The organism is Pseudomonas sp. FeS53a (genome assembly GCF_000931385.1).
Taxonomy (GTDB): domain Bacteria; phylum Pseudomonadota; class Gammaproteobacteria; order Pseudomonadales; family Pseudomonadaceae; genus Metapseudomonas; species Metapseudomonas otitidis.
This window is the reverse complement of record NZ_JYFT01000014.1, coordinates 1-55539: the sequence shown is the minus strand read 5'-3', so window position 1 is coordinate 55539 and position 55539 is coordinate 1. Positions and strand designations below refer to the sequence as shown.

49 protein-coding genes and 1 pseudogene (1 of these 50 only partly in view) are annotated in these 55539 nt (G+C 70.1%); 14 read left to right on the top strand and 36 right to left on the bottom strand.

Going from position 1 to position 55539, the window contains the following annotated elements; genetic code table 11:
• Nucleotides 1-163, top strand: the 3' portion of a protein-coding gene (locus SZ55_RS27305) for a cobalamin-binding protein (RefSeq protein ID WP_082078145.1). 644 nt of this gene lie to the left of the window's left edge; the window shows 163 of its 807 coding nt (coding positions 645-807); the start codon falls outside the window, past its left edge; the stop codon is at nt 161-163.
• 153 nt (nt 164-316) lie between these two features.
• Here SZ55_RS27305 and dxs read toward each other — a convergent pair whose 3' ends face one another.
• From dxs to SZ55_RS05300, 3 genes are all read right to left on the bottom strand, one after another.
• Nucleotides 317-2239 (bottom strand): 1-deoxy-D-xylulose-5-phosphate synthase, encoded by a 1923-nt coding sequence (gene dxs / locus SZ55_RS05310; RefSeq protein WP_044402481.1) that lies wholly within the window; start codon nt 2237-2239, stop codon nt 317-319.
• 253 nt (nt 2240-2492) lie between these two features.
• Nucleotides 2493-5762, bottom strand: coding sequence for an acetyl-CoA carboxylase family protein (locus SZ55_RS05305; protein WP_044402478.1), 3270 nt, complete (start codon nt 5760-5762; stop codon nt 2493-2495).
• Nucleotides 5759-7450, bottom strand: a complete 1692-nt coding sequence (locus tag SZ55_RS05300; protein ID WP_044402476.1) for an AMP-binding protein — start codon at nt 7448-7450, stop codon at nt 5759-5761. Before SZ55_RS05300 ends, SZ55_RS05305 begins: the two co-directional genes overlap by 4 nt.
• 190 nt (nt 7451-7640) lie before the next feature.
• On the opposite strand from SZ55_RS05300, the gene SZ55_RS05295 reads away from it, so the two are divergent.
• A complete protein-coding gene (locus tag SZ55_RS05295; protein ID WP_044402474.1) occupies nt 7641-8588 on the top strand; it encodes a LysR family transcriptional regulator in 948 nt (315 codons plus the stop codon).
• A gap of 26 nt (nt 8589-8614) precedes the next feature.
• Nucleotides 8615-9520: a phosphatase PAP2 family protein gene (locus SZ55_RS27050; protein WP_052807526.1), complete on the top strand. Its 906-nt coding sequence runs from the start codon at nt 8615-8617 to the stop codon at nt 9518-9520.
• Nucleotides 9521-9524: 4 nt separating this feature from the next.
• Here the strand turns inward: SZ55_RS27050 and SZ55_RS27045 are convergent, their stop codons facing one another.
• From SZ55_RS27045 to SZ55_RS28995, 14 genes and pseudogenes are all read right to left on the bottom strand, one after another.
• On the bottom strand, nt 9525-9911 hold the full coding sequence (locus SZ55_RS27045; protein WP_052807525.1) for a hypothetical protein: 387 nt from the start codon (nt 9909-9911) through the stop codon (nt 9525-9527).
• A gap of 129 nt (nt 9912-10040) precedes the next feature.
• Complete coding sequence (locus SZ55_RS05280) at nt 10041-11408, bottom strand: OprD family porin (RefSeq protein ID WP_044402472.1); 1368 nt, start codon at nt 11406-11408, stop codon at nt 10041-10043.
• A gap of 29 nt (nt 11409-11437) precedes the next feature.
• The gene (locus SZ55_RS05275; RefSeq protein WP_044402469.1) at nt 11438-12226 is read right to left on the bottom strand and encodes an inositol monophosphatase family protein; all 789 of its coding nucleotides are present in this window, start codon (nt 12224-12226) and stop codon (nt 11438-11440) included.
• 13 nt (nt 12227-12239) lie between these two features.
• Nucleotides 12240-13232, bottom strand: coding sequence for an extracellular solute-binding protein (locus SZ55_RS05270; RefSeq protein ID WP_052807524.1), 993 nt, complete (start codon nt 13230-13232; stop codon nt 12240-12242).
• A 20-nt stretch (nt 13233-13252) separates the two neighbouring features.
• A complete protein-coding gene (locus SZ55_RS05265; RefSeq protein ID WP_044402466.1) occupies nt 13253-14884 on the bottom strand; it encodes an ABC transporter permease in 1632 nt (543 codons plus the stop codon).
• The gene (locus tag SZ55_RS05260) at nt 14881-15951 is read right to left on the bottom strand and encodes an ABC transporter ATP-binding protein (RefSeq protein ID WP_044402463.1); all 1071 of its coding nucleotides are present in this window, start codon (nt 15949-15951) and stop codon (nt 14881-14883) included. The genes SZ55_RS05265 and SZ55_RS05260 overlap by 4 nt, the downstream gene beginning before the upstream one ends.
• Before the next feature lie 175 nt (nt 15952-16126).
• A complete protein-coding gene (locus SZ55_RS05255; protein ID WP_044402460.1) occupies nt 16127-16873 on the bottom strand; it encodes an AraC family transcriptional regulator in 747 nt (248 codons plus the stop codon).
• A 228-nt stretch (nt 16874-17101) separates the two neighbouring features.
• A complete protein-coding gene (gene ispA, locus SZ55_RS05250) occupies nt 17102-17989 on the bottom strand; it encodes a (2E,6E)-farnesyl diphosphate synthase (protein ID WP_044402458.1) in 888 nt (295 codons plus the stop codon).
• Nucleotides 17986-18228, bottom strand: coding sequence for an exodeoxyribonuclease VII small subunit (locus SZ55_RS05245; protein WP_044402455.1), 243 nt, complete (start codon nt 18226-18228; stop codon nt 17986-17988). The genes ispA and SZ55_RS05245 overlap by 4 nt, the downstream gene beginning before the upstream one ends.
• A 168-nt stretch (nt 18229-18396) precedes the next feature.
• Complete coding sequence (locus tag SZ55_RS05240) at nt 18397-19155, bottom strand: sulfite exporter TauE/SafE family protein (protein WP_044402452.1); 759 nt, start codon at nt 19153-19155, stop codon at nt 18397-18399.
• A 59-nt stretch (nt 19156-19214) separates the two neighbouring features.
• Nucleotides 19215-19466 (bottom strand): DUF2790 domain-containing protein, encoded by a 252-nt coding sequence (locus SZ55_RS05235; protein WP_044402449.1) that lies wholly within the window; start codon nt 19464-19466, stop codon nt 19215-19217.
• A 108-nt stretch (nt 19467-19574) separates the two neighbouring features.
• Nucleotides 19575-20636 (bottom strand): HD-GYP domain-containing protein, encoded by a 1062-nt coding sequence (locus SZ55_RS05230; RefSeq protein WP_044402446.1) that lies wholly within the window; start codon nt 20634-20636, stop codon nt 19575-19577.
• A gap of 273 nt (nt 20637-20909) precedes the next feature.
• Nucleotides 20910-21773 carry a methyl-accepting chemotaxis protein gene (locus tag SZ55_RS29000; protein WP_442963690.1) on the bottom strand — a complete coding sequence of 288 codons (864 nt, stop codon included), beginning with the start codon at nt 21771-21773 and terminating at the stop codon, nt 20910-20912.
• Nucleotides 21768-22523 (bottom strand): annotated as a pseudogene (locus tag SZ55_RS28995) (MCP four helix bundle domain-containing protein); the annotation flags it as partial. The pseudogene SZ55_RS28995 and the gene SZ55_RS29000, both read right to left, overlap by 6 nt.
• A gap of 317 nt (nt 22524-22840) precedes the next feature.
• On the opposite strand from SZ55_RS28995, the gene SZ55_RS05220 reads away from it, so the two are divergent.
• The gene (locus tag SZ55_RS05220; protein WP_044402440.1) at nt 22841-23074 is read left to right on the top strand and encodes a metal-sensing transcriptional repressor; all 234 of its coding nucleotides are present in this window, start codon (nt 22841-22843) and stop codon (nt 23072-23074) included.
• A gap of 7 nt (nt 23075-23081) precedes the next feature.
• Here the strand turns inward: SZ55_RS05220 and SZ55_RS05215 are convergent, their stop codons facing one another.
• The 4 genes from SZ55_RS05215 to SZ55_RS05200 are packed head-to-tail and all read right to left on the bottom strand — an operon-like array spanning nt 23082 to nt 25416.
• Nucleotides 23082-23534, bottom strand: coding sequence for a DoxX family protein (locus SZ55_RS05215; protein WP_044402437.1), 453 nt, complete (start codon nt 23532-23534; stop codon nt 23082-23084).
• Nucleotides 23535-23546: 12 nt separating this feature from the next.
• Nucleotides 23547-24290: an HvfC/BufC N-terminal domain-containing protein gene (locus tag SZ55_RS05210; protein WP_044402434.1), complete on the bottom strand. Its 744-nt coding sequence runs from the start codon at nt 24288-24290 to the stop codon at nt 23547-23549.
• Nucleotides 24287-25120 (bottom strand): MNIO family bufferin maturase, encoded by an 834-nt coding sequence (gene bufB / locus SZ55_RS05205; RefSeq protein WP_044402431.1) that lies wholly within the window; start codon nt 25118-25120, stop codon nt 24287-24289. The genes SZ55_RS05210 and bufB overlap by 4 nt, the downstream gene beginning before the upstream one ends.
• A 14-nt stretch (nt 25121-25134) precedes the next feature.
• Complete coding sequence (locus tag SZ55_RS05200) at nt 25135-25416, bottom strand: BufA1 family periplasmic bufferin-type metallophore (protein ID WP_044402428.1); 282 nt, start codon at nt 25414-25416, stop codon at nt 25135-25137.
• 285 nt (nt 25417-25701) lie between these two features.
• On the opposite strand from SZ55_RS05200, the gene SZ55_RS05195 reads away from it, so the two are divergent.
• Complete coding sequence (locus SZ55_RS05195; RefSeq protein WP_044402425.1) at nt 25702-26292, top strand: sigma-70 family RNA polymerase sigma factor; 591 nt, start codon at nt 25702-25704, stop codon at nt 26290-26292.
• On the top strand, nt 26279-26920 hold the full coding sequence (locus SZ55_RS05190; protein WP_044402420.1) for a DUF1109 domain-containing protein: 642 nt from the start codon (nt 26279-26281) through the stop codon (nt 26918-26920). The genes SZ55_RS05195 and SZ55_RS05190 overlap by 14 nt, the downstream gene beginning before the upstream one ends.
• Before the next feature lie 33 nt (nt 26921-26953).
• On the opposite strand, the gene SZ55_RS05185 is transcribed toward SZ55_RS05190, so the two are convergent.
• A complete protein-coding gene (locus tag SZ55_RS05185) occupies nt 26954-29155 on the bottom strand; it encodes an OsmC domain/YcaO domain-containing protein (RefSeq protein WP_044402417.1) in 2202 nt (733 codons plus the stop codon).
• 391 nt (nt 29156-29546) lie between these two features.
• Between SZ55_RS05185 and cobF the strand changes: the two genes are divergently transcribed.
• On the top strand, nt 29547-30311 hold the full coding sequence (cobF, locus tag SZ55_RS05180) for a precorrin-6A synthase (deacetylating) (RefSeq protein ID WP_044402414.1): 765 nt from the start codon (nt 29547-29549) through the stop codon (nt 30309-30311).
• 18 nt (nt 30312-30329) lie between these two features.
• Here cobF and SZ55_RS05175 read toward each other — a convergent pair whose 3' ends face one another.
• From SZ55_RS05175 to SZ55_RS05160, 4 genes are all read right to left on the bottom strand, one after another.
• On the bottom strand, nt 30330-31514 hold the full coding sequence (locus tag SZ55_RS05175) for an NAD(P)/FAD-dependent oxidoreductase (RefSeq protein ID WP_044402411.1): 1185 nt from the start codon (nt 31512-31514) through the stop codon (nt 30330-30332).
• A gap of 227 nt (nt 31515-31741) precedes the next feature.
• A complete protein-coding gene (ppa, locus tag SZ55_RS05170) occupies nt 31742-32269 on the bottom strand; it encodes an inorganic diphosphatase (protein WP_044402408.1) in 528 nt (175 codons plus the stop codon).
• A 77-nt stretch (nt 32270-32346) separates the two neighbouring features.
• Nucleotides 32347-33165 (bottom strand): zinc-dependent peptidase, encoded by an 819-nt coding sequence (locus SZ55_RS05165; protein WP_044402405.1) that lies wholly within the window; start codon nt 33163-33165, stop codon nt 32347-32349.
• 10 nt (nt 33166-33175) lie between these two features.
• On the bottom strand, nt 33176-33835 hold the full coding sequence (locus SZ55_RS05160) for a DedA family protein (protein WP_044402402.1): 660 nt from the start codon (nt 33833-33835) through the stop codon (nt 33176-33178).
• Between the two features lie 150 nt (nt 33836-33985).
• On the opposite strand from SZ55_RS05160, the gene SZ55_RS05155 reads away from it, so the two are divergent.
• The gene (locus SZ55_RS05155) at nt 33986-35575 is read left to right on the top strand and encodes a protein kinase (RefSeq protein WP_044402400.1); all 1590 of its coding nucleotides are present in this window, start codon (nt 33986-33988) and stop codon (nt 35573-35575) included.
• Nucleotides 35576-35584: 9 nt separating this feature from the next.
• On the opposite strand, the gene SZ55_RS05150 is transcribed toward SZ55_RS05155, so the two are convergent.
• On the bottom strand, nt 35585-36037 hold the full coding sequence (locus tag SZ55_RS05150; RefSeq protein ID WP_044402397.1) for a GNAT family N-acetyltransferase: 453 nt from the start codon (nt 36035-36037) through the stop codon (nt 35585-35587).
• A 188-nt stretch (nt 36038-36225) separates the two neighbouring features.
• Here SZ55_RS05150 and SZ55_RS05145 point away from each other — a divergent pair, with 188 nt between their 5' ends.
• The 4 genes from SZ55_RS05145 to SZ55_RS05130 all read left to right on the top strand — a co-directional run bounded on the left by SZ55_RS05145 (nt 36226) and on the right by SZ55_RS05130 (nt 41945).
• Nucleotides 36226-38358, top strand: coding sequence for an acetyl-CoA hydrolase/transferase C-terminal domain-containing protein (locus tag SZ55_RS05145; RefSeq protein WP_044402394.1), 2133 nt, complete (start codon nt 36226-36228; stop codon nt 38356-38358).
• Between the two features lie 92 nt (nt 38359-38450).
• Nucleotides 38451-38825 carry a DUF2946 family protein gene (locus tag SZ55_RS05140; protein WP_044402391.1) on the top strand — a complete coding sequence of 125 codons (375 nt, stop codon included), beginning with the start codon at nt 38451-38453 and terminating at the stop codon, nt 38823-38825.
• 103 nt (nt 38826-38928) lie between these two features.
• Nucleotides 38929-41070: a TonB-dependent copper receptor gene (locus tag SZ55_RS05135; RefSeq protein ID WP_044402388.1), complete on the top strand. Its 2142-nt coding sequence runs from the start codon at nt 38929-38931 to the stop codon at nt 41068-41070.
• A gap of 107 nt (nt 41071-41177) precedes the next feature.
• A complete protein-coding gene (locus SZ55_RS05130) occupies nt 41178-41945 on the top strand; it encodes an alpha/beta hydrolase (protein WP_044402386.1) in 768 nt (255 codons plus the stop codon).
• 21 nt (nt 41946-41966) lie between these two features.
• Here the strand turns inward: SZ55_RS05130 and SZ55_RS05125 are convergent, their stop codons facing one another.
• Nucleotides 41967-42428, bottom strand: a complete 462-nt coding sequence (locus SZ55_RS05125) for a hypothetical protein (protein ID WP_044402383.1) — start codon at nt 42426-42428, stop codon at nt 41967-41969.
• 226 nt (nt 42429-42654) lie between these two features.
• On the opposite strand from SZ55_RS05125, the gene SZ55_RS05120 reads away from it, so the two are divergent.
• On the top strand, nt 42655-44613 hold the full coding sequence (locus SZ55_RS05120; protein ID WP_044402380.1) for a DEAD/DEAH box helicase: 1959 nt from the start codon (nt 42655-42657) through the stop codon (nt 44611-44613).
• A gap of 449 nt (nt 44614-45062) precedes the next feature.
• Here SZ55_RS05120 and SZ55_RS05115 read toward each other — a convergent pair whose 3' ends face one another.
• The 7 genes from SZ55_RS05115 to eat all read right to left on the bottom strand — a co-directional run bounded on the left by SZ55_RS05115 (nt 45063) and on the right by eat (nt 52457).
• Nucleotides 45063-45530, bottom strand: a complete 468-nt coding sequence (locus tag SZ55_RS05115) for a hypothetical protein (RefSeq protein WP_044402377.1) — start codon at nt 45528-45530, stop codon at nt 45063-45065.
• 76 nt (nt 45531-45606) lie between these two features.
• Nucleotides 45607-45984 (bottom strand): response regulator, encoded by a 378-nt coding sequence (locus tag SZ55_RS05110; protein ID WP_044402374.1) that lies wholly within the window; start codon nt 45982-45984, stop codon nt 45607-45609.
• 25 nt (nt 45985-46009) lie between these two features.
• Nucleotides 46010-47443, bottom strand: a complete 1434-nt coding sequence (locus SZ55_RS05105) for an ATPase domain-containing protein (protein ID WP_044402372.1) — start codon at nt 47441-47443, stop codon at nt 46010-46012.
• 82 nt (nt 47444-47525) lie between these two features.
• The gene (locus SZ55_RS05100; RefSeq protein ID WP_044402369.1) at nt 47526-48734 is read right to left on the bottom strand and encodes a two-component system sensor histidine kinase NtrB; all 1209 of its coding nucleotides are present in this window, start codon (nt 48732-48734) and stop codon (nt 47526-47528) included.
• Between the two features lie 81 nt (nt 48735-48815).
• The gene (gene eutC / locus SZ55_RS05095; RefSeq protein ID WP_044402366.1) at nt 48816-49634 is read right to left on the bottom strand and encodes an ethanolamine ammonia-lyase subunit EutC; all 819 of its coding nucleotides are present in this window, start codon (nt 49632-49634) and stop codon (nt 48816-48818) included.
• A gap of 11 nt (nt 49635-49645) precedes the next feature.
• Complete coding sequence (locus SZ55_RS05090) at nt 49646-51040, bottom strand: ethanolamine ammonia-lyase subunit EutB (RefSeq protein WP_044402363.1); 1395 nt, start codon at nt 51038-51040, stop codon at nt 49646-49648.
• 49 nt (nt 51041-51089) lie between these two features.
• The gene (gene eat, locus SZ55_RS05085; protein ID WP_044402359.1) at nt 51090-52457 is read right to left on the bottom strand and encodes an ethanolamine permease; all 1368 of its coding nucleotides are present in this window, start codon (nt 52455-52457) and stop codon (nt 51090-51092) included.
• A 354-nt stretch (nt 52458-52811) separates the two neighbouring features.
• Between eat and qhpR the strand changes: the two genes are divergently transcribed.
• Nucleotides 52812-53864, top strand: a complete 1053-nt coding sequence (gene qhpR / locus SZ55_RS05080; protein WP_044402356.1) for an AraC-like transcriptional regulator QhpR — start codon at nt 52812-52814, stop codon at nt 53862-53864.
• A 401-nt stretch (nt 53865-54265) separates the two neighbouring features.
• Here the strand turns inward: qhpR and SZ55_RS05075 are convergent.
• The coding region (locus SZ55_RS05075) for an aldehyde dehydrogenase family protein (protein WP_044402353.1) at nt 54266-55539 on the bottom strand (1274 nt) is incomplete at its 5' end.

The window sequence follows — 55539 nt, the reverse complement described above, 5'->3', positions numbered from 1 at the left end:
CAGCGAGCCGGCCCAGGCCGCCGCCTGGCAGGCCTGGCCGCAACTGCCGGCGGTGGCCGCCGGCCAGGTCTGGGCAGTGCCCGACCGGGGCCTGGAACGCCCCAGCTTCCAGATGCTCGGGGCCACCCGCGCGCTGTGCGAACGCCTGGCCCAGGCGCGTTAACGCCTGCTTTTTGGAATCACGGCGAACAGTTGGGGGCAGCCGCCAGATCGGCGAGCGCCGATTGTTCAAGGTGGGGAAGGTGGCGAAGGAGGGGTCCGCCAGAGGTGAATCACCGGTCCGGCTGCGCCACCAGCGGCGCAGCCGAGTCCCGGGTTACAGCCCCGCGGCCTTCGAAGGGGCCTGCGGGTCCAGCAAGGCCAGGCGCTGGCGCACGGCGGCTTCGATGCCCGCCTCGTCCAGGCCGCACTCGGCCAGCATCTGCGCCGGCTTGGCGTGTTCCACGTAGTAGTCCGGCAGGCCCAGGTGCAGCACCGGCACCTGCAGGTTCTCGTGGGCGAGGAACTCGCTGACGGCAGCACCGGCGCCGCCCATCACGCTGTTCTCCTCGATGGTCACCAGCAGCCCATGGCTGCCGGCCAGTTCACGCAGCAGCGCCTCGTCCAGGGGTTTGACGAAGCGCATGTCCACCACCGTGGCGTCCAGGCGCTCGCCCACCTGCAGGGCTTCGGCCAGTTGCACGCCGAAGGCCAGCAGGGCGACGCCGCTGCCGCGACGACGAACCACCGCCTGGCCGATCGGCACCGGCGCCAGTTCCGGCTCGATGACCGCGTTGGGGCCGCTGCCACGGGGGTAGCGCACCGCCGCCGGGCCCTGGAAGTGGTAACCGGTGGTCAGCAGCAGGCGCAGTTCGTTCTCGTCGCTCGGGGTCATCACCAGCATGCCGGGGATGCAGCGCAGGTAGGACAGGTCGAAGCTGCCGGCGTGGGTCGGGCCGTCTTCGCCCACCAGGCCGGCGCGGTCGATGGCGAACAGTACGTCGAGGTTCTGCACCGCCACGTCGTGCACCAGCTGGTCATAGCCGCGCTGGAGGAAGGTGGAGTAGATCGCCACCACCGGCTTCACGCCATCGCAGGCCATGCCGGCCGCCAGGGTCACGGCGTGCTGCTCGGCGATGGCGACGTCGAAGTAGCGCTCCGGGAAGCGCTCGGCGAAGGCCACCAGGTCCGAGCCTTCCTTCATCGCCGGGGTGATGCCCACCAGGCGCGGGTCCTGTGATGCCATGTCGCACAGCCACTGGCCGAATACGTTGGAGTACTTCGGCCCGGACGGCTTCTTCGGCGCTGCCGGGGCGTCCAGCGGCTCCAGCTTGGTGATGGCGTGGTAGCCGATGGGGTCGAGCTCGGCCGGGGCGAAGCCCTTGCCCTTCTTGGTCACCACGTGGAGGAATTGCGGGCCCTTGAGGTCGCGCATGTTGCGCAGGGTGGCCACCAGGGTGGGCAGGTCGTGGCCGTCGATGGGGCCGATGTAGTTCCAGCCCAGCTCCTCGAACAGCGTGCCGGGGACCAGCATGCCCTTGGCGTATTCCTCGGTGCGGCGGGCGATCTCCCAGGCGCCGGGCAGGCGCGAGAGCACCTTCTTGCTGCCCTCGCGCATGCTCGCGTAGGTGCGGCTGGAGAGGATCTTGGCCAGGTAGTTGGACAGCCCGCCGACGTTGTGGGAGATCGACATGTCGTTGTCGTTGAGGATCACCAGCATGTCGGCCTGCACGTCCGAGGCATGGTTCAGCGCCTCGAAGGCCATGCCGGCGGTGAGCGCGCCGTCGCCGATCACGGCGATGGACTTGCGCCCCGAGCCCTGCATGCGGGCGGCGATGGCCATGCCCAGGGCCGCGCTGATGGAGGTGCTGGAGTGGCCGACGCCGAAGGTGTCGTACTCGCTCTCCGAGCGGCGCGGGAAGGCGGCGATGCCGTCCTTCTGGCGCAGCGTGCCCATGCGCTCGCGGCGACCGGTGAGGATCTTGTGGGGGTAGGCCTGGTGGCCCACGTCCCAGACCAGCCGGTCGTCGGGCGTGTCGTAGACGTAGTGCAGGGCGATGGTCAGTTCGACCACCCCCAGCCCCGCGCCGAAATGCCCGCCGGTCCGGCCGACGGTATAGAGCAGGTACTGGCGCAGTTCGTCGGCCAGGGTTTCCAGCTCGGCCTCGCCCAGCCGACGCAGCGCGTCCGGCGTCTCCGCGCGGTCGAGCAGGGGCGTGAGCGGGCGCTCGCGGGGAATCTCATGGAACGTCGTGGGCATCAGGCTAATCGTTATGGGTGCAAAAAGATGCGGCAGTTTACCTGATGCCGCTTTGCCTGCCCAAGACATGGCGTCGGATGCCCGGGCGGCCCGGCAGCGTCACCCACCACAGGCCCTCGATTCGATACCGGGACACAGCCTTGTAGGGCGGGCTTCAGCCCACCAGCGGCAGACAGCGAGGGCTGAAGCCCACCCCTACAGCGCTGACAAACGGCGCTACTGCGCAGGAGCGAGCTCTGCTCGCGAAGGCGGCCTACCAGGTATCCACGAACGACCGCCTGCCGCCTTCCTGTGCGGAAGAGGGCGCGGTGGCGTTGAGGCCGCGCAGGAGCCAGGCGCGGGTCTGCTCCGGGTCGATGACGGCGTCGATCTCCAGGAAGCTGGCCATGTTGATCGCCTTGCCGTTCTGGTAGGCCTTGTCGACCATCTTGCGGAACAGCCGCTCGCGCTCCCCGGCATCCTCCACGGCGGCCAGCTCCTTGGCGTAGCCCAGGCGCACCGCGCCCTCCAGCCCCATGGCGCCGAACTCGCCGCTGGGCCAGGCGACGGTGAACAGCGGCGAATGGAAGCTGCCGGCCGCCATGGCCTGGGCACCCAGGCCGTAGCCCTTGCGCAGCACCACGGTGAACACCGGCACCTCCAGCGCGGCGGCGGCGACGAACATGCGCGAGACGTGGCGCACCGTGGCCTGCTTCTCCGACTCCGGGCCGACCATGAAGCCGGGGGTGTCGCACAGCGACAGCAGCGGCAGGCCGAAGGCGTTGCACAGCTGCATGAAGCGCGCGGCCTTGTCGCCGGCCTGGGCGTCGATGGCGCCGCCGAGGTGGGCGGGGTTGTTGGCGATCAGCCCGAAGGGGCGCCCCTCGATGCGGATGAAGGCGGTGATCAGCCCCGGCGCGAAGGCGCGGCGCAGTTCCAGCACCGAGTCCGCGTCGGCCAGGGTCTCGATCAGCGCGCGGATGTCGTAGACCCGCAGGCGGTTCTCCGGGATGGCGTGGCGTAGCGCACGCTGGTCGGCGCAGCGCCAGTCCGCCAGGCGGCCCTGGAAGTAGGACAGGTAGCGCTTGGCGGCGGCCACCGCTTCGGCCTCGTCCTCCACCAGGATGTCGATCACCCCGTTGGGCGCCTGCACGGCGGCCGGGCCGACCTCCTCGGCAGTGTAGCGACCCAGGCCGCCGCCCTCGATCATCGCAGGGCCGGCCATGCCGATGCTGGCGTTGCGGGTGGCGATGATCACGTCGCAACAGCCCAGCAGGGCCGCGTTGCCGGCGAAGCAGCGGCCGGAGACGACGCCCACCAGCGGCACCTGGCCGGATAGCCGGGCCATGGCGACGAAGGTGTGGCAGTCCAGCCCGGCGACGCCGACGAAGTCCGAGTCCCCCGGCCGACCGCCGCCGCCCTCGGCGAACAGCACCAGGGGCAGGCGCCACTGTTCGGCGAGGCCGAGCATGCGATCGGTCTTCTTGTGGTTCATCACCCCCTGGGTGCCGGCGAACACCGTGTAGTCGTAGGCGATGGTCATGCAACGGGCGGCCTCGGCGCCGAAGGCGTCGGCGTTGACCGTGCCGATGCCGGCCACCAGGCCGTCGGCCGGGCTCTGCTCGATCAGCTCCTCCAGGCTGCGGCGCCGGCGCTGGGCGGCCAGGGCGAGGGCGCCGTATTCGATGAAGCTGCCGGCGTCGAGCAGGTCGTCGAGGTTCTCGCGGGTGGTGCGCTGGCCGGTCTTGCGGCGCTTGGCCACCGCCTGCGGGCGGCGTTCGTCGCGGGTGATGGCGTGGCGTTCGAGCACTTCCGCGAGGTCGGCGCGGATGTGCGCCAGGTCCAGGCTTTCCTCGCTGGCCACCGCCTCGCCGTCCACCTCTGCAGGCTCCAGGTAGAGCAGCGGCGCGCCTTCGAACAGGCTGTCGCCGGGCTGCACCGCCAGGGCGCGGACGCGGCCGCTGTGGCTGGCCTTGACCACGAACTCCATCTTCATCGCCTCCAGCACCGCCACCGGCTGGCCCAGGGCCACGCTGTCGCCTTCGGCCACGTCCAGGCTCACCAGCACCCCCTGGCTGGGGGCGAGCAGCGGCAGGCAGCCGGGTGGGGCGTCGATGCCGCCGGCCTGTTCGACCTGTGGGGCGGCGCTGCTGACGAACAGGTGCGGGTGGGCGCTGGGCTGGGGCGCCAGCAGCTCGGGCAGGTGGCGTTCGAGGAAGCGGGTGTCCACCGGCGCCGCCAGTTCGGGGCGGCGCAGCAGGTTCTGCAGCAGGTGCAGGTTGTTCGCCACGCCCTCCAGGCGGAATTCGCAGAGGGCGCGATAGGCCCGGCGCCGGGCGGCGGGCAGGTCGTCGGCCTGGACGATCAGCTTGGCCAGCAGCGCGTCGTAGCGCGGGTTGGTGGTGCAGCCGGCGTAGCCGTGGCCGTCCACCCGCAGGCCCGGGCCGCTGGGCGGCTCGTAGGCGCTGATGGTGCCGCCCGCGGGGCGTGTGCTGCCGTCGGCGAGTTGGGTCTCCAGGTTCACCCGCAGCTGCACGGCGACCCCGCGCGGGGCCACCGGCTCGTCCAGGCCGAGGTCCTCCAGGCGGGCGCCGGCCGCCAGGTGCAGCTGGGCCTGGACCAGGTCGACGCCGGTGATGGCCTCGGTGATGGTGTGCTCCACCTGGATGCGCGGGTTGGCCTCCATGAACACGAAGTCGCCCCGGGCCGGGTCCACCAGGAACTCGAAGGTGCCCAGGCCCCGGTAGCCCGTTTCGCCGGCCAGGCGCAGGGCGGCGTCGAGCATCCCCTGGCGCATGGCCGGGGCGAGGTCGACGGCGGGGGCGATCTCCACCAGCTTCTGCTGGCGCCGTTGCAGGCTGCAGTCACGCTCCCACAGGTGGCTGACGCGCTCGCCGTCACCCAGCACCTGCACCTCGATGTGCCGGGCGCCTTCGATCAGCCGTTCGACGTAGAGGTCGTCACGGCCGAAGGCGGCGCGGGCCTCGGACTGGCAGCGGGCGTAGGCCTCGTCCAGCTCCTCCGCCCGGTGCACCGGGCGCATGCCACGCCCGCCGCCGCCGGCCAGGGCCTTGAGCATCAGCGGGCCGTGGCTGGCGAGGAAGGCGCGGGCCTCCTCCAGCGAGGTGGGGCGGTTGGTGCCGGCGGCCAGGGGCACGCCGCAGCGCTCGGCCAGGGCGCGGGCGCGGGCCTTGTCGCCGAACAGCTCGAGGGCCTCGGGCGCCGGGCCGACGAAGCGGATGCCGACGGTCTCGCACTGGCGCGCCAGCTCGGCGTTCTCGCTGAGAAAACCGTAGCCGGGGTGCAGGGCGTCGCAGCCCTCGCGGCGGGCGATGGCCACCAGCTGGGCGATGTCCAGGTAGGCCGCCGGGCCCTGGCCGGCGAGGGCCACGGCGCGGTCGGCCTTGCGGGTGTGCAGGGCCGCGTGGTCGTCCTCGGCGTGGACGGCGACGCTGTCGATGCCCAGCTCGGCGGCGGCGCGGGCGATGCGGATGGCGATCTCGCCACGGTTGGCGATCAGCAGGCGTGCGAAGGGTCGGTTCACAGCAAGGCTTCCAGTTCGTTCTTCTTGATCTTCCCGGTGGCGGTCATCGGCATCGCCGGCAGCAGCCGCACCTCCGGTACTTTGTAGACGGCCATGGCGTCCTGGCACCAGGCGACCAGGCTTTCCGGCGTCTCCTCGGCGCCCGGCTTGAGCACGATGAAGGCCACCGGCTGCTGCCCGCGCTGCTCGTGAGGGCGGCCCAGCACGGCGCTGGCCAGCACGGCCGGGTGCTGGCCGAGCAGCGCCTCCAGCTCGCTGGGGAACACGCTCATGCCGTTGACCTTGAGCATCTCCTTGCGCCGGCCCAGGTAGCGGATGAAGCCGCGCTCATCGATCACCCCCAGGTCGCCGGTGTGCAGCCAGCCGTCGCGCAGCACCTCGGCGCTGGCCTCCGGGCGTTGCCAGTAGCCCTTGAGCAGCGAGGGCGAGCGCAGGCATAGCTCGCCTTCACGGCCCAGGGGCAGCAGGGCGCCGCTGTCGAAATCGCAGACCTTGAACTCGGTGCCCGGCACCGGCAGGCCGACGAAGGTGGGCGCCTGGCTGAGGTCGAAGTCGCCGTCCTGCAGGCCGTAGGTGAAGGTGTCGCAGGTGTGGGTCTCGGTCATGCCGAAGGCGAATTCGTAGAGGGTGCAGCCGGTGAGCTGGCGCCAGCGCGCGCGGTAGTCGCGGGTGAGTTTCTTGACGAAGGAGATAGCACCGACCCGGCGCAGGCTGGCGAAGTCGAATTCGCCGACGCGGGGGTGGTCCAGCACCTCGGCGGCGCTGTCCACCAGCAGGCCGCAGTGGCTGACGCGGTAGTGCTGCACGGCGGCCATGAAGGCTTCCGCATCCCAGCGGGCCAGCAGCACCAGAGCGCAGCCGGCGTAGACCGGGAACAGCAGGCCGGCGTTCTCCCCGGCGATCCAGAACTCGGGGAGGAAGTTGAGCATCACCGACTGCGGGTCCAGCCCGAGGGCCACTGGCACGAAGCTGGCGCAGGTGTAGAGCATGTCGCCGTGGGTGTGGATGCAGCCCTTGGGCAGGCCGGTGGTGCCGCCGGTGTAGTTCAGCGCGGCGGCGTCCTCCAGGCGCGGCTGGTGGCTGGGCGTCGGCGTCTGGCAGGCGGCCAGGGCGGGGTAGAAGTCCAGGCAGTCCTCGGCGCTGGCCTTGGGCGCCAGCAGCAGGTCGGGCAGCGGCAGGCTGGGCGTGGCCGGGCGCAGTTCGCCGAGGCTGGTGGCGATCAGCAGGCGCACCGGGGTTTCAGCTTGCACCGCGCGCACCACCGGCAGCAGCTGGTCGAAGCACAGCAGCACGGCGGCGCCGCTGTCGTTGAGCTGGTAGGCCAGCTCCAGCCCCTTGGACAGCGGGCTGACCGGCGCATAGAGCGCGCCGCACTTGAGGATGCCCCAGAAGGCGATGTGCAGCTGCGGGCAGTTGGGCAGGAACACCGCGACCCGGTCCCCCGGCACCACGCCGCGCTCCACCAGCAGGGCGGCGAAGCGGTCGCTCAGGCGGTCCAGCTCCGCCCAGTCCAGGCGGTGGCCATAGAAGTGCACGGCGGCGGCCTCGGGCTGGCGCCGCGCCCATTCGCGCAGGTACTCGGTGAGCGGGCGTTCCCCCAGCGGGTACTGGGGCGTACGGGGCAGGCCCTGGGGCCAGGCGAGCTTGCGGCGCTCGGCGAGCGCCTGCAGGTAGGCGTGTTCGTTCATGGGGCCTCGCTAGGGTTTGTTCTTGTGGTGCGGGGTCCGGGCATCCTAGGCAGCCCCCAGGGACGTGGGAACTGATGGTTGTTCATTCACGATCATGAATCTGCTGCATGGTTGGTGGAGGTGGCGCTAGGGTGCCGTGCATGACCGGTGCAGAGGGGCGGGCACCCTCCGTGAGCGTGGAGGCGCAACCATGAATAAGGAACATGAATGGCCAGCCCTTGGCCGTGTTGATCTGAACCTGTTCCGCGTCTTCGACGTGATCCACCGCGAACGCAACCTGACCCGCGCGGCGGCGGTGCTGCACCTCAGCCAGTCGGCCATCAGCCACGCCCTGGCGCGCCTGCGCGAGCAACTGGGGGACCCGCTGTTCGTCCGCGAGGGGCGCGGCGTGGCCCCCACCCCGGTGGCCCTGCGCCTGGCCCCGGTGGTGAGCGAGGCCCTGGCGCTGCTGCAGGGCGGGGTGGACCGGCTGCAGCAGTTCGACCCGACGCGGGACTCGCGCACCTTCATCCTCAACATGCCCGAGCAGCTGGAGCCGTTGCTGCTGCCGCCCATCGTCGCCGCCCTGCGCCCGCACCTGCCACGGGTCGGCGTGCGCAGCACCAGCGTGCGCTGGGGCGAATTGAAACTGGAGATGGCCGCCGGGCACATCGACCTGGCCGTGGAGGTGGCACGCCCGGCGGATGCCGAGCTGCGCCAGTGCCAGTTGCTGCGGGAGCCGCTGCGGGTGCTGGCCGGCCCGGCCTTCGTCGGCGAACTGGACGCCGAGCGCTACCTGGCGGCGCGGCACATCGCCGTCACCTCGCGGCGGCGCAGCATCTCGGTGGAGGACCTGGCCCTGGACAGCCTCGGCCTCTCGCGCCACGTGGTGCAGCGTTGCCAGCACTACCTCACCGCCGCACAACTGGCCGCCGGCAGCGACGGGCTGCTGACCGTGGCCGCGGCCTACTGCCCGATGCTGACGCGCATCGCACCGCTGCGGGAACTGCCGATGCCGCTGCCCCTGCCGCCGGTGACGCTGAACCTGTACTGGCACGAACAGGCGGCCGGCGAGCCGGGCAACCGCTGGCTGCGCGAGCGCTTGCTGGCCCAGCTCGGCGAGGGGCTTGCCGCTCCGCAGGTCCTCGCGTATCAGTAGGCGCCTTCCTCCGGAAAGGACTCGCCATGAACGAGCTGCTGCACAGCCTGGACTGGGTGCTGCCCCTGCGCAGCGACGCACTGACGCCGCTGATGCGCTTCTTCACCCTGCTGGGCTACGAGAAGTTCATCCTCTTCTTCCTGCCGCTGGGCTACTGGGCCTGGCAGCGCACGGTGTTCTTCCGCCTGCTGGTGCTGGTGGCGGTGACCGCGCTGCTCAACGCCTGGCTCAAGGACTACTGGCAGGACCCGCGCCCGGACATCGCCCTGCGCATGGACCACGAGGTGGGCGAGAGCTTCGGCCTGCCCAGTGGTCACGCGCAGCTGTCGGTGGTGCTGTGGTTCTGGCTGGCGCTGGAAGTGCGCCGCCTGTGGTTCTGGGGCCTGGCCTGCGTGCTGGTGGCGGGCATCCTGTTCAGCCGCCTGTACCTGGGCGCCCACGACATCGAGGACCTGCTCGGCGGCAGCGCCCTGGGCCTGGCGACCCTCGGCCTGTTCGCCCTGGCCAGGCGCTGGCGCTTCTGGCGCGAGGGCCCGGCGCTGGCCCACCTGGCGCTGGTGGTGGCGGTGTCGGCGGCCTTCGCGCTCACCTGGCGCGGCGAGCCGCCGAGCTATGTACCGCTGCTGGCGGGATTGATGCTGGTGGTGATCATCGGCTACCGGCGCGTGGGGTTCAGCGTGGCGGTGCCGCTGTGGCGACGGATGACGGCGGCGGTGCTCGGCGCGCTGGCCTTCATCGGCCTGCAGTGGGGGTTGAAGCACACGGGGCTGGCACTGCACTTGGAGGGCCCGGCCTGGCAGGCCTTCCGTGGCCTGGCCATCGGCACCTTCGTCGCGGTGCTGGCGCCCTGGGTGCTGGTGCGCCTGGGCTTGTTGGCCCCTGCGCCGGCACGGGACGAGGCGCCGGTCGACGCCTTGCCCCGCGCCGCCTGAGCCCTCAGGCGCTGCGTTCCACCCGCAGCGGGTAGGCCGAGCGCTCGCTCTCGCCCTTTTCCGGCAGCACCGCCAGGATCGACGCGGCCTTCGCCTCCAGGCGGTACCAGAGCCCGCGCGGGACCACATAGAGCGAGCCCGCCGGCAGGGGCTCGCGCACCAGCCCGATCACCGCCAGCAGGCTGATCTCCATTTCACCTTCCAGCACCTGCAGCAGCGCATCGCCCTCGGGGTGGCGCTGCCACGGGCCTTCGCCGTCCAGGTGGCCCAGCTGCACCGTGGCCGGGCCCGGCTGGAAGGGCGCGACCGGCTGCAGCTCGGCACAGGCCGGCGCGAAGGGGTGGGGTTTGGGGATGCCGTCGAGTACGGCCTGGATGGGGATCGCTTTCATGGGGGCCTCCCGGTGCGTGGGTCCGGGGACGTTAGCAGCCCGGGTGCCTCGGACGTTTCTGAAAGACCTGTACGGCCAGGCGATGCCATGCCCTCCACCGCCTGGCCGTCAGGGCATTTCAAGCACCCGTCAGAACAACGCCAGGCTGTAGGTGAGGAAGACCCGGTTCTGGTCGACGTCGGTGCTCGCCTGGCTGCGCAGGCTGGCGTTGCGCCAGGTGATGCCCAGGCCCTTGGCCGGTCCGGCCTGCACCACGTAGGCCAGGGTGAAGTCCCGTTCCCACTCGTGCAGGTGCCCGCGTTCGGAGCGGATGCCGCTGCCCTTGAGGTAGGCGACGTTGCTGGTCAGCCCCGGCAGCCCCCAGGTGCCGAAGTCCAGCCCGTACTGGGCCAGCCAGGTGCGTTCGCCGGCGCGGGCGAAGCTGTTCAGCTGGCGGTCGGTGATCAGGTAGACGTCGCTGCCGTTGCCCTGGTTGGGCTGGATGAAGTGGCTGTCGCCGCTCAGGCGCTGGTAGCCGGCGCCGAGGGTGTGGGCGCCGAGGCTCCAGCTGAACAGGGCGCTCCAGGCACGGTTGTCCACCCGGCCCCGATGGGCGCCGCTCTCGCCGTTGCCGGGGCCGTAGTAGCCGGCGGCGGTGTAGCCCTCGGCGCGGCCGCTGCGGCTGGCGTTGCGGCCCGTGGCGCGGGTGTCGAAGTGGCGCAGGTCGGTCTTCAGCGTGCCCAGGGGCAGCGCCTGCTCGTGGTTGAGGCCGACGAAGTGCTGGCGATAGAAGTCCTCCAGCTGGCCCAGGTAGTACTGCACCTGCAGTTGCTCGCTGACCTGGTAATCCAGGCCGAGGAAGTCGAAGGCGTCGCTGTGGCGGGCCGGCGCGGCGCTGACGGCGTTGCCGGGCTTGCGCGGGCTGTTGGCGCCGTTGATGGAGAGGTCGTCGCGGTGGCTCTGGGCGCGCCCCTTGGCCTGGCGCAGGCGACCGGCCAGCAGGGTGAGGTCGTCGAACTCGCGCACCGTCAGCTGGGCACCTTCGAAGGTCTGCGGCAGCAGGCGCCCGTCGTTGGCCTTGATCACCGGCAGGCGCGGGATCAGGGTGCCGACCCGCGCCTCGCTGGCGCCGACCCGCAGCTTGGCGGTGAGCCCGAGGCTGCTGAATTCGTCGCGGGCGCGGCCATTGTGCTCCAGGGGAAACAGCGCGCTGGGGGTACGGGCCTGGTCGGCCTTGCCGGCGCGGCCACCGCCGTCCAGGCGAAGGCCGAGCAGGCCGATGGCGTCGAGGCCGACGCCCACCGTGCCTTCGGTGTAGCCGGACTGGTAGTCCAGGCGCAGGCCCTGGCCCCATTCCTCGGTCTGGCCGGCGTGGCCGTCGCGGTTGTCCTGGTTGAAGTAGAAGTTGCGCAGCGACAGGGTGGCGTGGCTGTCGTCGAGGAAGCCGCCCGCCTCGGCCAGGCCCAGAGCGAGGGCCAGCGACAGGGCGAGGGGAAGGCGGAAATGGATGGCGGTCATGGCGTGTCCTCCTTGTGACCTCGGGCGGTTCAGGCCTGGTGCAGGCGTTCCAGGGCCTGGCGGTGCAACTGGGGATCGCCGGCGGCCAGTACGCTGCTGCCGGAGCCAAGGCCGAGCGGGCGGCCCTGCCAGTCGCTGATCACCCCGCCGGCCCCTTCGATGACCGGCACCAGGGCGCAGTAGTCCACCGGCGCCATGCCGCCGCCGTCGGCCACCAGGTCGATGCGCCCCCGGGCGAGGTTGGCGTAGGCGCTGCAGGCGGCGCCGTAGAGGCGCCAGCGGGTGGCGTCACGCAGCCGGGCGAAGGCTGCCAGGTGGGTGTCCGGCAGGCTTTCCGGGTTGCTGCTGGCCAGCAGCGCGCGGGCCAGCTCGGCGCAGGGGCGGGTGCGCACCGGCTGGCCGTTGAGCCGGGTGGGCTGGCCTTCCACGCCGACCCAGCGCAGGCCGGCGATGGGCAGGTCGACCACCCCCAGCACCGGGCGCCCGTCGCGGCACAGGGCGATCAGCGTGCCGTACACCGGGACCCCGGCGATGAAGGCCTTGGTGCCGTCGATGGGGTCGAGCACCCAGCTGTATTCGGCGTCGCGCTGGTGGTCGGGGTATTCCTCGCCCACCACGCCGAAGCTGGGCGTGTGGCGGGCGATGGCCTCGCGCAGTTCGTGCTCGATGGCGCGGTCGATGACGGTGACGGGGCTGGCGTCGTCCTTGTCCTCGAAAGGCTGGCCGTCCTCCAGGGCGGTCTGCCAGTGGGCCTGCAGGCGGGCGCGGGCGAGGTCGGCCAGGTGTTCGGCGGTGGCGCGGTGGTGGTGGGCGGTCATGTCCGGCTCCGTGTCAGAGGGCTTTGTCGAGGCCTTTCCAGGCGCTGAGGAAGGCGTCGCGGCCGGCGATGGCGGCCTGCTCGTCGGTGGGGAAGACGGCGATGTCCTTCAGCTCCGGCAGCTCGACATGGGCGCTGACCTCGATGTCGCTGCGGCTCGGCCGGCGGTAGGCCTGCTCCAGCAGGGCGATCTGGGTGTCGCGGCTCAGCAGCAGGTCGTAGAGGCGCTTGCCGGCCTCGGGGTTGGGGCCGTTCTTCACCAGCACCAGGGCCTCTTCGGTGACGAAGGTGCCGTCGGCCGGATAGACCAGGCGGATCTCCCGCTGGCCGCCGGCGACATAGGCGTAGGCGTTGCCCTCGAAGGTCAGGCCGACGGCGTATTCGCCCTGGGCCACCTGGTTGAGCACGGCGCTGGAGTTGCGCGAGACCACCAGGTTGGCGGCCAGGCGGCGGAAGTCGTCCTCGCCCAGCAGTTGGCGCAGGCCCCAGAGCGCGGTGTAGGCGGTGGAGGTGGCGGTGGGGTCGCCGACGATGATCCGCCCCTTCCAGGCCGGGTCCAGCAGGTCGCGCCACCGGGTGGGCTCCTTGAGGCCGCCGAGCTGCTTGCGGTTCACCATCATCACCACCACCTGGATGTTGGCGGTGCTCCACAGCTGCTGCGGGTGCTGGTGGGCCTCGGGGATGGCCTGGGCCTGGGGCGAGCGGTAGGGCGCGTAGAGCGCGGTGAAGGCGCCCAGGGTGTTGGGCTGGGAACTCCAGAACACGTCGGCCCGAGCCGCCTGGCCCTCGGCCTCGATGCGCTTGAGCAGGGCGGCGCTGGAGCCGTTGACCACGCCGATCTTCAGGCCCGGGTCGAGGCGCTGGCCGCTGTCCAGCAGGGCCTGCACCGCCGAGTCGTTGTTGGTGGTGTAGAGCACCGCCTGCTCGCGGGCGATGGCGGGTTGCAGCAGGTTGAGGGCGAGGGCGGCCAGCAGGGCGGGCAGCCGGTGCTTCCAGGTGGCGTTCATGGCGAGTCCTTCCTTGCGGTTCAGAAGACCTTGATGCGGAACACCCGGGTGGCGATGACCACCGGGACGAGGGTGAGCAGGACCAGCACCAGCCCGTAGGCCGCCGCCTGGCCCTGGAGGCCGGTTTCCACCAGGCGGAAGACCTGGATGGTGATGGTCTCGCGGCCGGCCGAGTACACCACCAGCGAGGCGCTCAGCTCGGCGACGATGGTGGTCCAGGTGAGCACTGCCGCGGCGGCGACGGCGGGCGCCATCAGCGGCAGCACCACCTTGAAGAAGGAGCGCAGCGGCGGCACGCCGAGGCTGATGGAGGCCTCCTCGATGGAGTCGGGGATGTTGTAGAGGGTGGCCGAGGCGCTGCGCACGCCGAAGGGGAAGCGGCGGATGACGAAGGCGACGACTATGATCGCCGCCGTGCCGCTGAGGGCCAGCGGGCCGCTGTTGAAGGTCATCACCAGGCCGATGCCGAGCACCGTGCCGGACATGGCCAGGGGCAGCATGGCGAGGTAGTCGATGGCCGGGGTGAGCAGGTTCTTCTTCTTGATCACCAGGTAGCTGATGACCACGCTCAGCAGGATGCCCACCAGGGTCGCCAGGGCGCCGTAGGCCAGGGTGTTGAGGATGGGTTCCGGGCTGCGCAGCAGGACCCGCTCCAGGTTCTCCAGGGAGAACTGGCCCCAGTGCATCACCGGCCCCCGCGAGCGGGTGAAGGCGCTGGCCAGCACCGTCAGCAGCGGCAGCGAGGAGAGCAGGATGAACAGCGCCGTGGCCGCGCCCAGCAGCGCGCCGCGTACCCCACGCAGGCGCTTAGCCGGGGCGCTGCGGCCCTGGACGATCTCGTAGCGCTTGCGCCCCACCAGCCAGCGCTGGAGGAACAGCACCCCGGCGACGATGGCGATGGACAGGGTGGCCAGGGCGCTCTGCAGGCCGGCGTTGGTGCCCATCTCGGAGACGAAGCTGAGGTAGGTAAGCACCGAGAGCAGCTGCACCTTGCCGCCCAGCAGGGTGGCGATGGCGAAGTTGCCCACCACCAGGGTGTACACCAGCAGCCCGGAGGCCAGCACGGCGGGTAGCACCACCGGCAGCATCACCTGCAGGCGCGCCTTGGCCGGCGGCACGCCGAGGCTCTGGGCGGCTTCTTCCAGCTGGGCGTCGAAGCCGCGGATGGCGGCCAGGGTGCCGAGGTAGATGTAGGTGTAGTAGACCAGGCTCATCACCAGCACCAGGCCGGGCCAGCCGTAGAAGCTGGGCAGGGCGAGGCCGAGGTGGTCCTCCAGGGCGCGGGTGAGCAGGCCGTTGTTGCCGAGGATCATCAGCCAGGTCTGGCTGACGATCACCTCCGGAACCACCAGGGTGCACACCGGCAGCACCGCCACCAGCGCCTTGCCAGGGAAGTCGAAGCGCGCGGTGACGTAGGCCAGGGAGACCCCGAGCACGCTGGCGCAGCCCGTCACCAGGGCGCCCAGCAGCAAGGTGTTGCCGAGGGCACGCAGGTAGCGCGGCTCGTCCAGCAACTGGGCCCAGCCACTGCCGCCGGCACCGGCCACGCTGCCGTGCAGCAGGTTGGCCAGGGGCCAGAGCAGGAACACCAGCAGCAGCCCCAGGGCGAACAGGGCGAGGAGCAACCAGGGAGAGGGCAGGCGCCGGTTCATTGGGCCACCACCCGGAGCTGTGCGGGGTCGAACTCCAGGCTCACCGGCTGGCCTTCGTGGAAGCCGTCGCCGTCGGTGCCGAAGCGGTCGACGCTGAGCTGCTGGGCGTCCGCCAGTTCGATGCGGTAGCTGGTGCGGTTGCCTAGGTACTGCTTGCGCCGCACCTGACCGGCCAGGCAGTTGCCGAGGCTCTGCCCGGCGGGGCGCAGGCGGATGCTTTCCGGCCGTGCCACCAGGTGCACCTCGGGCTCGGGCAGCGTCGTCTCGGCCCGGGCCTGCAGCGGTTGGCCGGCCACCAGCACGCGGATACCGTCGTCGCCGGCCTGTTCCAGCACCCGTGCGGCCAGCAGGTTGGCCGAGCCGATGAAGTCGGCGGCGTAGGTGCTGGCGGGGGACTGGTAGATGGCCTGGGGGCTGCCCAGCTGCTCGATGCGGCCCTTGCGCATCAGGGCGATGCAGTCGGAGAGCGCCAGGGCCTCTTCCTGGTCGTGGGTGACGAAGACGGTGGTGATGCCGATCTCCCGCTGCAGGTCGGCGATGGCGGCGCGGATCTGCAGGCGCAGCTGGGCGTCGAGGTTGGACAGCGGCTCGTCCATCAGCAGCACCTCGGGTTCGATGGCCAGGGCGCGGGCCAGGGCCACCCGCTGCCGCTGGCCGCCGGAGAGGGCAGCGGGGTAGCGCTCGGCGAAGCCGCTCATGCCGACCCGCTCCAGGTACTCGCCCACCTTGCGGCGCAGGGTCGCCGCGTCGGTCCGGCGGGCGCGCAGGCCGTAGGCGACGTTGTCGAACACGGTCTTGTCGGGGAACAGGGCGTAGTCCTGGAAGACCATGCCGATGCCCCGGCGGTGGGCGGGAACCTGGGTCATGTCGACGTCGCCGAAGACCAGGCGCCCGCCGCTGGGGCGGATGAAGCCGGCGATCACCCGCAGCAGGGTGGTCTTGCCGCAGCCGCTGGGGCCGAGCAGGGTGAAGAAGCTGCCGTCGGGGATGTGCAGGTCGAGGCCGTCGATGACCTTGATCCCGCTGCCGTAGCTGACGTCCAGCTGGCTGATGCTGATGGATGACATCGCATTTCTCCGTTCGCGTGTTTGTTCTTGTTGGCGCGGGGGCGGTGCCTGGGCGGGCCGCCCCGGGGTGTCGTTGCACCCCGTGGATGGGCCTACTGTGAACGGGGCGCGGGCGGGTGGCTTGATCGATTCGCCCGGTTGCGGTGCGCGGTTCGGCACAGCCGGGCGACCGGCCTCAGGCGCGGCAGCGCTCGCGGTACTGGCTCGGGGAGAGCCCGGTGAGGGCCTTGAACTGGCGGCTGAAGGCGCTGTGGTCGGCATAGCCGCAGCGGTAGGCGATCTCGGTGATGGGCAGCTCGCCGGCCAGCAGCTGGGTGGCGGCGCCCAGGCGCGCCTTGTGGATCATCTGCCTGGGGCTGAGCTGGAAGATGCGCTTGCACAGGCGGCCGAGCTGGGAGGCGGAGAGCCCGGCGATGGCGGTGAGTTCATCGAGGCTGATGGGCTCGGCGAAGTGCTCGCGGATGTGGGCGTCCACCGCCGCCAGGCGCTGGAAGGCCGGGTGGCTGGACTGCGGCGCCTGCAGGTCGTAGGAGATGCCGGCCATGCCGATGACCCGCTGCGCCGGGTCGCGCAGGGGCAGCTTGTGGGTCAGGCACCAGCCGGGCTTGCGGCCGGGGTAGAGGTGCAGTTCCAGCTGGTCGCTGAGCTGGTCGCCGGCTTCCAGCACCTGGCGGTCCTGCTCGGTGTAGAGGTGGCCGAAGCGGCGCGGGAACACGTCCTCGGCGGTGCGCCCCAGCAGCGGCGCCTTGTCCCTGAAGCCGCAGCGCTGGGCGAGGGTCTGGTTGACCAGCACGTAGCGGGCGTCCAGGTCCTTGACGAAGAACACCACGTCCGGCATCGCGTCCAGCAGCGGCGCGACCTGCTCCAGGCAGCGCAGCAGGCTGGGCAGGTCCGGGGCGTGTGAAAGGCATTCGAGCTGCATCGTGCATACGCCGGAGGCTGGCTGTCGGGAGGGTTCGGCCCGTCGGCCGCCGGTCCCGGGCGGCCTTGGGCAGTGAACCTAGCCCGGCCCGTTCGACGGACGCCAGAGGCCGGGCGCCCCGGGGAGGGGCGCGCAATTGCGTATTCACGAGGGGGAAGGTGGCCGCTGGTCCGGCCGGCATTTCCTGCCGAGGGGCCAGGCCCCGCACCCGGGGTGCGGGGCTGTCGATCAGCTGCGGCGTTCGACGATGTAGCGGGCCAGGGCGCGCAGCGGCTCGGCGGCCTCGCCCAGGGGGCGCAGGGCGTGCAGGGCCTGGTCGCGCAGCTCCAGGGCGTAGTCCTTGGCGGCGTCGAGGCCGAGCAGGGCGGGGTAGGTGGGCTTGTCGGCAGCCTGGTCCTTGCCCTGGGTCTTGCCGAGGGTGGCGGTGTCGCTTTCCACGTCGAGGATGTCGTCCTGCACCTGGAAGGCCAGGCCCACGGCGCGGGCATAGACCTGCAGGGCACGCAGCAGGGTGTCGTCGGCGCGGCCGCTGGCCAGGGCGCCGAGGCGCACGCTGGCTTCGATGAGGGCGCCGGTCTTGTGCCGGTGCATGGTCTCCAGGGCGGCCTGGTCGAGGCGGATGCCCACGGAGCCGAGGTCGATGGCCTGGCCGCCGACCATGCCGGCGGGGCCGGAGGCCCGGGCCAGGGCGGTGATCATGGCCAGGCGGGTGTCGCCGTCCTGCGGGTTGCGGCGGCGGTCGGCCAGCACTTCGAAGGCCAGCGCCTGCAGGCCGTCGCCGGCGAGGATGGCGCAGGCTTCGTCGAAGGCCTTGTGGGTGGTGGGCTTGCCCCGGCGCAGGTCGTCGTCGTCCATGGCCGGCAGGTCGTCATGCACCAGGGAGTAGGCGTGGATCAGCTCCACCGCGCAGGCGGCGCCGTCGGCCTGGTCGAGGTTGCCGCCGAGGGCTTCGCAGGCGGCGTAGACCAGCAGCGGGCGGACGCGCTTGCCGCCGTTGGTGACGCTGTAGCGCATGGCCTGGTAGAGGCGGTCCAGCTCGTTGGAGGGGGCGTCGAAGAGGGTTTCCAGGGCGGCGTCGACGCGCGCCTGGCAGCGGGCCTGGTAGGCGGCGATCATGCCGGCTCGTCCGCGTCGAAGGGGGCTTCCTCCAGCTCGCCGTCGCGCTCCAGCAGCATCTGCACCTTCTGTTCGGCCTGGCTCAGGGCGCCCTGGCATTCCCGGGTCAGGCGGATGCCCTGCTCGAAGGCGCTCAGCGAGTCTTCGAGCGAGAGTTCGCCGCTTTCCAGGCGTTCGACCAGCGCTTGCAGGTCGGCGAGTGACTGTTCGAAGTCGGGGGTGGCTTTCTTGCGGGCCATGGAGGGGTCTCGGGGGATTTCAGAACGGGCGGACACTAGCAGAGGCGCGGCCTTGCGGGCAATCGACGGTGGTCGTAGCGGGGTGGGTTCGGTGGCCGCGCAGGGCGATGGGTGCTCCCGGAAGCGGTGGATCGATGGAGCGCGATCCACCCTACGGGGCGCCGGGTTTCAGGGGTTGAGGAAGTAGTAGGCGGTCATCCCGGTGCCGACGGCGATGACCCAGGCGCGCAGCCAGGCGGTGGGCAGGCGTTTGGCCAGGGCGCCGCCGGCGTAGCCGCCTGCGCTGGCGGCGGCCAGCAGGACGGCCAGTTCGGCCCAGCTGACCCGGCCGGCGAGGACGAAGGTGACCACGGCGGTGCTGTAGATGGTGCTGGAGAGCAGGTTCTTCAGGGCGTTGGCGCGCAACAGGGGGTGCCCTTCGATGGAGAAGGCCGCCAGTTGCAGGATGCCCATGCCGGCGCCGAAGTAGCCGCCGTAGATGGCCACCAGGGTGTGGGCCAGGCCGCCGCCGAGGCCGTGGGGCGGCAGGCTGTCGGCGCTGCGGTGGCGGTTGACCCAGCGGCTCAGCCAGGGGCTGGCGGCGAACAGCAGGGTGGCGGCGGCCAGCAGCCAGGGGATGAGCCGGCGGAACACCGCATCGCCGCCGGCCAGCAGGAGCAGCCCACCGGCCACGCCCCCCAGCACCGAGAGCAGCACCAGGGGGATCACGTAGTGCCCGAGCGGGCGTAACTGCTCGCGGGCGGCCCAGCTGGCGGCCAGGCTGGCGGGCCAGAGGGCGATGGCGTTGGTGGCATTGGCGGTGACCGGCGGCAGGCCGGTGGCCATGAGGGCGGGGAAGGAGAAGAAGGTGCCGCCCCCGGCCAGGGCGTTCATGCCGCCGGCGGCGAAACCGGCGAGCAGCAGGAGGAAGCAGTCGGCAAGCGTCATGGAGCCCCGCAAAAAGGCGCGAGCTTACGCACCTGGGCGGCCTGGGGCAAAGCGCAAGGTCACTCGGCGAGGCAGGCGTCGGACTGCTTGGTGTAGGTGACGGCGCGGGTCTGCCCGTGGGTGTCGAGGTAGGTCATGGTCGCTTCCACCAGTTGGCAGGTGAGCGGGTGGGGCTCCTCGATGCTGAGCACCTTGGCGACGTCCAGGTCCATGCCGTAGGTGTACGGCACGGGCTTCGGCGGTGCGGCGAGGGCACTGGTGGCGAGGCCGGCGAGCAGGGCGCCGATAAGGAAGGTGGGTTGGGTGCGCATGGCGTTCTCCAGGCTGTGGAACAGGCCACTATGAGAACCCGCGCGCCGCTGCGGAAAAAGCCGTGGGCGGAGGAAGGGCTTTTCCGCAGGGCGTAACAATCGCGGCGGTCAGAGGCGGATCTGCTCCTGCTGGCGTTCGGCTTCGATCTGGTCGAAGCAGGCGCGCATGGCTTCCACCAGGCGCGGTTCGAAGTGACGTCCGGATTGCTCGAGGATGTGGGCCTGGGCGCGCTCCAGGTCCCAGGCCTGCTTGTAGGGGCGTGGGGAGCGCAGGGCATCGTAGACGTCGCAGACGGCGACGATCCGTGCCGCCAGGGGGATGTCTTCCCCGGCCAGCCCGCGCGGGTAGCCGCTGCCGTCCCACTTCTCGTGGTGGCCGTAGGCGATCTCGGCGGCCATGTCGATCAGCAGCGTGCCGCGCTCCTCGTGGAGGATGCCGTAGCCGATGTCGGGGTGTTTCATCATGGTCCGGCGCTCTTCGTCGGTGAGGGGGCCGGGTTTGCGCAGGATGTGGTCGGGGATGCCGATCTTGCCCAGGTCGTGCATGGGGGCGGCGAGGCGGATGGTTTCGCACCAGGTTTCCGACATGCCGATCGTGCGGGCCAGCAGGGCGGCGGAGCGGCCGATGCGCAGGATGTGCTCGCCGGTCTCGTCGTCGCGGTAGCTGGCGGCCCGGCTGAGCCCGCGTATGGCGGCGCGGTAGCTTTCGTTCAGTTGCTCGGTGCGCTCGCGCACCTCCTGTTCGAGGTGATCGTTGAGGTGCTGGAGGCACTCGGTGGCCCGGGCCAGGTGCAGGCAGTTGCGGATGCGCAGCAGCAGCTCGGGCAGGTCCAGGGGCTTGGTGACGTAGTCGTTGGCCCCCAGTTCCAGGCCACGGCGGCGGTTCTCCGGGTCGTTGAGGGCGGTGAGGATGATCACCGGGGTCCGTGCCCGGTCGCGGTTGGCCAGGGCCTCGAGGATGGCGAAACCGTCGGGCTGGGGCATGTCCAGGTCCAGCAGGAGCAGGTCCCAGGATTCGCGCTGCAGCCAGTTCAGCGCCTCCGCGGAGTCGGAAAAGCACACGACGTTGCGCAGCTTGAAGGCCTTCAGGCTGCACTCCAGCAACTTCAGGTTGTGGGCCACATCGTCGACGATGACGACCCGTGCATCGGAGGGGATCTCGGAAAACATCAGGTTGCTCCACGGCCCTTCGAATCGGGGCTTCGCCTGCTGATCATCCCGCCGGCTCGCAGGGCGGTCAGGTAGACCTTGGTCGCGCCCGGGCCAGCGGTACAGAAGGTATAGGCGGAAAATTCGCGGTTATCCCGTCACCGCTTCGCGTTGAAGGAACTGATTGGTGGCTTTTTGATGGCAAATGCCGCGTATTTGCAGCGACAGGCCGCGCACCCCGGCCGCCGTTGGGCGGGCCGGGGCGTAGGAGGTTTCCGACGAATGGCGCGGCTGCTAGAGGCGGAACGAGGACACCACCCGGTTGAGGTCGACGGCCAGGCGCGACAGGTCCTGGCTGGAGGCGCTGGTTTGCTGGGCGCCGGCGGCGGTCTGGACGGAGAGCTCGCGGATATTGACCAGGCTGCGGTCCACCTCGCGGGCCACGGCGGCCTGCTCTTCGGCGGCGCTGGCGATCATCACGTTCTGCTCGTTGATGGCGGCGATGGTGCGGGAGATTTCCTGCAGGCTCTGGTTGGCGCGCTCGGCCAGCTGGGCAGTGTCGCGGGCCAGTTCGGAGCTGTCCTGCATGGTCTGTACGGAGCTGGTGGCTTCCTGTTGCAGGCGACCGACCATCTGCTCGATCTCCAGGGTGGATTCCTGGGTGCGCTGGGCCAGCAGGCGCACCTCGTCGGCCACCACGGCGAAGCCGCGGCCCTGCTCTCCGGCACGGGCGGCCTCGATGGCGGCGTTGAGGGCCAGCAGGTTGGTCTGCTCGGCGATGGAGCGGATCACGTCCAGCACCTTGCCCACCTCCTGCATCTGCCGGGCCAGGCTGCCAACCCGTTCGGCGCTGGTGTTCACTTCGTTGGCCAGGGCGCTGATGGCCTGGACGGTGTCGGTCATCTGCCGGCTGCCTTCATGGGCGGCGGTGTCGGCCTGGCGCGAGGCGTCGAGGGTGATGGAGGCGTTGTGGGCGACGCCGTCCACGGCGGCGCTCATTTCGTTGCAGGCGGTGGCGGCCTGTTCGATCTCGTGGTTCTGCTGTTGCAGACCGCGGGTGGAGTCCTCGGTCACTGCATGCAGCTCCTCGGAGGCCGAGGCGAGCTGGGCGGAGGAGTCGGTGATGTGGCTGATGGTGCGGCGCAGGCTGTCCTGCATGGCGCGCAGGGCTTCCATCAGTTGGGTGGCTTCGTCGCGGCCCTCGATGGGGATCGGCCGGGTCAGGTCGCCGGCGGCCACGGTCTGGGCGACGCCCACCGCCTGGGCCAGCGGGCGCACCACGCTGCGCGAGAGCACCACCGCCAGCACGATGGCCAGTCCCAGGGCGCCGCCGAGGATCACCAGCACCAGGAATTTAGCCTCGTGGTAAGCCGCGCCGCTGGCATCGGCGGCACTGGTGGCGCCCTTCTTGTTGAGTTCGACCAGCGCCTGCAACGCCTCGGTCATCTCCCCGCCGTGCTGGTTGAGTACCACGTTCACCAGTTGCAGGGCCTGGTCCTTCTGCCCGGCGTCGAGCATGTCGAAGATCTTGCCCTGGGTTTCCTGGTAGGCCTGGCGTGCAGTGGCGAAGCGCTCGTAGGTGGCCTTTTCCTCCGGGCTGGAGATCAGCGGGCGGTAGGTGTCTTCCTTGCCCGCCAGCCTGGTGCGCTCGTCCATGACGCGCTGGCGGGTCTGCGGGTTGTAGTCGATGTAGGCCCGCAGGGTGGCGTTGCGCATCTGCATGGCGCTCATGCCCACGTCTTCCAGGGCGATGATGCTGGGCAGCCAGTTGGTCTGGACTTCCTCGGATCTTGAATCCATGTGCCCCATCTGCCACAGCGAGCCGGCTCCCACCGCCAGCAGCAGGAGGACGAGAGCGGCGAAACCGGCGCCGATCCGGGTGGAAACGCGGTAACTGCGAATGGACATGATTCGACTCCCCGTCGGTGGACTACTGGGCTATCGGCGGTTGCTCTACTCACTTAAGCCGAGGTTTCCCGGTCTGGCGAATCCGCAGGGCACGGTTGGCTGCGTTTCGTCGCCATACCCGGTTGGGTATGGCGTGTGGAAAGGCCCGTGATGTGGAGGTGGCGTCCGCCGAACGGCGTACGCAGGGTGCTGGTTGCCGAGCCTGGGCGGCGCTAACATCGGCCCCACGCCCGCCGCTTCGGTGGCCGTGATACCCCCGCCAGCCCTGATGGACACCCACCGTGAGCCGAAAGCGAGACACCACGCCCCAGGAAGCCATGCTCAACCGCCTTGCCCGTGTCGAGGGGCAGGTCCGTGGCCTGCAGGCGATGATCCGCCGGGGCGAGGAATGCGAAACCATCGCGGTGCAGTTCAGCGCCGCCCGCAAGGCACTCGACAAGGCCTACCAGGAGATGCTGGCCTGCCTGCTGGAGGAGGCTTTCGCCGAATCCGGCCAGGATGCCGAGGCCACCCTGGCGCGGGTCCGCGCCATTTTCACCAAGTACACCTGACGCCCTTTCAACGCAGGCCCAGGCGCCGGTCCAGGGACCAGGCGCCAGCGCCACGTCCCACCAGCACCAGCAGCAGGGCCGCCCACGACAGGTGGGTGGACCAGGCGTCCGGGTAGACGAACACCTGGATCACCAGGGTCATGACCAGCAGGGCCAGGGCCGACAGGCGCGTGGCCAAGCCCAGCACCAGCAGCAGCGGGAACAGGTGCTCGGCGTAGGTGGCCAGGTGCGCTGCCAGCTCCGGCGGCAGCAGCGGCAGGGCATATTCGCTGCGGAACAGCTCGTAGGTGCCGGGGGTGATGTTCAGCAGCCCCTCTACTTTGGTGCGGCCGGAGAGGAAGAAGACCGAGGCGATCCCCACGCGCACCAGCAGATAGAGGAGGGCATCCGGCAGCAGGCGTTGCAGGCCGTCGGCCAGGCGGTTCCAGCGTGACGGTCGGGCGGGGAGGGTGATGGCCATGGGGGCTCCGTTTCAATCGAGGAGGGAGAAGGTGCCGAGGGCCATCAGCCGGCCCAGCAGTTCGGTGAAGTCCAGCGCGGGTTCGCGGGCCAGGGCCTGGGCGGCGGCTTCGCCCAGGGGGAGGCCGGCGGCGCAGGCGTCGAGGAAGGTGCAGCCGCCGGGGCCCAGCACTTTGCTGTGTACGCCTTCGGGCGAGGCCACCAGCAGCACGCCTTCGCCGTGCCACGGCAGGGGTTCGGGCAGCGGCAGGCCTTCGCGGCTGCAGTGCCAGAGGGTGTGGATTGGCTGCTCGTCGAACCAGCGCCAGCGTGCGCCGGCCCGGGGGCGCAGGCACAGGGCATCGAGCGCTGCCGGGTCGTGGCCGGCCAGCCCGGCCAGGGTCAATGCCGGTTCCAGCGGTGCGGTGAAGGCCTCCAGCCAGAGCCATTCCAGGCGCGCCACCGTGGACAGGTAGGGCAGCTCGCGGGTGGCCGGCAGGCTGTCGAGGAAGTCGGCGAAGCCGGCGCCGTAGTGCACCAGACGCGCGTCCTGCGGGGGATGCTGCTCGGCGAAGTGGGCGGCGGCGGCGCGCATCCAGGCTTCGCCGACCAGGCGCTGGACGGCGGGGAAGTTGTCGCACAGGGCATCCACGCAGCCCTTGATCACGGTGTTGCGGTAGACGGCGAACGCCGGCTGGGCGCTGAGCGCTTCCAGGCCGGGGTGGGGGCGCTGGTAGAGCGCGTCAACGAAGGCGTCCTGGAACTCGGCGAGCTTCATGCGGCCTCCCGCGCACGTTGCAGCTGGGCCTGGGCGCGTGCCCGTTCGGTCAGCAGTTCGGCGAAGGCCGGGAGGTTGTCGTCCCGCTCGATCAGCGTCGGGCGCGGGCCGATGCGTTGCATCAGGTGGGCGTGCAGGGCCCACACGGCGTCGTCGATCGGGGCGTCGTGGCTGTCGATCAGCAACGGGCCGTTGGCGTCCTCGCTGTAGCCGGCCAGGTGCAGTTCCACCACGGCCTCGGCGGGGAAGCGGTCCAGGTAGGCGAGCGGGTCGAAGCCCAGGTTGTGAGCGCTGACGTGGACGTTGTTCAGGTCCAGCAGCAGGCCGCAGCCGGTGCGCCGGCTCAGCTCGGCGAGGAAGTCGATCTCGTCGAAGGCGTGGCCGTCCAGGCGCAGGTAGTGGCTGGGGTTTTCCACGGCAATGGGGCGGCCCAGGGCGTCCTGGGTGCGCTGGATGTTGTCGGCGATGCGCGTGAGCGCTTCAAGGGTACGGGGGAAGGGCAGCAGGTCGGGGTGGTACTGGCCGCGCCAGGCGGACCAGGCCAGGTGCTCGGACACCAGCACCGGCCGTACCCGGTCGGCCAGTTCGCGCAGGCGCTCCAGGTGCGCCGGATCCGGCGGGGCATCGGCTGCCAGGGACAGCGACACCCCGTGCAGCGATAGCGGGTGGCGTTCGGCCACCCGCTCCAGCCAGGCCAGGCGTGGCCCGCCGACCATGTAGTTCTCCGGGTGCACCTCGTACCAGAGCCCCTCGGCCTCGTAGGCCAGGGCCTCGGCGAAGTGCGCTGGCTTCAGGCCCAGGCCGGCGCCCAGGCGGTGGGTGACGGACATGGTCGGCGCTCCACTCAGCCTTTGATCGGGGTCAGCGAGCCCATGCCGTGAGGCGTCTTGATCGAGGTGCAGGTGCCGGCGGGAACGTTCTTCCAGGCGTCGCCCTGGTAGTCCTTCTTCGAGCTACCGGCGCAGCTGGTGCCGGCACCGGCCTTGCAGTCGTTCTGGCCGGCCATGGCCACGCCGTAGCATTTCTCCATGGCCCCGGCGGGCTTGGCGCTCATGTCGTCGGCGAAGGCGGCACCGGCGAGGGAGGCCAGGGCGAGGGCGGCGGTGGTGAGGGCGATGGTTTTCATGGAATCTCTCCGAAAGGTGGGATGGCCGCGACGCTGCGTCGCCGGCTCGTGAGAGAGTTCGTCGGCCTTGCGGAAACGGTTACAGGGGGTTCGAAATTTTTTTGCACGCCTGCCAACACCGCACCGGCTGGGCCCTGGAGCGCCTGCGGGCGTGCGCATGCGCGGGTGTGGAGATTTGCCCTGGCGCCTCCTAACGTATTAAAAACCGCCGCCACGACGGACCCTTGCCTGCCGTTCGTCGCCCCGAGCCACTTTTCCCGACCCCCGGTGTAACCCGACCCGCCCATGTCACGAACTGACCCTCAGGCCACCCTGGACCAGCGCGAAGCCGAGCTTCAGGGCTTGCTGCTGCGCGGCATGGCCGGTGATGCGGCGGCCTACCGGGGCTTTCTCACGGCACTGGGCGGTTATCTGCGGGGCTTTCTCCGCCATCGCCTGGCCAGCCGCCCGACCGATGTGGAGGACCTGCTGCAGGAGGTGCTGCTGGCGGTGCACAACGCCCGCCACACCTACCGCGCCGACCAGCCGCTGACGGCCTGGGTCTACGCCATCGCCCGCTACAAGCTGGCGGACCATTTCCGTGGGTTCGCCCGCCGCGAGGCCCTGCAGGACCCGCTGGAGGACAGCGAGCAGACGCTGCTGGCCGTGGAGGATGGGGAGCCCGCCGAGGCACGGCGGGACCTGGGGCGGCTGCTCGGGCAACTGCCCGACCGGCAGCGCCTGCCCATCGTCCACGTCAAGCTGGACGGCCTGTCGGTGGAGGAGACGGCGCGCCTTACCGGGCAGTCCAGCTCCGCCGTGAAGGTGAACATCCACCGGGGCCTGAAGGCCCTGGCGGCCCTGATTCGAGGAACGCAGAACGATGAAGACCGATGACCTGATCAGCCTCCTGGCCACCGCTGACCCGGGCGTCGACACCGGCGCCCTGGCGCGGCGCACCGGCCTGGCCCTGCTGGGCGGGGCCCTCGGTGCACTGCTGCTGATGGCCAGCCTGTACGGCGTACGCCCGGACCTGGCGCAAGTGGCCGGCACCCCGCTGTTCTGGGCCAAGCTGGCCTTGCCGGGCAGCCTGGCGCTGCTGGCGTTGTGGCTGTGCAGCCGCCTGGCGCGGCCGGGGGTGAAGGGCGGGGTGGCCTGGGGCCTGCTGGCCCTGCCGGTGGCGCTGGTATGGGTCGGTGGCGCCGTGGCGCTGGCCGGCGTGCCCGCCGAGGCCCGGCCCGAGCTGGTGCTGGGCCGCACCTGGCGCACCTGCGCACTGAACATCGGCCTGCTGGCGGTGCCCACCCTGGCGGCCATCACCTGGGCCTTGCGGGGCCTGGCGCCGGTGCGCCTGGGCCAGGCCGGCGCGGCCGCCGGCCTGCTGGCAGGCGCTACGTCGGCGCTGGCCTACAGCCTGCACTGCCCGGAGATGGACGTGCCGTTCTGGGGTGTCTGGTACCTGCTGGGCATGCTGTTGCCCACCGTGCTGGGGGCCGWGCTCGGCCCCCGTCTGTTGCGCTGGTAGGGCGCCTCCGGGGAAGAGGCGCCCGCCAGGGGCTCAGCCCCGCGCAGCGGCTGCGCGGGCCCGCGCGGCGTGCAGCTTCTTGTAGCTGTCGATCAGGCGCTGGTGGCGGTCCAGCCCTTCCAGTTTCAGGCTGGTGGGGGTCAGGCCGTGGAAGCGCACGCTGCCGTCCAGGGAGCCCAGCACCGCATCCATGCGCTCGTTGCCGAACATGCGGCGGAAGTTGGTCTCGTAGTCGGCCATGTCCAGGTCGTCGTCCAGGGTCACTTCCAGCGCCGCGTTCAGGGCCTGGTAGAACAGGCCGCGGTCGACGGTGTTGTCGTTGTACTGGAGGAAGGCTTCCACCAGCTCCTTGGCGTCTTCGAATTTCTTCAGCGCCAGGTGGATCAGCAGCTTCAGCTCCAGCACGGTCAGCTGGCCCCACACGGTGTTGTCGTCGAACTCGATGCCGATCAGCGTGGTGATGTCGGTGTAGTCGTCGACCTCGGTGTTCTCCAGGTTGCGCAGCAGCGATTTCAGCTCGCGGTCGCCCAGGCGGTGCAGGTTGAGGATGTCGGCGCGGAACAGCAGGGCCTTGTTGGTGTTGTCCCAGACCAGGTCCTCCACCGGGTAGATCTCCGAGTAGCCGGGCACGAGGATGCGGCAGGCGTTGGCGCCGAGGTCGTCGTAGACCGCCATGTACACCTCCTTGCCCATGTCTTCGAGGATGCCGAACAGGGTGGCGGCCTCCTCGGCGTTGCTGTCCTCGCCCTGGCTGGAGAAGTCCCACTCGACGAATTCGAAGTCGGCCTTGGCGCTGAAGAAGCGCCAGGACACCACGCCGCTGGAGTCGATGAAGTGCTCGACGAAGTTGTTCGGCTCGGTCAGCGCGTGGCTTTCGAAGGTCGGCTGCGGCAGGTCGTTGAGGCCCTCGAAGCTGCGCCCCTGGAGCAGCTCGGTGAGGCTGCGCTCCAGCGCCACTTCGAAGCGGGGGTGGGCGCCGAAGGAGGCGAACACGCCGCCGGTGCGCGGGTTCATCAGGGTCACGCACATCACCGGGAATTCACCGCCCAGGGAGGCGTCCTTGACCAGCACGGGGAAGCCCTGCTCCTCCAGGCCCTGGATGCCGGCGAGGATGCCGGGGTACTTGGCCAGCACGGCTTGGGGCACGTCCGGCAGGGCCAGCTCGCCTTCGAGGATCTCGCGCTTGACCGCCCGCTCGAAGATCTCCGACAGGCACTGCACCTGGGCTTCGGCCAGGGTGTTGCCGGCGCTCATGCCGTTGCTGAGGTAGAGGTTCTCGATCAGGTTGGACGGGAAGTACACCGTCTCGCCATCGGACTGGCGCACGAAGGGCAGGGAGCAGATGCCGCGCGCGGTGTTGCCGGAGTTGGTGTCGTACAGGTGCGAGCCGCGCAGCTCGCCGTCGGGGTTGTAGATCGCCAGGCAGTGCTCGTCGAGGATCTCGGCCGGCAGGGCGTCCTTCGGGCCGGGCTTGAACCAGCGCTCGTTCGGGTAGTGGACGAAGTCGGCGTTGGCGATGTCCTCGCCCCAGAACTGGTCGTTGTAGAAGAAGTTGCAGTTCAGTCGCTCGATGAACTCGCCCAGGGCCGAGGCCAGGGCGCTTTCCTTGGTCGAGCCCTTGCCGTTGGTGAAGCACATCGGCGAGCTGGCGTCGCGGATGTGCAGCGACCAGACGTTGGGCACGATGTTGCGCCAGGAGGCGATCTCGATCTTCATGCCCAGCCCGGCGAGCAGGCCGGAGAGGTTGGCGATGGTCTCTTCCAGCGGCAGGTCCTTGCCGGGGATGCAGGTGCGCTGGCCGCTACTGGTGGGGATCAGCAGCGCCTGGGCGTCGGCGTCGAGGTTCTCCACCTCTTCGATGATGAACTCGGGGCCCTGCTGCACCACCTTCTTCACCGTGCAGCGGTCGATGGAGCGGAGGATGCCCAGGCGGTCCTTCTCAGAGATGTCGGCCGGCAGCTCCACCTGGATCTTGAAGATCTGCGCGTAGCGGTTCTCCGGGTCGACGATGTTGTTCTGCGACAGGCGGATGTTGTCGGTGGGGATGTCGCGGGTCTGGCAGTACAGCTTGACGAAGTACGCCGCGCACAGGGCCGAGGAGGCCAGGAAGTAGTCGAAAGGCCCCGGCGCCGAGCCGTCGCCCTTGTAGCGGATCGGCTGGTCGGCGATCACCGTGAAGTCGTCGAACTTGGCTTCGAGGCGGAGGTTGTCGAGAAAATTGACCTTGATTTCCATGCAGGGGCACCAGCGTAAGAAAGGGTGGAACGGTGAAGGGGGCGACTCCGGGGCGCCCGTCGGTCATCCGCATGGCCCTGGCCAGGGCGTGCAGGCAGACACTCGGGGGACGTGACGGGAGCGAGGAGGGCGGGCGCGCCAGGGACCGGTCCGCTGACCGGTAGCCGATGCCGCAGTGGGTTCGCCGGCGGGAAGGATAGGGGAATTGGCCGCCAGTGCCCAGGCGTGGCTGCCCGGTAGGCACGCGGCAGGCCGCTGCGGCGACGGCCGGTGGCTGGCAAGGGGCACCTGGCGGCGAAGCAGCGGCGATGAATTGGGGCGGTGAAAATCCTTCACTCGTCGGGGCTTTGCCATCAACATGTCGGCCCTGCGAACGCGTGAGGGTCTCTCCATGAAGAAGCTGTTGATCATCGGCATCGGTGCCGGCAACCCCGAATACATCACCATCCAGGCCATCAACGCGCTCAACCAGGCTGACGTCTTCTTCATCCTGGACAAGGGCATCAGCAAGGAAAAACTCATCCACCTGCGCCGGGAAATCTGCGAGCGCTACATCAAGGACCGCGACTACCGCTTCGTCGAGGCGGGCAGCCCGGAGCGCGAACGCGGCGGCGACTACGGCGTGGCGGTCAAGGACCTGAACCTGGCCAAGCAGCAGGTGTTCGAGCGCCTGATCGGCGACCTCGGCGAGGACGAATGCGGGGCCTTCCTGGTCTGGGGCGATCCGGCCCTGTACGACAGCACCATCCGCATCCTCGAGGCCATCCTGCGGGACGGCCGGCATGCCTTCGAGTACGAGGTCATCCCCGGCATCAGCAGCGTCCAGGCGCTGGCCGCGCGCCACAAGGTGCCGCTGAACCGCATCGGCGGAACCATCGAGATCACCACCGGGCGGCGCCTGGCCGAGGGCTTCCCGGCGCATGCCGACAGCGTGGTGGTGATGCTCGATGCCGAGGACACCTACCGGCGCCTGAACGCGCCGGACCTCGACATCTACTGGGGGGCCTACGTCGGCACGCCGGACGAGATACTGGTGGCCGGCAAGCTCAAGGACGTGGCCGAGGACATCGCCCGGGTACGCCAGGCGGCGCGTGAGGCCAACGGCTGGATCATGGACACCTACCTGCTGCGGCGCGGGGGCGAAGGCGACGCGTGACGCCCCGCTCGCGCGGCCCTACACGTACTGCGCGGCGGCGTAGCCGGAGGCCCAGGCCCACTGGAAGTTGAAGCCGCCCAGGTGGCCGCTGACGTCCAGCACCTCGCCGACGAAGTAGAGCCCGGGGGACTTCAGCGATTCCAGGGTCTTGGATGACACCTCGCGGGTGTCCACCCCACCCAGGGTGACCTCCGCCGTGCGGTAGCCCTCGGTGCCCGCCGGCACCAGTTGCCAGTTGCCCAGGCGCTCGGCGATGGCCTTCAGCTCGCCGGGGCTGTATTGCTTCATCGGTTTGGAAGTGAACCACTGCTCGGCCAGCAGCCCGGCCATCTTCTTGGTGAACAGCTCGGCCAGCAGCGTCTTCAACTCGCTGTTGGGCCGCTCGCGCTGCTGCTCGGCCAGCCAGGTCGGCAGGTCGAGGGCGGGCAGCAGGTCGATGCTGACGACATCACCGGGCTGCCAGTAGGAGGAGATCTGCAGGATCGCCGGCCCGCTGAGCCCGCGGTGGGTGAAGAGGATGTTCTCGACGAAGCTCTGCCCGTTGCAGCTGACCCGGCAGTCTTCCACCGAGGTGCCGGACAGGGCCTCGCACAGGGCCTTCAACTGCGGATCGGTGATGGTGAACGGCACCAGCCCGGCGCGGGTGGGCAGCACCGTATGGCCGAACTGGCGGGCCACCTGGTAACCGAAGCCGGTGGCGCCCAGGGTGGGGATGGACAGCCCGCCGGTGGCGATGACCAGGGATTCGCACTGGGCGGGGCCCTGGCTGGTCTCCAGGCGGTAGCCCCCTTCGTGGTGGCTGATCTCGCTGACCGAGGTGTTCAGGCGCAGGTCCACGCCCGCCTGCTCGCACTCCTCCAGCAGCAGGCCGAGGATGTCGCTGGACTTGTGGTCGCAGAACAGCTGGCCGAGCTTTTTCTCGTGGTAGGGCACGCCGTGCTTGGCCACCAGGGCGATGAAGTCCCATTGGGTGAAGCGTGCCAGGGCGGACTTGCAGAAGTGCGGGTTGTGGGAGAGGAAGTTCGCCGGCTCGCAATACAGGTTGGTGAAATTGCAGCGGCCGCCCCCGGACATGAGGATCTTCTTCCCGGCCTTGTTGGCGTGGTCCAGCAGCAGTACGCGGCGTCCGCGCGCGGCGGCGCTCATGGCGCACATCAGCCCGGCGGCACCGGCGCCAATGATGATGACCTGGGGGGATAGCACGGTGAGGACCTCGTGAGCGTGGCGTCTGGCGGCGGAAAGCGGCGCATCTTACCCGATCCACAAGGGGGGCCGCGTCCGGGTCGTCCGATGGGCGTTTGGGGCGTCGGTGCTCCCTAAGGCTGCCGAGTGCCCCCGTCGCGCTGATGAGGCGGGTCGGGCAGCGCAGTCCCGGAATGCGGGCAATAAAAAAGCCGGCTTGTGGCCGGCTTTCCTTGAGAGGTCGGGGCTTACTTCTGGTAAGCCGCAACCGCTTTAGTGATTTCTGCGCGGGCGGCGTCGGCGTTGCCCCAGCCTTCAACCTTCACCCACTTGCCTTTCTCGAGGTCCTTGTAGTTCTCGAAGAAGTGCTTGATCTGCTCCAGCAGCAGGGCCGGCAGGTCGGTGTATTCCTTCACGTCCACGTACAGCTGGGACAGCTTGTCGTGGGGAACGGCGAGCAGCTTGGCGTCGCCGCCGGCTTCGTCGGTCATGTGCAGGACGCCGACCGGACGGGCGCGGATGACGGAGCCCGGCGCGACCGGGTAGGGGGTCACGACCAGCACGTCCAGCGGGTCGCCGTCGTCAGCCAGGGTGTTGGGGATGTAGCCGTAGTTGGCCGGGTAGAACATCGGGGTGGCCATGAAGCGGTCGACGAACAGGCAATCGCTGTCCTTGTCGATTTCGTATTTGATCGGCGCATGGTTGGCCGGGATTTCGATCGCGACGTAGATGTCGTTCGGCAGGTCTTTACCAGCCGGGATCTTGCTGTAGCTCATGGTCGACTCCCTGGAATGGGCCAAAAAAAGTGGGCGGATTATATGCACATTCAGGGGGCGTTGCTACGCCGCCGTGCTCATCCGTTGGTCGTGTCCCGGTAGGCCGGATCCTCGGCCTGGAGGCGGGCCAGTCGGGCGCCCGGATCCTGCCGGTAGAACAGCCGCAATTGCGCGTAGACCCCGGGGTAGGCGGCCTGCAGCAGGTCGGGGGCGGTGAAGAAGTATTCGCTGGTGACGGCGAAGAACTCCGCCGGGTCTTCGGCGGCGTAGGGGTCGATGGGCAGCTCGGCGTTCTCGTCCTTGTCCAGGCGGGCGTTGAGTTCGTCGTAGACGCTCTGCATCGCATCGGCCCAGTCCGACTGGCGCATGTCGCGGTGCAGTGGCGGCAGGCCGTTGGCGTCGCCGTTGAGCATGTCCAGCTTGTGGGCCAGTTCGTGGATCACCAGGTTGTAGCCTTCCCAGCCGCCGCTGGCCTGGATGCCAGGCCAGGCCAGGACCACCGGCCCCTGATGCCAGGCTTCGCCACTGCGCTCGTCGTCCCATTCGTGGACCACGCCGGCGCTGTCGCGGTGTCGCTGGGGGCTGACGAAGTCGTCGGGGTAGATCACCAGCTCGTGGAAGCCCTGGTACCAGCCCAATTCCTCCAGGTGCAGCAGCGGCAGCTGGGCCTGGGCCGCCAGCAGCAGGCGTTCGCGGGCGTCGAGCTGCAGGTCGCCCAGCAGGCTCAGGTGCTTCTCGGCGAGGAACAGCACGCTGCGCTCCCGCAGCCGGGCGTCTTCCTCCGCGTCCAGGCCATCGAGGATCGGCAGCGCCTGGCGCACCTCGGCCCAGAGAGCGTCGTCCACCGGGTGGCGGGCCAGGATGCGGCGGCGCCGCCAGTCGCGGAAGAAGCCCATGGGGTGGCGGTCAGTTGTGCGGGGCGTCGCCGGCTTCGGCCGGGCGCAGGCGACGGTGCAGGAAGCCGATGATCATCGGCAGCAGCGACAGCAGGATGATGCCGATCACCAGCAGCGAGAGGTTCTGCTTGATGAAGGGCACGTTGCCGAAGAAGTAGCCCAGGGTCACCAGGCCGCCGACCCAGAGGATGCTGCCGGCGACGCTGAAGGCCACGAAGCGGCCGTAGGGCATGCGCCCGACGCCGGCGACGAAGGGCGCGAAGGTGCGCACGATGGGCAGGAAGCGCGCCAGGGTCACGGTCTTGCCGCCGTGGCGGTCGTAGAACTCGTGGGTGCGCTCCAGGTAGTCGCGGCGGAAGATCTTCGAGTTCGGCCGGCTGAACAGGCGCTCGCCCGTGGTGCGGCCGATCAGGTAGTTGGTGCTGTCGCCGAGGATGGCGGCGCTCATCAGCAGCAGCGCCAGCAGGACCGGGTCCATGGCGCCGTTGGCGCACACCGCGCCGGCGATGAACAGCAGGGAGTCGCCCGGCAGGAAGGGCGTCACCACCAGGCCCGTCTCGCAGAAGATGACCAGGAAGAGGATGGCGTAGATCCAGGGGCCGTAGTTGGTGACCAGCAGGTTCAGGTACTGGTCCAGGTGCAGGACCAGGTCGATCGGGTTGAATTCCATGGGGCGCCTTGAACGGGAAAACGGAGGCGGCCGGTGGCCGGGCGAGCGGCATTATAGGGGCAAGGGCTGGGCGAGCGGCGAGCTTCCGTCGTGGGTTTTCCGGCATGAAGGCTGCAGATGTTTCCGCAGTTTTCCGATGGAGGCCCGCCCATGGCGCTGCAACTGCTGGAACACCCCGCCCTGRGCCTGGCCCAGGGCCACGGGCCGGACCTGCCCCAGCAGGCCGCCCGTGCCCGGGCGGCCTGGGTGGCCGGGCATCGGGGGCGGCCGCCGTCGCTGATGCTGGTGCTGCTCTGGGCCCGCCAGTGCCCCGATGTGGTGCAGGTGCTGGACCACCACCTGGACGCCCTGTTCGCCGACTACGCCTGCACCCCGGAGGGCTGGAGCGAGGTGCAGGCCGCCCGCCAGGTGCTGGCGGCGCTCAACCTGCGGCTCTACAAGCACGGCCAGGCCGGCGCACGCCTGCCTGAGCTGAGCGCCGGCCTGGTGCTGGCGCAGGACGGCCAGCTGCATTTCCTCCAGGCCGGTGCCGTGGGCCTGGCGCGGGTCCATCGCGGCGTGCTGGAGCAACTGCCCGGCCACGAGGGCGGCCTGGGCGCCCAGCCCGAGCTGGCGGTGGTGCAGCACAGCCTGCCGCTGCGCATGGGCGAGCCGTTGTTGCTGGCACCACAGCCCTTGCTGCAGGTGGCCGACCTGCAGCGCTTCCAGGCCGATTGCGCCGAACTCGCCCCCGGGCGCCTGGGGGAGGTGCTCGAACCGCTGCTGGCGGCCCCCGGTGCGGCGGCCGTGCTGCTGCCCGGTGCCGCCGACCAGTTGCCGGCACCCACCCCGGGCAACAGCTGGCCGGCGGTGCTGGATGCCGCGCCCGGCCTGCAGGTGGACGGCTGGACGCTCCAGGCCGCCTGCGCCTACGGGCCGCCCGGCCGGCTGTTCCGCGCCCGGGACGACATCGGGCGCGAGGCCCTGCTGTGGCTGGCCGAAGGCCCGGCCGACGAAGCCTTCTGGCAGCGCGAGTGGGTGCTGCGGCGCAGCCCGGTGGCCAGCCTGCCCCAGGTGCTGTCGCCCCACCGGCCGCGCCGGCATGCCTTTCTCCTGTTCGAGCCGCCTCCGGCCGGCGTGCGCAGCCTGGCGGACTGGATCGGCAGCCAGGGACCGTTGCCGCCTGCGACCCTGGTCGCCCTGCTGTGCCAGCTGATCGAAGCGGTGCGGGCCTTGCAGCGGCGCGGCATGCAGGGGCTGTGGCTGAACCCCCGGCAGATCCTGGTGGGGGACGACAGCCGGGTGCTGCTGTTGCCGGAGTTCGCCGCGATCCTCCCCGGCGTGCAGCGCCAATCGGTCCCGGCCCAGGCCGTGCCCCTGGCCCCGGAACTGCGCCATGGGCGGGCGGCGGACGGCTCGGCCGACCAGTTCGCCCTGGCCGCGCTGTGCTACTGGATGCTCAGTGGGCAATGGCCCGAAGTGGCGCGCCCCGAGGGCGGGCAGGCCAGCCGCTACGTGCCGTTGGCGAGCTTTCGCGCCGGGCTGCCGGAGGGCTGGGACGGTGTGCTGGCGCGGGCCCTGGCGCCCCAGGCGCGGGCGCGCTTCGAGGCGCTTTCGGAGTTCCAGCTAGCCCTGGAACGGGCCCTGCAGGCCGCGCGCCAGGCCCCCACGCCGCGCGACGGGCGCAAGGTGCGCCTGGCGCTGGCGGGGTTGCTGGTGGTGCCGGTGGTGATCGGGTTGTGGTGGGGGCTGGGCCTGTGAGGAACGGGCTCAGTCGCCGATGGGCAGGATGTAGTTCTTGAACTGGCTGTCCTCGCGGAAGCCGATGGACTCGTAGACCTTCTGCGCCACTTCGTTGCCGACGCTGGTGGACACCCGCAGGCGCACGGCGTTGGTTTCCTTGGCCATCTTCTTGGCGGTCTGCAGCAGGCGGTCGGCCACCAGCTGGCGACGGGCGTCCTCGGCGACATAGATGTCGTTGAGGATCCACACGCGCTTGAGCGACAGCGAGGAGAAGCTCGGGTAGAGCTGGCAGAAGCCCAGCAGCTTGTCCTCGTCATCGGCCAGGGCCAGGTAGATGACCGATTCCTTGCGCTTGAGGCGGGTCTCCAGGAACTTGCGCGAGGAGTCCGGGAAGGGCAGCTCGCCGTAGAACTCGCGGTACTTCACGAACATCGGGCTCAGCAGGTCCAGATGCTCCAGGGTGGCTTGGACGATGCGCATGGGAAGACCTCGGCGTCGGTAGGGATACGGGAACGGAATGCAGGTGCCATGCCAGCACCGTCCCGATGCTGCCTCAAAGTTTGTTCGCCGCGCAATCGCGGCAAAGCGGCCGGCTGCGCCACGTAGGGGGATCGAAACGCACCCGCTGCCGGTCCAACCCCGGGACGAGCCGATGCAAGGAGTTCCCCGTGGCAGAGCGATCCCTGGAACAGGTGGTGGATGAGGTGCTGGCGCGCATCGACGGGCCCATCCGCCTGGGCATTCCCCTCGGGCTGGGCAAGCCGGTGCGCTTCGTCAACGCCCTGTACCAGCGCATCAAGGCCATGCCCGAGCGTTCGCTGACGCTCTACACCGCGCTGTCCCTGGCCCGGCCCCGACCGTCCGGGGAGCTGGAGCGGCGCTTCGCCGAGCCGTTCTTCGAGCGGGTGCTGGGGGATTGCCCCGAGCTGGACTACCTGGCCGACCTCGAACAGGGCACCTTGCCGGCGCACATCCGCATCGAGGAGTTCTACCTGCAGCCCGCCAGCCAGCTGGACAACCCCCGCGCCCAGCAGCACTACGTCAGCCTCAACTACAGCCATGTCGCCCGGGACCTGGCGCGCAAGCGGCTCAACCTGCTGGCCCAGCTGGTGGCCCGCGATCCCGCGCGGCCGGGGACGTTCAGCCTCAGCTGCAACCCGGACATCACCCTCGACCTGCTGCCCGGCCTCGACGCCCGTCGCCAGCGCGGCGAGACCGTGCTCTGCGTGGCCCAGGTGCACGAGGCGCTGCCCTACATGCCAGGGGACGCCGAGGTGCCGGCGGCGACCTTCGACCTGGTGCTGGACGAGACCGAGCGCACCCCGCTGTTCTCCACCCCGAACATGCCCGTCAGCGCCCAGGACCACGCCATCGGCCTGCACGCCAGCACCCTGGTGCGTGACGGCGGCACCCTGCAGGTGGGCATCGGCGCCATGGCCGACGCCCTCACCGCCGCGCTGCTGGCCCGGCACCGGGACAACGCCGCCTACCGGGCAGTGCTCGACGCCCTGGACGTGCCTGGACGCTGGGACGGGCTGATCGACCGCGAGGGCGGCCTGGCGCCGTTCCACCAGGGCCTCTATGCCAACAGTGAAATGGTCCTGCCCGGGCTGCTGGACCTGCTGGAAGCCGGCATCCTCGGGCGCCGCGCCTACCCGGACCTGCGCCTGCAGCGCCTGGCGGACGCCGGCGTGCTGGACGCCGAAGGGCGCGTGGTCGACCCCGAGGCGCTGTTGGCCACCCTGCCGCCGCGCCTGGACGCCGGCACCCTGGGCTGGGCCCGGGGCCACGGCCTGCTCGACAGCCGCCTGACCCTCGACGGCGAGCACCTGCAACTGCCCGACGGCCGCCGGTTGCCGGCGGACATCGAGGCGCCGGCGACCCGCGCCGCCCTGGTGGAGCACCTGGGAAGCGCCCGTGGCGGTGTGTGCATCCACGGCGGCTTCTTCCTCGGGCCCCGCGACTTCTACCGGCGCCTGGCCGCACTGGACGACGCCGGCCGGGCGCGCATCGCCATGACCGGCATCGGCTACGTCAACCGCCTGCTCGGCGACGAAGCCCTCAAGCGCCAGCAGCGGCGTGACGCGCGCTTCATCAACAGCTGCTTCTGCGTGACGCTGCTGGGGGCCAGCGCCGCCGACCAACTGGAGGACGGCCGCGTGCTCAGCGGCGTCGGCGGGCAGTACGACTTCGTCGCCCAGGCCCATGAGCTGGACGGCGCCCGCTCCATCCTGATGCTGCGCAGCTGGCGCGAGTCGGGCGGCGAGGCCCACTCCAACATCCTCTGGGACTACGGCCACACCACCATCCCGCGCCACCTGCGGGACATCGTCGTCACCGAATACGGCATTGCCGACCTGCGCGGGCGCAACGATGCCGAGGTGGTGGAAGCCCTGCTGCGCATCAGCGACGCACGTTTCCAGGACGAGCTGGTGGCCCAGGCCAAGGCGGCCGGCAAGCTGCCGTCGGATTTCGTGCTCGACCCGGCCTGTCGCGGCAACACGCCCTGGCGCCTGCACAGGGTGCAGGCCGATCACCCGCGGCTGTTCGCGGAGTACCCGCTGGGCTGCGACTTCACCCCCGTGGAGCAGGACCTGCTGCGGGCCCTGCGCTGGCTCGGCGCCCGGCTGCGCCTGGAGGACGCCCTCGACCTGGGCATGAGTGCGCTGTTCGAGGTCGCCTCGGCCGAGGCCTGCGCCGAACACCTCCGGCGCATGGGCCTGGAGAGCCCCGAAGGGCTGCGCGAGCAGGCCTTCCAGCGCCTGTTGCTGGCCGGCCTGAAGGCCACCGCGCCCGGCTGAATCGGCGGGAAAGGTTCTGGCAGGACCGTGCGGCAATGCGCCACAAGGCCCGCGTTCCGTGATCCGGGGCTTCGGTGCTAGAGTCGCCGCCCATGAAACCGACCCCTTCCTCCCGCTCGTTGATCGCCTGGATGCTCTACGCCTGCGTCCTGCTCAACGCGCTCGCCTGCAGCGTCCACCACGGGCAGGCGATGGGGCTGGAGCTGAGCGGCCTCGGCGGCGCCTTCTGTTCCGCCCATGGCGAATCGGGGCCGGGCTTCGGCGACCTGCCGGGCGAGCTGTCGCGGCTCGCCGGTGCCGGCTTCAACTGCCCGATGGGCTCGGCCATCACCCTTGGCGTCATCTTCTTCCTCGGCCTGTACTGGCTGCAGCGCCAGCGCGCGGTCCCGCGCCCGGTTCGCGAGCGCCGCTGTACGGCCCCGCCGCGAGAGCGCTGGCCCTCGGCCAACCCCCGCGCCTCCCCCTGAGTTTCCGGCTCGTCCCCTGCGGCCCGCCTGCGCGTGGCCGTCGCGTCCTGCCGCCCGTGCATCCGTCCGGCGCGGCCTGATCCACCTGATCCGGAAAATCACGATGTCCCTTTCTGCCCGTTCCACCGATTGCCGCACCCCCTTCACCCTCGACCGCAGCCAGCTGCGCTGGCGCCAGGCCTTCGTCCTCGCAGCCGGCCTGGCCCTGTGCAGCGGCCTGCAGGCGGCCGAGCACGTCCACGCCAAGCCCGCCGCCAAGGACAGCGACACCCAGGAGCTGCAGCCCACGGTCGTCACCGCCGTGCAGCAGAGCTCGCCGCTGACCGTGGTGGCCGACCCGAAGGACGCCCGCCAGCCCATCCCCGCCAGCGACGGCGCGGACTACCTGAAGACCATTCCCGGCTTCGCCGCCGTGCGCAACGGCGGCACCAACGGCGACCCGGTGCTGCGCGGCATGTTCGGCTCGCGCCTCAACCTGCTCACCAACGGCGGCCAGATGCTCGGCGCCTGCCCGGGCCGCATGGACGCCCCCAGCTCCTACATCTCGCCGGAAACCTTCGACCGTCTCACCGTCATCAAGGGCCCGCAGACCGTGCTCTGGGGCCCCGGCGCCTCCGCCGGCACCGTGCTCTTCGACCGTGAGCCGGAGCGCTTCGGCGAGCTGGGCAGTCGCGTCCACGCCAGCGTGCTGGCCGCCTCCAACGGGCGCTTCGACAAGGTGCTGGACGGCGCCGTGGGCAGCGAGCTGGGCTACCTGCGCTTCACCGGCAACCAGTCCCAGTCCGACGACTACGAGGACGGCAACGGCGACACCGTGCCCTCGCGCTGGCGCAAGTGGAACGGCGACGTGGCCCTGGGCTGGACCCCCGACGAAGACACCCTGGTGGAGCTGACCGCCGGCCGTGGCAACGGCGAGGCCCGCTACGCCGGGCGCGGCATGGACGGCAGCCAGTTCCTGCGGGAAAGCCTCGGCCTGCGCTTTGAGCGCAGCAACCTGGGCGGCGTGCTCGACAAGCTGGAGGCGCAGGTCTACTACAACTACGCCGACCATGTGATGGACAACTTCCGCCTGCGCAGCCCCAACCCCTCCAGCTCCATGCCCATGCCGATGGCCTCCCAGGTGGACCGCCGCACCCTCGGCGGACGTGTCGCCGCCACCTTCAAGTGGAGCGAGGTGGAACTGGTGGCCGGCCTCGACGCCATGCGCAGCGAGCACCGCAAGCGCGCTTCGCGCTATTCGATGATGAGCGGCCAGTTCACCGACGCCGACCAGTTCCCCCGCGTGCGTGATGCGCTGATGCACAACTACGGCGCCTTCGGCGAGCTGACCTGGTACGCCGCCGATCGCAACCGGGTGATCACCGGCGCCCGCCTGGACCACGCCCAGGCCCTCGACGACCGCGCCACCGTGGGCATGATGAACATGGCCAACCCCACCTACGGCAAGACCCGCTCCGACACCCTGCCCAGCGGCTTCATGCGCTACGAGTACGACCTGGCAGATGCCCCGGCCACCCTCTACGCCGGCCTCGGCCACGTGCAGCGCTTCCCCGACTACTGGGAGCTGTACTCCCCCGGCCGTGGCCCGGTCGGCTCGGTCAACGCCTTCGACGGCGTGAAGCCGGAGAAGACCACCCAGCTCGACTTCGGCGTGCAGTACAACGACGGCGACCTGGAAGCCTGGGCCTCCGGCTACATCGGCCAGGTGCGCGACTACATCCTGTTCACCTACACCCCGGGGATGATGGGCGCCACCTCCCGCGCCGATAACATCGACGCGCGCATCATGGGCGGCGAACTGGGCGCGGCCTACCGCCTGGACGACAACTGGAAGGTGGACGGCACCCTGGCCTACGCCTGGGGCAAGAACAGCTCCGACGGCCGCGCGCTGCCGCAGATGCCGCCGCTGGAGGCACGCCTGGGGCTCACCTACGAGCAGGACGCCTGGAGTGCCGGTGCCTTGTGGCGCGTGGTGGCCGCGCAGAACCGCGTGGCGGAGAAGCAGGGCAACGTGGTCGGCCAGGACTTCGACAAGAGCGGCGGCTTCGGCGTGTTCTCCCTCAACGGCGCCTACCGCCTGACCTCCAACCTCAAGGTCAGCGCCGGGGTCGACAACCTCTTCGACAAGGCCTACTCCGAGCACCTCAATCGCGCCGGCGACGCCGGGTTCGGCTTCCCCGCCGACCCCGAGGCGATCAACGAGCCGGGTCGCACCCTGTGGACCAAGGTCGACTTCAGCTTCTGATCACCGGTCGATAGCGGGCCTGGCGGCCCTGTGGAAAGATCGGTCGGCGCCTCCAGGGCACCTCTGAATCGTTGGAGGTGCCCTGGAGGGCGCTGCCAGGAGCTGCCATGACCCGCTTTCTGATCACCCTCGCGACCCTGCTGGTCGCCCTCTACCTGCTGCTCTGCGCCGGGCTCTACCTGTTCCAGCGCCAGCTGCTCTACGTGCCCCAGCCGCGCACCCTCGACGCGCCGGGCAGCACCCTCGAACTCACCCGCCCCGAGGGGTCGCTGCAGGTCACGGTGCAGGCCCACGACGGGCCCCGGGCGCTGCTGTACTTCGGCGGCAATGCCGAGGACGTCTCTCTCAACCTCCCCGAACTGCGCCAGGCCTTCCCCGACCGCGCGCTGTACCTGATGCACTACCCGGGCTACGGCGGCAGCGCCGGCGAACCCTCCGAAGCGCTGATCGTGCGCGACGCCCTGGCCCTGTTCGACCAGGTGCAGGCCACGTACCCGCAAGTGGATGTGGTGGGGCGCAGCCTCGGCTCCGGGGTTGCCGTGCAGGTGGCCAGCGCCCGGCCAGTGAGGCGGCTGGTGCTGGTCACGCCCTACGACAGCATCGAGGCGGTGGCGGCGGAACGCTTCCCTTGGGTGCCGGTGGGCTGGCTGCTGAAGGATCGCTACCGCTCGGTGGACCGGGTCGGAGCCCTGCGGACGCCGAGCCTGCTGTTGGTGGCAGGGCAGGACCGGGTGATTCCCCCGGCCCACGCCGAACGCCTCGCCCGGCACTTCGCCCCCGGTGTAGCGCGGCTGGAGCCGCTGGAGGGTGTGGGGCACAACGACATCAGCCTGCACCCGCGCTACTGGGCGCTACTGCAGGAAGCCCTGCGCTGAGAAGGGGCCGGTGGAGGCGGCTCAGGCGTAGACGCTGATGCCGCCCTTGGCCTGCAGCCAGTCGCGGTAGGTTTCCAGGGACTGGGTCTGCTGGTTGCCGTTCACCCCGACGAAGGACAGGCCGCCGCCCAGGTTCTTGTCCAGCAGCTTCTGCACCTGGGTGAGCAGCTTGGCGGCGTCGTCGCGGTCGAGGCTGGAAACGTCGGGCAACTGCAGCTTGGCGCCGCCGCTGCCGTTGAGCCCGGCCTGGCTGGCCTGGGTGGCGTTGGTGATGACGTTGCCGGTGTCGCCGGCCATGGCATTCATCAGGCCGCCGCGGCCCTGGGCCACCAGGTTGGCGGCGAGCTTGCGCAGGTCGGCAATGGGGTCGGAGGGCGTCTGCGGCTTGTCGGTGGTGCCGGACGTGCCGCTGTTGCCGGCCTTGTTGCCGGCCAGCGAGGCGAGGTAGCCGGCCAGCGGCGAGTTGTTGTTGATGAGGGTCATGGGTGGATTCCCCGAATCTGCGGACACCGGCGTTCAGCATAAAGCGGGCCAGGTGGCTGCAAGCCAGGCGTGGCAAGGGTTGGCGTGTATCCCGTGCCGGTCGAAGCGGCGTCGGCTTGCCGGCTCCGGGCAACGCCTTGCCGGGTTGGCCAGGGGCCAGCAACTGACGCCGGCCCCGGGAGCCCGTATCATCGCCGCCCTGTTTCACTGCCGATGGACCTGCTGGATGCTGTCTGCCGTCAAGCGCTACACCGCGTTGATCTCTGGAACCCTGGTGCGCTGCTTCCCGCGCACCACCGCCTACCTGCGTGCCGAACGCGAGGCCGCCGAAGCCGCCCAGGCCCTGGCCCGTGCCCAGGCGCAGCAGAAGAAGGCGCGCCCGCGCGGGCGCAACAAGAAGGCCAGCGAAGGCAAGGGCCGCCCCACCGCCCGCAAGTCCGCCCCCAAGGAACCTGGCGGGGCCCGCACGGCCGTCGAGGGCCCGAGCGTCTACCGCGCCGCCGCGTTGCCCCGGCGCAAGGGGGCCGAAGAGGCGATGCGCGCGCGGGTGGCCGAAGCCGTCGCGGCGGGTGTGGTGGCGGCGCCGTCCGATGAGCAGTGGGCGATGATCCTCGCCCGTGGGCCGCTGACGCGCATCTTCGCCGGCGCCGGCTCGGGCAAGTCCACCACCCTGTTGCTGCGGGTGGTCTACCTGCTGGCCCACCTGGGCGTCGACCCGGCCAAGCTCACCGTCATCTCCTTCACCAACGCCTCCTGCGCCCAGCTGCGTGAGCAACTGATGCGGGTGCTGGCGTTCTGGCAGGTGCCCTTCGACGCGACCCAGGCGCGCCAGTGCGTGCGCACCTTCCATTCGGCCATGGGGGTGTTGGCCAAGAGCGAAATGGGCGTGAGCGCCTGGTTCGAGCAACTGGACAGCCGCGATGCCGGCGACGAGCCGGACAACCCCCTGGCCGCCGGCCGCCTGAAGCCGGCCCAGCAGCGCCTGCTGCAGGAGGCCTACCACGCCTGCTACGCCGAGGACGTCGGCTTCCGCACGGCGGTCCACGCCCTGCTGGGCCTGGAGCCCGATGCGGTGCTGTCGAAGACCCCGGAAGGCCCCTTGCGCCTGGCCGGCGAGCTGGGGCCGATGGCCCTGCCGGAGGCGTTCCACGTGCAGGCCGGGTTCATCGAGAGCCTGGGGCTGCGGGTGGATGCATTGCAGCCGGACGCCCTGGCCTGCCCCCAGCGGGACCAGCAGTTCATCCGCGCGCTGCAACCCTTCTGGGCGCGCTTCCAGGCGCTGTTGCGCCAGCGCGGGCTGGCCACCTTCAACATGGCGTTCTGCGAACTCACCGAGCGGCTGGAAAAGGGCGGGCTGAAGCTGCCCGCGCTGGTGCCGCTGACCCACCTGCTGATCGACGAATTCCAGGACATCTCCCCGCAGATCGTCCGCTGGCTGCGGGCCGCCCACGAGCGCCTGGCGCAGGCCGGGGAAACCCCGAGCCTGATGGCCATCGGTGACGACTGGCAGTCCATCTACGGCTGGCGCGGCAGCTCGCCGGAGCTGTTCATGGACTTCGACCGCCACTTCGCCAAGGGCCGCGGCAAGAAGAGCGCGGTGCTGCGCCTGGAGACCAACTACCGCTCCATCGACGCCGTGGTGCGCGACGGCGAGGCGGTGCTGGGTGGCGTGGCCTTCAAGCAGGACAAGACCTGCCGCGCTGTGCGCGAGGCCCGGCCGGGCGACCATGGCGTGCGGCTGGTGCAGGGCTTCGAACTGCCCGGCGGCCTGCCGGCGCTGGTGGCCGAGCTGCAGGCCCAGTGCGCCCATGTGGCGGGCCTGGAGCGTGCCGAGCGCACGCCGGTGCTGCTGCTCGGCCGGCGCAACGACACCCTGCGCACGGTGCAGACGGCGCTGGAACCGGGGTTGCCGGTGAAGGCCCTGACCATCCACCGGGCCAAGGGCTTGCAGGCGGAGGTGGCGGTGATCGTCGACGACTGCCAGCCGCCGGAATCCCACCCCCTGCGCAACGCGCTGTACGCCCACAGCGGCTACTTCCGCAACAGCTACGACCAGGCCATGCGCGACGAGAACCTGCGCCTGGCCTACGTCGCCATCACCCGGGGCGTGAGCCGGGTGATCTGGTACTGCCGCCGCCCCCAGGGCGCCACCGCCGTGCTGGCCGCCCGCGCGCCGGATCTCTGAGTGCGTGAGCCTGATGGTGGATCTGCTGGTGGGCTGAAGCCCACCCTAAGGTTCAGGCCGTAGCCTGGGTTTCATCCCTTCCATGAATCGATGCGGTTCGCCGAGCTCACCGCATCCTACGGGCCCGCCGTCCGTAGGATGGGCTGAGCTGTGCGAAGCCCATCGCTGGCCCAGGGATGCGCCGTGGTCCCGGGCTGAAGCCCGGGCTACGTTCAGGAGCGGGGCACGGGGGATGGGAGCTGCGTGGGGTGGTGCCGGCGGCTCCGATGGTGGGCTGAAGCCCACCCTACGGTTCAGGCCGTAGTTTGGGCTTCATCCCCGCCATGGATCGATGCGGTTCGCTGAGCTCACCGCATCCTACGGGCCAGCTCCGTTCGTAGGATGGGCTGAGCTGTGCGAAGCCCATCGTTGGTCCAGGGAGGCGCCGGGCGTTCCCGGAGGCGGCGGGGTCAGAACAGCGCGTCTTCGTCGCGGATCAGTACGCAGTGGTGGCCGTGGTCGTCTTCGAAGGCTTCGTAGAGGAAGTACATCTCCACCAGGCCGTCCGGGCGGGTGAGGGCGACCTGGTCGCCGGGTTCGGGGGTGAAGTGCTGGCGGCTGGAAGCGGGGGCCAGGCATTCGATGCGGGCCTGGACGAACAGGGCCGGGTCGCTGCCGTCGAAGTAGGCCTCGCGGTCGGCTTCGCTCCAGTCGGCGGGGATGACGAAGGGGCCTTCGATCAGCACGCGGGCGTCGCCCAGGTCTTCTTCCTCGGCGTCTTCGTCCTCCTCGTCGGCACGGTAGAGGGTGGCGTCCAGCGCGGCGGCATCGTCGAGCACGGCCTGGCGGGCGGCGAAGCGGGCCTGCGGGTCGAGGGCGGCGGCCTGGCAGCGGGCGAGCCAGGACGGGTCGCTGGCGAGTTCGGGGGATGTGGACACGGCGGGTCTCCGCTGGAAACTGGGAAAGCGCGCAGTTTCCGGGAGGCGGGCGACGCTGGCAATCGCGGCGTGGCGGTCAGCCGTGGCTGGGCTCGCCCGGGCCGATCAGCTCGGCCACCTTGGCCAGCACGGCGTGGATGTCGAAGGGCTTGTCGAACACGGCGGCGAACAGGTCGCCATGCTGGCGGCCGATGTTGCCCTGGGCGCCGCTCATGAGGATGACCGGCAGCTCGGCGTACTGGGGGCGCTCGCGGATGGCGCGGGCGAATTCCAGGCCGTCCATCACCGGCATCATGAAGTCGGTGATCACCAGGGACGGGCGCTCGCGGTCGAGCACGTCCAGGCCTTTGCGGCCGTTGCCGGCCTTGACCACCATGTAGCCCTCGTCCTCCAGTGCGTAGGCGAGGATGTCGGCAATCAGATACTCGTCGTCGACTACCAGGATCGTTGTCATCAGCGGTTGGCCGGTTGTGCGCCCATCAGACGCGTGTCGCGTTGCCGGAGAGTACGGAGGTCACCTGGCGGAAGTTCTTGTCCAGACGCAGTCCGCTCGAGGTGAATTGCAGCTCCAGCAGGGCGGGGTCATACCCGCTGTCCCTCATCTTCAGAATGGCCAGTGAGCGCTTGAGTTCAGCATTCACTTCCACGAACCGCATCAACAGAAGGTTGTCCACGATGCTCGACAGCTCGGGTGCCGGGGCGTTGATGTCGGCGCTGTAGAGGTCGCGCATCTCCCAGGTGGCGACGATGGTCACGCCCATCGCCCGCAGCTGGCCCAGCAGGGCGCCGAAGAATTCCACCAGTCGCGCCTGGCTGCTGGCCACCCGGGCCATGCCGCCGAAGCTGTCGATGAACAGGCGCTTGATGCCCTGGCGCTGCGCCTCGGCGATCAGGTGGCCGCCCAGGGCGTCGAGCAGGCCTTCGGTGGGCGGTTGCCAGGCCAGGTGCAGGACGCCGGCCTTCTCCAGCGCCTCCAGGTCGAAGCCCAGGGCGCGGGCCTTGAGGCGCAGGCGCGCGGGAGATTCGTAGAAGCCGAAATGCAGGGCCGGCTCGTCGGCACTGGCCTGGCCGAGGAAGCCCAGGCCGAGGCAGGTCTTGCCGACGCCGGCGGGCCCCATGGCCAGGGTCACAGAGCCGACGGGCAGGCCGCCTTCGATCAGTGCGTCCAGATCCGGCGTGCCGCTGGCGATGCGCCGGGGCGTGGCGTCCTCGGGCAGGGTCGGGCGGCTGTAGAGGGATTCCAGCCGCGGGTAGACCACCAGGCCGTTCTCGGTGATCTCGCACTCGTGCAGGCCGGACAGGGAGCCGCTGCCACGGGTCTTGCGCAGGTGGATGCGACGCACCGAGCGGTTGCCCACCAGCTCCTCGCCCAGTTCGATGACGCCGTCGACCATGGTGTGCTCGGGGCTGCCGTCGTCGAGGCGGGCGCTGGTGAGGAAGAGCACGGTGCAGCCGGCGAAGGCGGCGTGGCCCTGCAGCTCGGAGATGAATTTCTTGGTGTCCATCGGCGTGTCCGCCTTGGAGCGGGCATTGAGCACGCCGTCGACTATCATCACCGTGGCCTTCTGCCGGCTGATCTCGCGGCGCAGCAGGCGCACCACTTCGTCGAGGCCTTCGTTCTCCAGGGTGTCGAAGGCGCTGACGAACTGGATCTCGTCACCGACCTTGGAGGCGTCGAAGAAGCTCAGGGTGGAGAGGAACTGGAACAGGCGCTCGTGGGTTTCCGCCAGGAGGGTGGCCACCAGCACACGGCCGCCATTGCGCACGTGGTTGAAGCCGATCTGGTTGGCGAGGATGGTCTTGCCCGAGCCGGGACGGCCCTGGACGATGTAGGACGCACCGGCCACCAGGCCTCCCTTCAAAAGGGCGTCCAGTCCCTCGATCCCACTGTGGAGGCGTTCTAGCTGTTCCAAGTTCTGGCCTGCTTCTGTGCTGTTTTTCGCTCGATGGTGAGCCGCTTCGGCTCGCATGCCCCGCGTCCGGGGCGGTGGGATTCTACGCGCCGGGGCGCCTGCCAGCGATAGAGTCGTCCGCATCGTGCAAGTTCCGCCCATTTGCAGCGGCGCCGGGCTGCCAGGCCGGCAGGTAGAGGGCGAGGGTGGCGCCCTGGCCCGGCAGGCTCTCCACGCGCAGGCCGCCGCCTTGCTGGCGGGCGAAGCCCCAGGCCTGGCTGAGGCCCAGGCCGGTGCCTTCGCCGAGGGGCTTGGTGGTGAAGAAGGGCTCGAAGATGCGCGGCAGGAGGGCCTCGGGAATGCCGCTGCCCTCGTCGCTGACGCTGATGCGCACGAAGCTGCCCACGAGGTCGTCCCAGCTGCCATCCAGGTAGCGGTTCTCGGCCCGCAGGACGATGGTGCCCTCGCCCGGGGGCATGGCGTCGCGGGCGTTGAACACCAGGTTGAGCAGGCTCATTTCCAGTTGGCCGAAATCCACCTCCACCGGGTGCAGGGGGGGGCGCACCTGCAGTTCCAGGGTCAGGTGGCGGGGCAGGGCCTGGATGAAGAACATCTGCGCGGTGTGCAGCAGCCCTTCGAGCTGCAGCACCTGCACCTGCTGTTCGCGGCGCCCGGCGAAGGCCTGCAGGTGCTGGGTCAGGTGGCGGCCGCGCAGGCCGGCCTCGTGGATGTGGCCGAGCAGTTCCTTGCGGCGGGTCTCGTCGGTGCTGCGCCCGGCCAGGGCGGAGGCGCTGAGGATGATGGTGAGCAGTTCGTTGAAGTCCTGCGCCAGGCCGCCGCTGAGCTGGCCGAGGGCTTCCAGCTTCTGGGCGTGGAACAGCTGCATGCGCTGTTCGTCCTGCAGCAGGTCGCGGGCGTGGCGCTCGCTGAGGTCGCGGACCTGCAGCGCCAGGCCGAGGGGGGCGCCGTGCGCGGTGGGGATGAGGTCGAGCACCCGCTCGGCCCAGATCGGCGAGCCGTCGTGGCGGCGCATCCAGCCTTCCTCGCGGGCGTGGCCGTCGACCCGGGCGGCCTCGAGCCAGCGAGCCGGCACGCCGGCCTCGCGGTCCTCGTCGGTGAACAGGTCCGCCAGGGGGCGGCCCAGCGCGTCGCCGGGGGGGTGGCCGAGCACCTGCTGGGCGCCACGGTTCCAGCTGCGCAGCACGCCGTCGGGGGTCAGCAGGCAGAGGGCGCAGTCGGTGACGGCGTCCACCAGGCGTGCGTAGTCGGGGTCAGCGTGATCGCCGGCGTTGGGCGATGGGGAAGGCTCCATGGGCACCAGGCTCGTGTAAGGGCGGTGCAGTGTCAGACCGCCGCCACGGGCCGGTGTTCCGGCCCGGGCACCGGGCCGGTGTCAGTCGCCGCCCAGCAGGAAGTTGCCGCGCGGGCCGCCTTCGGGGCCGTCCAGCACCGGCACGTCGGAGTCGTCCTTGAGGTTCACCCCGGAGAGCTGACGGCGGCAGGCCTCGCGCATCAGGTGCAGCAGGCGGTGGGCGGCCAGCCCGTAGGAGAGGCCTTCCAGGCGCACGTTGGAGATGCAGTTGCGGCTGGCGTCGGTGAGGCCGACACGGGGCGCCCAGGTGAAGTACAGGCCGAGGCTGTCCGGCGAGCTGAGGCCGGGCCGTTCGCCGATGAGGATCACCACCATGCGCGCCTTGAGCAGCTCGCCCACTTCGTCGGCCACAGCGACGCGGCCCTGTTCCACCAGGGTGATGGGGGCGAGGTGCCAGTTCTCGCTGGCGGCCTGGTCGAGGAAGCGCCGCAGGAAGGGCAGGGTGTGGCGCTGCACGGCGAGGGCGGAGAGGCCGTCGGCCACCACCACGGCCAGGTCGTAGCCCTCGGGATGATTCGCAGCGTGTTCGCGCAGGCGCTCGGCGGAGGCGGCGTCCAGGCGCCGGCCAAGGTCGGGGCGTTGCAGGTAGGTGTGGCGGTCGGCGGCGGCGCTGTGCAGGCGCAGGCTGGCGTGGCCGAGGCCTTCCAGCTCGGCGGCCAGGGCCGGCGTGTCCAGCGGCAGGTGCACGGCGTCGCGGGCCTGCGCGTGGGCGAACTGGAAGTCCAGCTGGGCCTGGGTGGGCAGGCTGGTGCCGGCGCGCCCGAGGGCGATGCGCGCCGGGGTGAGGGCGCGCAGGGCCTGCCAGGGGTTGGCGGTGGCGGGGCGTTTCGGGTCGGTCATCGGGCCTCTCCTCAGGCGATTTTCCCCAGGGCGTGGCGGAAGGCCGGCGGCAGCTGCTCGCCGAGGCGCACGCGGCCGTCCTGCTGGCTGGCGATGCCCATGCGTTCCAGCCAGGCCTCGAACTCGGGCGCGGGCTTGAGGCCCAGGCTCTGGCGGGCGTAGAGGGCGTCGTGGAAGGAGGTGGTCTGGTAGTTGAGCATCACGTCGTCGGAGCCGGGGATGCCCATGATGAAGTTGATGCCGGCGACCCCGAGCAGGGTCAGCAGCATGTCCATGTCGTCCTGGTCGGCTTCTGCGTGGTTGGTGTAGCAGATGTCGCAGCCCATGGGCACGCCGAGCAGCTTGCCGCAGAAGTGGTCCTCCAGGCCTGCGCGGATGATCTGCTTGCCGTTGTAGAGGTATTCCGGGCCGATGAAGCCGACCACGGTGTTGACCAGGAACGGGTCGAAGTGGCGGGCCACGGCGTAGGCGCGGGTCTCGCAGGTCTGCTGGTCGACGCCGTGGTGGGCGTTGGCCGAGAGGGCGCTGCCCTGGCCGGTCTCGAAGTACATGAGGTTGTTGCCGAGGGTGCCGCGCTTCTGCGACAGCCCGGCTTCGTAGCCCTCGCGGAGGATCTCCAGGCTGATGCCGAAGCTGCTGTTGGCCGCTTCGGTGCCGGCGATGGACTGGAACACCAGGTCCAGCGGCACGCCCTTTTCGATGGCCTGGATGGAGGTGGTGACGTGGGTCAGCACGCAGGCCTGGGTGGGGATCTCGTAGCGCTGGATGATGGCGTCGAGCATCTCCAGCAGGGCGCTGATGGAGGCAATGCTGTCGGTGGCCGGGTTGATGCCGATCATGGCGTCGCCGTTGCCGTAGAGCAGGCCGTCGAGGATGCTCGCGGCGATGCCGGCGGGGTCGTCGGTGGGGTGGTTCGGTTGCAGGCGGGTGGAGAGCCGGCCGCGCAGGCCCATGGTGTTGCGGAAGCGGGTGACCACACGGATCTTCTGCGCCACCAGCACCAGGTCCTGCACGCGCATGATCTTCGACACGGCGGCGGCCATCTCCGGGGTCAGCCCCCGCGCCAGGTTGCGCAGGGCCGCCTCGTCGGCGGACTCGCCCAGCAGCCAGTCGCGGAAGTCGCCCACGGTGAGGTGGCTCACCGGGGCGAAGGCGGCCCGGTCGTGGGTGTCGAGGATCAGCCGGGTGACCTCGTCCTGCTCGTAGGGGATCAGCGCCTCGTCGAGGAAGCGCTTGAGCGGCACCTCGGCCAGGGTCATCTGCGCCGCCACGCGCTCCGCGTCGCTGCTGGCGGCGACGCCCGCCAGGCAGTCGCCGGAGCGGGCAGGGCTGGCCTTGGCCATCACCTCGCGAAGGCTGTCGAAGCGCCAGGTCTGGCCGCCGACACTGTGGGAGTAGCTTGCCATCTCGATCTCCATCCGGACCCCGCCCGGTTGGCTGGGCGGGGCATTGTCGTCACACGCGGCTGAGCAGGGTGTCTTCCGGTGCACTGGCGCGGTGGTGCGCGGTGAACTGGAACCAGACGAAGCCTGCGGCCATGAACCCCAGGAAGATTAGCCCGATGGTGGTGTTGAACCAGGCCATGGCGACCAGGCAGACCACGGCCAGCACCAGGGCGATGGCGGGGACGACCGGGTAGCCGGGGGCGCGGAAGGTGCGCTCCAGGTTCGGTTCGCTGCGGCGCAGCTTGAACAGGCTGAGCATGCTGATGATGTACATGACGATGGCGCCGAACACGCTCATGGTGATCATCGCGGCGGTCAGGGTCATGCCCTGCAGGTTCACCAGGCCGTCGCTGTAGATCGCGGCGATGCCCACCACGCCGCCGGCGATGATGGCGCGGTGCGGGGTCTGGAAGCGCGACAGCTTGGCCAGGCCACGGGGCAGGTAGCCGGCGCGGGCCAGGGCGAAGAACTGGCGGGAGTAGCCGAGGATGATGCCGTGGAAGCTGGCCACCAGGCCGAACAGGCCGATCCACACCAGCATGTGCATCCAGGTGGAGTTGTTGCCGACCACGGCCTTCATGGCCTGGGGCAGCGGGTCGTTGATGTTGGACAGCTCGCGCCAGTCACCCACGCCGCCGGCCATGATCATCACGCCGATGGCGAGGAACACCAGGGTCAGGATGCCGGCGATGTAGGCGCGCGGGATGGTGCGTTTGGGGTCCTTGGCTTCCTCGGCGGCCATGGCGGCGCCCTCGATGGCGAGGAAGAACCAGATGGCGAAGGGGATGGCGGCGAAGATGCCGGAGAAGGCACCGAGGCTGAACTCATTGCTGCCGGCCCAGCCGTTGAGCACGAAGTTGGAGAAGCTGAAGCCCGGCGCGACCACGCCCATGAACACCAGCAGCTCGGCCACGGCCAGCACGGTGACCACCAGCTCGAAGGTGGCGGCGATGCTGACACCGAGGATGTTCAGGGTCATGAACACGAAGTAGGCCCCCACGGCGGCGTGCTTCGGGTCCAGGTCGGGGAACTGCACGTTGAGGTAGGCGCCGATGGCCATGGCGATCGCCGGCGGGGCGAAGACGAATTCGATGAGTGTGGCGATGCCGGCGATCAGCCCGCCTTTCTCGCCGAAGGCCCGGCGGCTGTAGGCGAAGGGGCCGCCCGCGTGGGGGATGGCGGTGGTCAGTTCGGTGAAGCTGAAGATGAAGCAGGTGTACATGGTGGCGACCATCAGCGCCGTCACCAGGAAGCCCAGGGTACCGGCGGTGCCCCAGCCATAGCTCCAGCCGAAGTACTCGCCGGAAATCACCAGGCCCACGGCGATACCCCAGAGGTGCAGGGTGCCGAGCGTGGGTTTGAGTTGTGTCGTGCTCATCGGGACTCCTCAGCCCTCGCGGGCTTTGTTGTTGTTGGAAACCGCCTGTCCTCGGCGACGCTCGGCGCGCAAACACCCGCACAGTCCATTGGGGGATGGGGCGATGGTAGCCACCGACCGGCCCCAGGACTTGACCGTGGGAAGCGCGGTGGCGCCTCTGCGGTCAAGTCGCTGGGGTGTTACCCATCGCCCCATGAAAAGCGTGCTCCGGCCCGGTGCGCGCGGCCTCCAGCCTGCACAGGGAGGGTGCGAAGCCCTGGCCACGGTGCCTCCGGCAAGCCCCCTTCGGCGGCCGTGGACGAGGCATGGCTTTTGCTTGAACGGGTGATCAATTAAAGAACCCGGTACCCCGTGATGAGCCAGCCCCTGCTTTCATCCGCCAGCCTGCAGATGCCCCCCGCGAGCAACGTCGGCGTGCTGTCGGCGGCGGCCAGTGGCCTCGACCAGTTCATCACCCGCCAGGGCGGCGACCTGGACCTGGTGTTCGGCCGGGCCGGGATCGACCCCGAGCAACTGCGCCACCCGACCCTGAGCCTGGCGCTGCCCAACTACTGCGACGTGCTGGAGGAGGCCGCCCGGCAGTCGGGCTGCGACAACTTCGGGCTGCGCTACGGGCAGCAGTTCCAGCCCCGGGACCTGGGCTTGCTGGGGTATGTCGGGCTGTTCTCGGACACCCTGGAGGAGGCGCTGAAGAACTTCGCCGGTGCCTTCCCCTATCACCAGCACAGCACGCTGATCCGTCTGGTGGACTGCGGCGAGTGCTACCGCTTCGACTACCAGGTGCGTCACGGCGCCATCCTCGACCGCCGGCAGGATGCCGAGCTGACCCTGGGCATGGCGCTGAACCTGCTGCGCCACGTGCTGGGCCCGCAGTGGGCGCCGCGTGCGGTGGCCTTCGAGCATGAGCGGCCGGAGGAGTGGCACGAGCATGGCGACGCCTTCGGCGCGCCGGTGCAGTTCGGCCGGCCGTGCAACTTCATGCTGGTGCCCAAGGGGGACGTGCAGGGCAAGCCGATGCCGGAGCGCGACCCGAACCTGCTGTTCCTCTTCCAGGACGTGATCCACCGCCTGGGCGCCGGCGCCAATGCCCCCAGCCTGCTGGAGGAACTGGGCACCCAGGTGCGCCTGGCCCTGTCCGAAGGCGAACCCTGCCTCGAACGCATCGCCGAACGCCTGGAAATGACCCCCGCCGGCCTGCAGCGCCGCCTGCGGGAGCAGGGGCTGTGCTTCAGCCAGGTGGTGGAGCGCACCCGCCGCGAACTGGCGCTGCACTACCTGCGCCGCCGCCAACGCCCCATCTCCGAACTCGCCCCGCTGCTGGGCTACTCCGAGACCAGCGCCTTCTCCCGCGCCTTCCGCCGCTGGTTCGGCGTCAGCCCCCGGCAGTGGCGGGGGGAAGAGCGCTAGATCCTCGCGTACCACGCCGCTCTGTAGCGTGGGCCGGGCGGCGTTCCGCTTCAGCCCACCAGCGGTAACCAGCGTGGGCTGAAGCCCACCCTACGAGGAGCGCGCCAACCCACGGGCAGCCCCCGTGGGAGCGAACTCATTCGCGAGGCTCTTCGCGGTTGAAACCGCTCCCACGGCACGGCTCCGGCGGTGGATCGATGAAACGCGATCCACGCACGGTCGCATCCGTAGGATGCGGTGAGCTCGGCGAACCGCATCGCTCCGTGCCCTGCCCCCGCAATGATGGGCTTCGCACAGCTCTGCCCATCCTACGTTTGTCGCCGCGACCCGGTTCGTGTGGGGGGGTTGGCTGAAACGAAAAAAACGCGGCCGAGGCCGCGTTTTTCGTGGGGCGGGTGGGCTCAGAAGAAGCCCAGGGGGTTGATGTCGTAGCTSACCAGSAGGTTCTTGGTCTGCTGGTAGTGGTCGAGCATCATCTTGTGGGTTTCGCGGCCGACGCCGGAYTTCTTGTAGCCACCGAAGGCGGCGTGGGCCGGGTACAGGTGGTAGCAGTTGGTCCAGACGCGGCCGGCCTTGATGCCRCGGCCCATGCGCCAGGCGCGGTTGATGTCGCGGGTCCAGAGGCCGGCGCCGAGGCCGAACTCRGTGTCGTTGGCGATGGCGAGGGCTTCGGCTTCRTCCTTGAAGGTGGTGACGCCGACCACCGGGCCGAAGATCTCTTCCTGGAAGACRCGCATCTTGTTGTGGCCTTTGAGCAGGGTCGGCTGGATGTAGTAGCCGGTGGCGAGGCTGCCTTCGAGCTTCTCGGCGGCGCCGCCGGTKAGCACTTCGGCGCCTTCCTGCTGGGCGATGTCGAGGTAGCTGAGGATCTTCTCGTACTGCTGCTGGGAGGCCTGGGCGCCGACCATGGTGTCGGTGTCCAGGGGGTCGCCGCGCTTGATGGCTTTCACCTTCTTCATCACTTCGGCCATGAAGGCGGGGTAGATGGATTCCTGCACCAGGGCGCGGGAGGGGCAGGTGCAGACTTCGCCCTGGTTGAAGAAGGCGAGGACCAGGCCTTCGGCGGCCTTTTCGATGAAGGCCGGTTCGGCCTGCATGATGTCTTCGAAGTAGATGTTGGGGCTCTTGCCRCCCAGTTCGACGGTGCTGGGGATGATGTTCTCGGCGGCGCACTTGAGGATGTGYGAGCCGACGGGGGTGGARCCGGTGAAGGCGATCTTGGCGATGCGCTTGCTGGTGGCGAGCGCTTCGCCGGCTTCCTTGCCGAAGCCCTGGACGACGTTGAGTACGCCGGGCGGCAGCAGGTCGCCGATCAGTTCCATGAGCACGGTRATGCCCAGCGGGGTCTGTTCGGCGGGCTTGAGGACGATGCAGTTGCCGGCGGCGAGGGCCGGGGCGAGCTTCCAGGCGGCCATGAGCAGCGGGAAGTTCCAGGGGATGATCTGGCCGACCACGCCGAGGGGTTCGTGGATGTGGTAGGCGACGGTGCCGTCGTTGATTTCGGCGGCGCCGCCTTCCTGGGCGCGGATGCAGCCGGCGAAGTAGCGGAAGTGGTCGGCGGCGAGCGGGATGTCGGCGTTGAGGGTTTCGCGCACGGCCTTGCCGTTGTCCCAGGTTTCGGTGACGGCGAGGACTTCGAGGTTCTGTTCGATGCGGTCGGCGATCTTCAGCAGGA

Bases quoted from the DNA above. Each gene is read 5' to 3' on its own strand.
- dxs (WP_044402481.1), bottom strand. From the start codon at position 2,239: ATGCCCACGACGTTCCATGAGATTCCCCGCGAGCGCCCGCTCACGCCC.
- SZ55_RS05300 (WP_044402476.1), bottom strand. From the start codon at position 7,450: ATGAACGAACACGCCTACCTGCAGGCGCTCGCCGAGCGCCGCAAGCTC.
- SZ55_RS05295 (WP_044402474.1), top strand. From the start codon at position 7,641: ATGAATAAGGAACATGAATGGCCAGCCCTTGGCCGTGTTGATCTGAAC.
- SZ55_RS27050 (WP_052807526.1), top strand. From the start codon at position 8,615: ATGAACGAGCTGCTGCACAGCCTGGACTGGGTGCTGCCCCTGCGCAGC.
- SZ55_RS27045 (WP_052807525.1), bottom strand. From the start codon at position 9,911: ATGAAAGCGATCCCCATCCAGGCCGTACTCGACGGCATCCCCAAACCC.
- SZ55_RS05280 (WP_044402472.1), bottom strand. From the start codon at position 11,408: ATGACCGCCATCCATTTCCGCCTTCCCCTCGCCCTGTCGCTGGCCCTC.
- SZ55_RS05275 (WP_044402469.1), bottom strand. From the start codon at position 12,226: ATGACCGCCCACCACCACCGCGCCACCGCCGAACACCTGGCCGACCTC.
- SZ55_RS05270 (WP_052807524.1), bottom strand. From the start codon at position 13,232: ATGAACGCCACCTGGAAGCACCGGCTGCCCGCCCTGCTGGCCGCCCTC.
- SZ55_RS05265 (WP_044402466.1), bottom strand. From the start codon at position 14,884: ATGAACCGGCGCCTGCCCTCTCCCTGGTTGCTCCTCGCCCTGTTCGCC.
- SZ55_RS05260 (WP_044402463.1), bottom strand. From the start codon at position 15,951: ATGTCATCCATCAGCATCAGCCAGCTGGACGTCAGCTACGGCAGCGGG.
- SZ55_RS05255 (WP_044402460.1), bottom strand. From the start codon at position 16,873: ATGCAGCTCGAATGCCTTTCACACGCCCCGGACCTGCCCAGCCTGCTG.
- ispA (WP_044402458.1), bottom strand. From the start codon at position 17,989: ATGATCGCCGCCTACCAGGCCCGCTGCCAGGCGCGCGTCGACGCCGCC.
- SZ55_RS05245 (WP_044402455.1), bottom strand. From the start codon at position 18,228: ATGGCCCGCAAGAAAGCCACCCCCGACTTCGAACAGTCACTCGCCGAC.
- SZ55_RS05240 (WP_044402452.1), bottom strand. From the start codon at position 19,155: ATGACGCTTGCCGACTGCTTCCTCCTGCTGCTCGCCGGTTTCGCCGCC.
- SZ55_RS05235 (WP_044402449.1), bottom strand. From the start codon at position 19,466: ATGCGCACCCAACCCACCTTCCTTATCGGCGCCCTGCTCGCCGGCCTC.
- SZ55_RS05230 (WP_044402446.1), bottom strand. From the start codon at position 20,636: ATGTTTTCCGAGATCCCCTCCGATGCACGGGTCGTCATCGTCGACGAT.
- SZ55_RS29000 (WP_442963690.1), bottom strand. From the start codon at position 21,773: ATGCAGGACAGCCTGCGCCGCACCATCAGCCACATCACCGACTCCTCC.
- SZ55_RS05220 (WP_044402440.1), top strand. From the start codon at position 22,841: ATGCTCAACCGCCTTGCCCGTGTCGAGGGGCAGGTCCGTGGCCTGCAG.
- SZ55_RS05215 (WP_044402437.1), bottom strand. From the start codon at position 23,534: ATGGCCATCACCCTCCCCGCCCGACCGTCACGCTGGAACCGCCTGGCC.
- SZ55_RS05210 (WP_044402434.1), bottom strand. From the start codon at position 24,290: ATGAAGCTCGCCGAGTTCCAGGACGCCTTCGTTGACGCGCTCTACCAG.
- bufB (WP_044402431.1), bottom strand. From the start codon at position 25,120: ATGTCCGTCACCCACCGCCTGGGCGCCGGCCTGGGCCTGAAGCCAGCG.
- SZ55_RS05200 (WP_044402428.1), bottom strand. From the start codon at position 25,416: ATGAAAACCATCGCCCTCACCACCGCCGCCCTCGCCCTGGCCTCCCTC.
- SZ55_RS05195 (WP_044402425.1), top strand. From the start codon at position 25,702: ATGTCACGAACTGACCCTCAGGCCACCCTGGACCAGCGCGAAGCCGAG.
- SZ55_RS05185 (WP_044402417.1), bottom strand. From the start codon at position 29,155: ATGGAAATCAAGGTCAATTTTCTCGACAACCTCCGCCTCGAAGCCAAG.
- cobF (WP_044402414.1), top strand. From the start codon at position 29,547: ATGAAGAAGCTGTTGATCATCGGCATCGGTGCCGGCAACCCCGAATAC.
- ppa (WP_044402408.1), bottom strand. From the start codon at position 32,269: ATGAGCTACAGCAAGATCCCGGCTGGTAAAGACCTGCCGAACGACATC.
- SZ55_RS05165 (WP_044402405.1), bottom strand. From the start codon at position 33,165: ATGGGCTTCTTCCGCGACTGGCGGCGCCGCCGCATCCTGGCCCGCCAC.
- SZ55_RS05160 (WP_044402402.1), bottom strand. From the start codon at position 33,835: ATGGAATTCAACCCGATCGACCTGGTCCTGCACCTGGACCAGTACCTG.
- SZ55_RS05150 (WP_044402397.1), bottom strand. From the start codon at position 36,037: ATGCGCATCGTCCAAGCCACCCTGGAGCATCTGGACCTGCTGAGCCCG.
- SZ55_RS05140 (WP_044402391.1), top strand. From the start codon at position 38,451: ATGAAACCGACCCCTTCCTCCCGCTCGTTGATCGCCTGGATGCTCTAC.
- SZ55_RS05135 (WP_044402388.1), top strand. From the start codon at position 38,929: ATGTCCCTTTCTGCCCGTTCCACCGATTGCCGCACCCCCTTCACCCTC.
- SZ55_RS05130 (WP_044402386.1), top strand. From the start codon at position 41,178: ATGACCCGCTTTCTGATCACCCTCGCGACCCTGCTGGTCGCCCTCTAC.
- SZ55_RS05125 (WP_044402383.1), bottom strand. From the start codon at position 42,428: ATGACCCTCATCAACAACAACTCGCCGCTGGCCGGCTACCTCGCCTCG.
- SZ55_RS05120 (WP_044402380.1), top strand. From the start codon at position 42,655: ATGCTGTCTGCCGTCAAGCGCTACACCGCGTTGATCTCTGGAACCCTG.
- SZ55_RS05110 (WP_044402374.1), bottom strand. From the start codon at position 45,984: ATGACAACGATCCTGGTAGTCGACGACGAGTATCTGATTGCCGACATC.
- SZ55_RS05100 (WP_044402369.1), bottom strand. From the start codon at position 48,734: ATGGAGCCTTCCCCATCGCCCAACGCCGGCGATCACGCTGACCCCGAC.
- eutC (WP_044402366.1), bottom strand. From the start codon at position 49,634: ATGACCGACCCGAAACGCCCCGCCACCGCCAACCCCTGGCAGGCCCTG.
- SZ55_RS05090 (WP_044402363.1), bottom strand. From the start codon at position 51,040: ATGGCAAGCTACTCCCACAGTGTCGGCGGCCAGACCTGGCGCTTCGAC.
- eat (WP_044402359.1), bottom strand. From the start codon at position 52,457: ATGAGCACGACACAACTCAAACCCACGCTCGGCACCCTGCACCTCTGG.
- qhpR (WP_044402356.1), top strand. From the start codon at position 52,812: ATGAGCCAGCCCCTGCTTTCATCCGCCAGCCTGCAGATGCCCCCCGCG.